The 51302-nt window shown below is 66.7% G+C and carries 33 protein-coding genes; 5 read left to right on the forward strand and 28 right to left on the reverse strand.

Annotation, left to right across the window (positions count from 1 at the left end):
* Nucleotides 1–731 precede the first annotated feature (731 nt).
* The 8 genes from purH to HCH03_RS11295 all read right to left on the reverse strand — a co-directional run bounded on the left by purH (nucleotide 732) and on the right by HCH03_RS11295 (nucleotide 11463).
* Entirely contained in the window at nucleotides 732–2306 is a 1575-nt protein-coding gene (purH, locus tag HCH03_RS11260; protein WP_221689566.1) for a bifunctional phosphoribosylaminoimidazolecarboxamide formyltransferase/IMP cyclohydrolase, read from the reverse strand.
* A gap of 240 nt (nucleotides 2307–2546) precedes the next feature.
* The gene (locus HCH03_RS11265) at nucleotides 2547–3536 is read right to left on the reverse strand and encodes an XdhC family protein (RefSeq protein ID WP_221689567.1); all 990 of its coding nucleotides are present in this window, start codon (nucleotides 3534–3536) and stop codon (nucleotides 2547–2549) included.
* A gap of 166 nt (nucleotides 3537–3702) precedes the next feature.
* Entirely contained in the window at nucleotides 3703–4326 is a 624-nt protein-coding gene (gene purN, locus HCH03_RS11270) for a phosphoribosylglycinamide formyltransferase (protein ID WP_221689568.1), read from the reverse strand.
* A 25-nt stretch (nucleotides 4327–4351) separates the two neighbouring features.
* Nucleotides 4352–5419, reverse strand: a complete 1068-nt coding sequence (locus tag HCH03_RS11275; RefSeq protein WP_246599988.1) for a PDDEXK nuclease domain-containing protein — start codon at nucleotides 5417–5419, stop codon at nucleotides 4352–4354.
* A 6-nt stretch (nucleotides 5420–5425) separates the two neighbouring features.
* On the reverse strand, nucleotides 5426–6571 hold the full coding sequence (purM, locus tag HCH03_RS11280; protein ID WP_281421138.1) for a phosphoribosylformylglycinamidine cyclo-ligase: 1146 nt from the start codon (nucleotides 6569–6571) through the stop codon (nucleotides 5426–5428).
* Nucleotides 6572–6599: 28 nt separating this feature from the next.
* Nucleotides 6600–8078, reverse strand: a complete 1479-nt coding sequence (purF, locus tag HCH03_RS11285) for an amidophosphoribosyltransferase (RefSeq protein WP_221689569.1) — start codon at nucleotides 8076–8078, stop codon at nucleotides 6600–6602.
* Nucleotides 8075–9367 (reverse strand): class B sortase, encoded by a 1293-nt coding sequence (gene srtB / locus HCH03_RS11290; protein ID WP_221689570.1) that lies wholly within the window; start codon nucleotides 9365–9367, stop codon nucleotides 8075–8077. The genes purF and srtB overlap by 4 nt, the downstream gene beginning before the upstream one ends.
* Nucleotides 9368–9708: 341 nt before the next feature.
* Nucleotides 9709–11463 carry a polyphosphate--AMP phosphotransferase gene (locus HCH03_RS11295; protein ID WP_221689571.1) on the reverse strand — a complete coding sequence of 585 codons (1755 nt, stop codon included), beginning with the start codon at nucleotides 11461–11463 and terminating at the stop codon, nucleotides 9709–9711.
* Between the two features lie 253 nt (nucleotides 11464–11716).
* Here HCH03_RS11295 and HCH03_RS11300 point away from each other — a divergent pair, with 253 nt between their 5' ends.
* A complete protein-coding gene (locus HCH03_RS11300) occupies nucleotides 11717–12643 on the forward strand; it encodes a Ppx/GppA phosphatase family protein (RefSeq protein WP_221689572.1) in 927 nt (308 codons plus the stop codon).
* A gap of 58 nt (nucleotides 12644–12701) precedes the next feature.
* Nucleotides 12702–15257, forward strand: coding sequence for a polyphosphate kinase 1 (gene ppk1, locus HCH03_RS11305; RefSeq protein ID WP_221689573.1), 2556 nt, complete (start codon nucleotides 12702–12704; stop codon nucleotides 15255–15257).
* Nucleotides 15258–15425: 168 nt separating this feature from the next.
* Here the strand turns inward: ppk1 and HCH03_RS11310 are convergent, their stop codons facing one another.
* The 3 genes from HCH03_RS11310 to HCH03_RS11320 all read right to left on the reverse strand — a co-directional run bounded on the left by HCH03_RS11310 (nucleotide 15426) and on the right by HCH03_RS11320 (nucleotide 19386).
* Nucleotides 15426–16604, reverse strand: coding sequence for an aminotransferase (locus HCH03_RS11310; protein WP_221689574.1), 1179 nt, complete (start codon nucleotides 16602–16604; stop codon nucleotides 15426–15428).
* Nucleotides 16605–16798: 194 nt separating this feature from the next.
* A complete protein-coding gene (locus HCH03_RS11315; RefSeq protein WP_221689575.1) occupies nucleotides 16799–18229 on the reverse strand; it encodes a basic amino acid/polyamine antiporter in 1431 nt (476 codons plus the stop codon).
* 395 nt (nucleotides 18230–18624) lie between these two features.
* Complete coding sequence (locus tag HCH03_RS11320) at nucleotides 18625–19386, reverse strand: IclR family transcriptional regulator (RefSeq protein ID WP_185905603.1); 762 nt, start codon at nucleotides 19384–19386, stop codon at nucleotides 18625–18627.
* Nucleotides 19387–19635: 249 nt separating this feature from the next.
* On the opposite strand from HCH03_RS11320, the gene HCH03_RS11325 reads away from it, so the two are divergent.
* Both HCH03_RS11325 and HCH03_RS11330 read left to right on the forward strand, forming a co-directional pair.
* The gene (locus HCH03_RS11325) at nucleotides 19636–21240 is read left to right on the forward strand and encodes an FAD-dependent oxidoreductase (protein WP_221689576.1); all 1605 of its coding nucleotides are present in this window, start codon (nucleotides 19636–19638) and stop codon (nucleotides 21238–21240) included.
* A 306-nt stretch (nucleotides 21241–21546) separates the two neighbouring features.
* A complete protein-coding gene (locus tag HCH03_RS11330) occupies nucleotides 21547–22551 on the forward strand; it encodes a radical SAM protein (RefSeq protein ID WP_221689577.1) in 1005 nt (334 codons plus the stop codon).
* An 18-nt stretch (nucleotides 22552–22569) separates the two neighbouring features.
* Here HCH03_RS11330 and HCH03_RS11335 read toward each other — a convergent pair whose 3' ends face one another.
* The 9 genes from HCH03_RS11335 to HCH03_RS11375 form a co-directional block, all read right to left on the reverse strand.
* Nucleotides 22570–23496 (reverse strand): ABC transporter permease, encoded by a 927-nt coding sequence (locus tag HCH03_RS11335; RefSeq protein WP_221689578.1) that lies wholly within the window; start codon nucleotides 23494–23496, stop codon nucleotides 22570–22572.
* Complete coding sequence (locus tag HCH03_RS11340; protein WP_221689579.1) at nucleotides 23493–24380, reverse strand: ABC transporter ATP-binding protein; 888 nt, start codon at nucleotides 24378–24380, stop codon at nucleotides 23493–23495. The genes HCH03_RS11335 and HCH03_RS11340 overlap by 4 nt, the downstream gene beginning before the upstream one ends.
* 85 nt (nucleotides 24381–24465) lie before the next feature.
* Nucleotides 24466–25605 (reverse strand): ABC transporter substrate-binding protein, encoded by a 1140-nt coding sequence (locus HCH03_RS11345; RefSeq protein ID WP_221689580.1) that lies wholly within the window; start codon nucleotides 25603–25605, stop codon nucleotides 24466–24468.
* 78 nt (nucleotides 25606–25683) lie between these two features.
* Nucleotides 25684–26754, reverse strand: a complete 1071-nt coding sequence (locus HCH03_RS11350) for a radical SAM protein (RefSeq protein WP_221689581.1) — start codon at nucleotides 26752–26754, stop codon at nucleotides 25684–25686.
* A 206-nt stretch (nucleotides 26755–26960) separates the two neighbouring features.
* Entirely contained in the window at nucleotides 26961–28295 is a 1335-nt protein-coding gene (gene glmM / locus HCH03_RS11355) for a phosphoglucosamine mutase (RefSeq protein WP_221689582.1), read from the reverse strand.
* 180 nt (nucleotides 28296–28475) lie between these two features.
* Entirely contained in the window at nucleotides 28476–28967 is a 492-nt protein-coding gene (locus tag HCH03_RS11360) for a phosphoribosyl-ATP pyrophosphatase (RefSeq protein WP_221689583.1), read from the reverse strand.
* A 521-nt stretch (nucleotides 28968–29488) separates the two neighbouring features.
* On the reverse strand, nucleotides 29489–33913 hold the full coding sequence (locus tag HCH03_RS11365) for a DNA-directed RNA polymerase subunit beta' (protein ID WP_221689584.1): 4425 nt from the start codon (nucleotides 33911–33913) through the stop codon (nucleotides 29489–29491).
* The gene (rpoB, locus tag HCH03_RS11370; RefSeq protein WP_080143617.1) at nucleotides 33914–37453 is read right to left on the reverse strand and encodes a DNA-directed RNA polymerase subunit beta; all 3540 of its coding nucleotides are present in this window, start codon (nucleotides 37451–37453) and stop codon (nucleotides 33914–33916) included.
* 561 nt (nucleotides 37454–38014) lie between these two features.
* Complete coding sequence (locus HCH03_RS11375; protein ID WP_221689585.1) at nucleotides 38015–38917, reverse strand: DUF2156 domain-containing protein; 903 nt, start codon at nucleotides 38915–38917, stop codon at nucleotides 38015–38017.
* Nucleotides 38918–39295: 378 nt separating this feature from the next.
* On the opposite strand from HCH03_RS11375, the gene HCH03_RS11380 reads away from it, so the two are divergent.
* Nucleotides 39296–40861, forward strand: coding sequence for a diguanylate cyclase domain-containing protein (locus HCH03_RS11380; RefSeq protein ID WP_221689586.1), 1566 nt, complete (start codon nucleotides 39296–39298; stop codon nucleotides 40859–40861).
* Nucleotides 40862–41083: 222 nt separating this feature from the next.
* Here the strand turns inward: HCH03_RS11380 and HCH03_RS11385 are convergent, their stop codons facing one another.
* From HCH03_RS11385 to HCH03_RS11420, 8 genes are all read right to left on the reverse strand, one after another.
* A complete protein-coding gene (locus HCH03_RS11385; protein ID WP_221689587.1) occupies nucleotides 41084–41944 on the reverse strand; it encodes a DUF4097 family beta strand repeat-containing protein in 861 nt (286 codons plus the stop codon).
* Between the two features lie 15 nt (nucleotides 41945–41959).
* Nucleotides 41960–42799, reverse strand: a complete 840-nt coding sequence (locus tag HCH03_RS11390; RefSeq protein ID WP_221689588.1) for a helix-turn-helix domain-containing protein — start codon at nucleotides 42797–42799, stop codon at nucleotides 41960–41962.
* 581 nt (nucleotides 42800–43380) lie between these two features.
* Nucleotides 43381–44475, reverse strand: a complete 1095-nt coding sequence (locus HCH03_RS11395; RefSeq protein WP_221689589.1) for a helix-turn-helix domain-containing protein — start codon at nucleotides 44473–44475, stop codon at nucleotides 43381–43383.
* A gap of 126 nt (nucleotides 44476–44601) precedes the next feature.
* Entirely contained in the window at nucleotides 44602–46008 is a 1407-nt protein-coding gene (locus HCH03_RS11400) for a helix-turn-helix transcriptional regulator (RefSeq protein ID WP_221689590.1), read from the reverse strand.
* Between the two features lie 255 nt (nucleotides 46009–46263).
* On the reverse strand, nucleotides 46264–48039 hold the full coding sequence (locus tag HCH03_RS11405; RefSeq protein ID WP_221689591.1) for an FAD-dependent oxidoreductase: 1776 nt from the start codon (nucleotides 48037–48039) through the stop codon (nucleotides 46264–46266).
* 233 nt (nucleotides 48040–48272) lie between these two features.
* Nucleotides 48273–48812, reverse strand: coding sequence for an NYN domain-containing protein (locus HCH03_RS11410; RefSeq protein WP_080143624.1), 540 nt, complete (start codon nucleotides 48810–48812; stop codon nucleotides 48273–48275).
* 9 nt (nucleotides 48813–48821) lie between these two features.
* Entirely contained in the window at nucleotides 48822–49568 is a 747-nt protein-coding gene (gene rlmB, locus HCH03_RS11415; protein ID WP_221689592.1) for a 23S rRNA (guanosine(2251)-2'-O)-methyltransferase RlmB, read from the reverse strand.
* A gap of 117 nt (nucleotides 49569–49685) precedes the next feature.
* The gene (locus HCH03_RS11420) at nucleotides 49686–51173 is read right to left on the reverse strand and encodes a sensor domain-containing diguanylate cyclase (RefSeq protein WP_221689593.1); all 1488 of its coding nucleotides are present in this window, start codon (nucleotides 51171–51173) and stop codon (nucleotides 49686–49688) included.
* Nucleotides 51174–51302: the final 129 nt, after the last annotated feature.

Genomic DNA, 51302 nt, shown 5'->3' on the forward strand with positions numbered 1-51302 from the left:
ACAGTTGCATCGTAAGACGGAGAGCCTTTTTTGCTGTCCCAAAATAGGGACTATGTCAATATTGGTTTAACAGCGGATCCAAGCGTTTCTGCTTCAAAAGGGCGTTTGTGCATGATCTTATGCGAGAATAATATATTACTTAATGCTCTCATCAGGCATTTAGTAACATTACCGTTTTACCTATATTCAAAATGACGCGAAAATTCGTTCACAAACGCCCTTTTGAAGCAAGACCGTTTCCGTCCGCTGTTAAACCAGCACTGACATGCACCCGGCCGGGTTGTCATCCCGGACACCGGCCAGGCTGTCATTCTGAGCATGCAACAGTCCAGCGGACTGTTGCACTCCCGAGCACGCGAAGCGGGCGCAGGGAGGCATCGCGAAGCGATGAGCGGCGAAAGCCGCCGCAGTCGAAGGATCCCGCGCGGCGGCAACCGTGACGCTTTCGGCTGTCGCCGCGCGGGATCCTTCGACTGCGCTCGCTGCGTTCGCTTCGCTCAGGATGGCAAAGCGCTGGCCTGCGGAATGTCAACGGCGATTTAACAGCGGACGCTTCTGGAAATGCGTTTTTGGTGCGGGGAGGAGCGGCTTCGAAACGTCGAACGGCTCCGGCGGCAAAGGCCGTCGGAGCCGTTCGGAGCGTCCAACCCCGCACGTTGCGAGGTCGAGCATGCGGAAAGATCGCAGCGTCGGAGCGTTCCGCCGACCGGCAGGTCGGCGGAACCCGAAGTCTAGTGGCGGAAGTGGCGATGGCCGGTGAACACGAGCGCGATGCCCTGCTCGTCGGCGGCGGCGATGACCTCTTCGTCGCGGATGGAGCCGCCCGGCTCGATGACGGCCGTCACGCCGGCTTCGGCCAGCGCGTCGAGGCCGTCGCGGAACGGGAAGAACGCGTCGGAGGCCGCCACGGCGCCCTTCGCCTCCTCGCCCGCCTGCTCGACGGCGATGCGCGCGGAGTTCACGCGGTTCGGCTGGCCGCCGCCCACGCCGATGGTGGCGTGGCCCTTCGTGATGGCGATGGCGTTGGACTTGATGGACTTGCACACCTTCCACGCGAACAGGAGCTCCGCCATCTCCTCCTCGGTGGGCTGGCGCTTCGTGGGCACGGTGAACGTCGCGGGGTCCTCTGCCACGGCGTCGGAGTCCTGGCAGAGCAGGCCGCCTTCAACGGCGCGGTACTCCACTTCCCCGCCGGCCGGGTTCACGCCGCCCGTGGACAGCAGGCGCGCGTTCTTCTTGGCGCTGTACATGTCGAGCGCGTCGCCCGCGAACTCGGGCGCGATGATGGCCTCCACGAACTGCTTGTTGTCGAAGATGGCCACCACGACGTCGCTCGTCACGGGGCGGTTGAACGCCATGACGCCGCCGTAGGCGCTCACCGGGTCGCACGCATGCGCGCGCTGGTAGGCCGCCACCAGGTCGTCGTCCTGGCACACGCCGCAGGGCGTGAGGTGCTTCACGATGACGCAGGCCGGCTCGTCGAACTCGCGCACGGCCGTCCAGGCGGCGTCGAGGTCGAGGTAGTTGTTGTACGACAGCTCCTTGCCCTGGTGCTGCTTGGCGTGCGCCAGGCTGTGCGCGGCATGGGCGAAGTCGTCGCGGCGGTAGAACGCGGCGGACTGGTGCGGGTTCTCGCCGTAGCGCAGGTCCTGCACCTTCGACAGGCGCACGGTGCGGCGTGCGGGGAACTTGGCCTCGCCCTCGCCCTCCAGCTGGCCGGCCATCCACGCGGCGATGGCGCCGTCGTAGCTCGCCGTGGTTTCGAACACGTCGAGCGCCAGCTTGGCGCGCGTGTCGCGCAGCGTGGCGCCGTCGTTGGCGCGCATCTCGGCCAGGATGGTGTCGTAGCTGTCGGGGCGCGTGACCACGGCCACGCTCTCGAAGTTCTTCGCGGCGGAGCGCAGCATGGACGGGCCGCCGATGTCGATGTTCTCGATGCAGGTGCCGAAGTCGGCGCCGCTCTCCACCGTCTTCTCGAAGGCGTAGAGGTTCACCACCACCATGTCGATCATCTCGATGCCGTGCTCGGCCGCCTGGGCCAAGTGGTCGGCGTTGTCGCGCTTGGCCAAGAGGCCGCCGTGCACGCGCGGATGCAGCGTCTTCACGCGGCCGTCCATCATCTCGGGGAACTGCGTCACGTCATCGATGGGCGTGACGGGCACGCCGGCGTCCTTGAGGGCGCGGGCGGTGCCGCCCGTGGAGATGATCTCCGCCCCGAACTCGTCCACGAGCGCGCGGGCGAAGTCCGCCACGCCCGTCTTGTCCGTGACGGACACCAGAACGCGTTTCACTTTCGGATTGCTCATATGGTCTTACATCCTCTCTCGTTGCTTTCCTGCTATGGCGAACCCGTCGATCGGCGACGGGCAACAGGCCTTACTTGCGACCAAACTCCGGCGTGCGAAGCGCTTGGAACGCACCGGTGCGCTTGCCGTGCGTCCTCGCCGTCTGGAAGCCGTCACACCGGGCGGGCAGCAGCCCGCCCCTACGCGAACCAGGGGGCAAAAGCCTTGCTGCAAGCCGTGCGCGAATGCGGCCGCGAGCCCCTACCTGCCGAGGCTCTTCTCGTGGCGCTCGATCGCTTCCTCACTGTAGCGCTGCTTGTAGCGCACGTCCACCAGTTCGGCGACGATCGCGATGGCCAGCTCGGCGGGCGTCTTCGCGCCGAACTTCAGGCCGATGGGACGCTTGACGCGCTCCCAGTCTTCCTCGGAGGCTCCGGCGGCCAACACGAGCTCGTGCACGCGGTCGTTCTTGCCGGCGCAGCCCATCATGCCCACGTAGTGCGCGTGCTGCTTCGTCGCCCACACGCAACCCTCGGGGTCGAACATGTGACCGCGGGTGAGCACGCACACGTAGTCCTCAGGCGCGCATGCCACGTCGGCGAGCGCGTCGAAGTTGCCGCCCGGCAGCACGATGCGCTGGGCGCGGGGAAAACGCGCTTCGCTCACGTACGCCTCGTCGTAGTCCACCACGCACACGGCGAAGCCCACGTGGTCGGCGAGCGCCGCCACCTCGCTCGCGGCGTCGGACGCGCCGAGCAGCCACACGCGCACCTGGTCGAACAGGGGCACGCTCGCCCACGTGAGGCCCTCGAACTGCTCGTTGTGCATCGAGGGGCCGCGCGTGACGTCCTTCATTTGGAAGACATCGCGCGGCGAGGGCTCGCGCGACGCCACGATCTCCTTGGCGTCGTTGCAGAAGAACACGAGCGGCTCGCCGTCGGCGGAGCCCTGCTCGCCGTACTTCTTCGTCACCTCGTTGTCGGTGTTGGCCTGCGCCTCGGCCGCATCGTAGACGATCTTGAAGCCGAGCCAGGCCAGATCGCCCTCGTCCATGGCGCGCAGGGCCCGCTCGAACGTGGGCACGTCGGCCTCCGTCAGAGCGGCCGCAACCTTGTCCAGGTACGACGGGTCGAGGTGCTCGTTGCCCTGGGTCGCCTCCGCCGAGAAGCAGGGGAAGTCCTCGACCGACAGCGTGGGCGTGCGGCCCTCCCTCAGGTCGGCGACGATGGCTTGCAGCGTTTCCTTGTTCATGGTGCGGGCTCCTTGCTCGAGACGGTTCGGATAAGGCTTTATCAAACATGCCGCTTCGCTGAACCGACGGAGCAAAAGGTTCTGCCCCTCTGTTCGGCAAAGCGCGTTTCGCAGGTTGAGCGGGCGGGACGAGCCCCGCCCCTACGAGAGCGGTTGCGAAGACGCGCTACGAAACGGGAGCGATGCTCACTTTCCGGTCTTCGCCGATTTTCACGCGGCCTTCGGCGACCAGGCGCAGCACCTGGGGGTACAGCACGTGCTCCGCCTCGTGGATGCGCGCCTCCAAGTCCTCGAGGGCGTCGTCCTCGCGCACCTCCACGGCGCGCTGGGCCACGATGGGCCCCTTGTCGTAATCCTCGTTCGCGAAATGCACGGTCACGCCCGTCACCTTCACGCCAGCCTGGTAGGCGTCGGCGATGGCGTGCGCGCCCTTGAACGACGGCAGCAGCGCCGGGTGCAGGTTGAGCACGCGGTCGGGAAACGCGTTCAGCATCACGGGCGTGAGCTTGCGCATGTAGCCCGCCATGACCACGTACTCCGCACCGGCGTCGCGCAGCTCGTCCACGATGCGCGCGTCGGCCGCCTCGGGGTCGGCGTACACGTCGCGGTTGAGCGCCACGGCCGGGATGCCCGCCGCCCGCGCCCGTTCGATGCCGTAGGCGTCCGGGCGCGACGACACCACGCGCACGATGTCCACCGGCAACCCGTCGTCGCGCACCGCGTCGATGATGGCCTGCAGGTTCGTGCCGCTGCCGCTCAGCAGCACGCCTATTTTCAACGGTTCGGTCATACGCCCCTTCTTTCGAAATCCTTCATCAAAGCCCCTCTTCCAGCAGCCTCTTGAGATCCTCCTTGCTTGGAAGCACCGTTTGGTACCTACTCGCAAATATCTGGCTGTTATCCTCCGAAAGCGTCATCTCCACCACGGACTCTTTCTTGTCCTTGCACAAGACGATGCCGATAGTCGGGTTTTCATCTTCGAGCTTCACTCTGCGATCATAGTAATTGACGTACATCTGCATTTGCCCGATATCTTGATGTCTGAGTCCGCCTATCTTCAAGTCGAACAGCACGAAACAGCGTAAAAGCCGATTGTAGAATACAAGGTCAACATAGAAATGCTCTTCCTCAAAGGAAAGACGCACCTGACGACCCACAAAGGCAAACCCCGTGCCAAGCTCTAGCAAAAAGGTTTGAAGATTGTCGATAAGGCGGGACTCCAACTCGGCCTCGGAATACGAGGCCCGCTCCGGCAAACCGAGAAACTCCAAGACATAGGGATCCTTCACCAGATCCTCGGGAACTCGGGCCGCTTGACCTTCGACAGCCAGATTGCGCGCCCCCTCTTTACCTCGACCCAAAGCGAGCCTCTCGTACAGAGCGCTGTCAAACTGCCTATTCAGCTCCGCCAGGCTCCAATGGTTACGCGCGGATTCTATCTCGTAGAAATGCCGCTCTTCGATGGAGGGAATGCGCATGAGCTTAAGATAATGTGACCAGCTTAGGTAGAACCTTCTCCCCGCTCCAACCGTGGGAAGACCATCAGATTGGGGAAACGGTGTTTCCCCAATCTGATCATGCGAATAAACCACATAGAAGCGGCGCATCAGCTTCAGATTGTCAGTGGAATAACCACGCCCAAAACGCTTCGTCAGATAGGCAGATAGCTTTTTCAGAACGTGCGCTCCATAGGCGGCCCGATCCTCCCCCTGCTGCTCTTCTTCGACGATCATGCGGCCTATCTCGTAATAGGCGTACACCATAGAAACGTTCACGGCATTTTGCGCGCGCATACGCGCTTGAGTCAGGACGTCGGCAACCGATTTGCAAAGCCGATCGCCCCCCTCCTTGCCATCCACCTCTCCCGGTGTCGCGTCTCTCAAGAGAACCTACCCCTCGAACCCGTACAGCTCGCCCTCGTTGGCGTAGGTTACGGCGCCCTCGCCGGCAACGATGCAGCCCACGCGGTAGGTGGCCTCGCCCGCCTCGGCCAGCGCGGCTTCCACTTCGTCCACGCGCTCGGGATCCACGATGAGCACCATGCCGAGGCCCATGTTGAACGTCTTCAGCGCCTCGGTCTCGTCGAGGTGCGCGGCGTCGCACACGAACTTCGCGATGGGGGGAACCGGCCACGTGCCCAGATCGACCTGCGCGTCGCAGGTCTTCGGCAGCGCGCGGTCCAGGTTCTCGGAGATGCCGCCGCCCGTGATGTGGGCGAGCGCGCGCACGGCGCCGGGGCAGGCCTCCAGCACGGCGCGCACCGGCTTCACGTAGATGCGCGTGGGCGTGAGCAGCGCGTCCTGCAGGCTCGCGCCGTCCAGCTCCTCGCGCTCGAGGCGCAGCTCGTAATGCGTCTTGCCCTCCACGCACACCTTGCGCGCCAGCGAGTAGCCGTTGGAGTGCAGGCCGCTCGAGGCCAGGCCCACCAGCACGTCGCCCTCGCGCACGCTCTCGGGGTCGAGCATCTTCGCGCGGTCGACCACGCCCACGCAGAAGCCGGACAAGTCGTAGTCGTCCGGGTCCATGACGCCGGGGTGCTCGGCCATCTCGCCGCCGATGAGCGCGCAGCCGGCCTGCTTGCAGCCCTCGCCGATGCCCGCCACGATCTCGGCCACGTTCTCGGCCTTGAGCTTGCCGATGGCCACGTAGTCCAGGAAGAACAGAGGCTCGGCGCCCGTGGCCAGGATGTCGTTCGCGCACATGGCCACCAGATCGATGCCCACCGTGTCGTGCTTGCCGGCCAGTTGGGCCACCTTGAGCTTCGTGCCCACGCCGTCGGTGCCGCTCACCAGCAGCGGGTCGTCCATGTCCTTGGCCGCCGCGATGGAGAACAAGCCGCCGAAGCCGCCGATGTCGCCCACCACCTCGGGACGGTACGTGTCGTGCACGACGCCCTTGATGGCGTCGACGGCGCGGGCGCCCTCGGCCGTGTCGACGCCGGCCTGGGCGTACGTCGTGGCGTCCTCGTCCATCCAGCTGGGCATCGCGGGGCCGTCGCTCTGGTCGGCGGCGCTCACGGTTATTCTCTCGGTCATCTTGGCTCCTTGCTGTATCGTCGGACCTCTATTGGTTTCCCTCGGCGTATACGTCCTCGAAATCCTTTTTCGTCAGAAAGCTCTTCTTGGCCACGGCGGCGGGAATCTCCACCGGGTAGTCGCCTGTGAAACAGGCGTCGCAGAACCCTGGGCAACGCGCGTCGGGCACGGAGGCGCGCAGGCCCTCGAGCGAGATGAACGCCAGCGAGTCCGACCCGATCCACTCGTTCATCTCATCGAGCGTCATGTTCGCGGCGATGAGCTGGTCGCGCGTGTCGGTGTCGATGCCGTAGAAGCACGGCCACCCCACCTCGGGGCTCACGATGCGCAGGTGCACCTCCGTCGCGCCCGCGTCGCGCAGCATCTGCACGAGCTTCTTGGACGTGTTGCCGCGCACGATGCTGTCGTCGATGACCACGAGGCGCTGGCCCTCGATGACCGAGCGCAGCGGGTTCAGCTTCAGGCGGATGCCCAGCTGGCGCATGGCCTGGGTGGGTTCGATGAACGTGCGGCCCACGTAGCGGTTCTTCACGATGCCGTCGGCATAGGGAATGCCGCTTTCATGCGCGTACCCCAGCGCCGGGGGCACGCCCGAGTCGGGCACGCCCAGCACGAGGTCGGCCTCGGCCGGCGCCTCCTGCGCCAAGATGCGGCCCATATTGCGGCGAGCCTGGTAGACGCTCTGCCCGTCGATCACGCTGTCGGGCCGCGCGAAGTACACGTACTCGAAGATGCAGGCCGCCGGCTCGCCGGCCGGAACCCCCTGCTCGGCGTGCATGCCCTCCTCGTTGAAGCGCACGATCTCGCCCGGGGCCACGTCGCGCACGTACTCGGCGCCCACGATGTCCAAACCGCACGTCTCGCTCGACACCACCCAGCCGCGCCCGTCGGGAAGCTTGCCGATGCACAGGGGCCGGATGCCGTTCGGGTCGCGGAACGCGTAGAGCGAGCTGGGGCTGGCCAGCACCATGGCGTAGGCCCCCGACAGCTCTTCCATGGCGCGGCGGATGCCGTTGCGCAGATGGTGCGTGGTCTGCGTGACCTCGCCGATGGCCTTGGCGGCCACCTCGCTGTCGGTGCTCGAGCGGAACTGCACGCCCCTGCCCTCGAGCAGCGCGCGGATCCGATCCGTGTTCACCAGCGTGCCGTTGTGCGCGAGCGCGATGAGCACGTCGTCGATGGCCGAGATGTGGGGCTGGGCGGCCTCCCACGACGCGGCGCCGCCGCTCGTGGAGTAGCGCGCGTGGCCCACGGCCACGAAGCCGTCGAGCGCCGCCAGGCTGGCCTCGTCGAACACCTGGGTCACCAAGCCCAGATCCTTGGCCGCCATGATGGTCTCGCCATCGCCCACGGCGATGCCGGCGCTTTCCTGGCCGCGGTGCTGCAGCGCCTGCAGGCCGAAGCACGTCATGCGAGCCACGTCCTCGCCGGGGGCGTACACGCCGAACACGGCGCAGGCCTCCTCAAGGCGGTCGGGGCGCTCCCCGGGCAGAACGGACGTGCTCATGCGGCGATCTCCTTCGAGGCGTCGCCCACGGCGGCGGCAGCATCCGGGTCGAGGGCGGCGTCGGTGCCGCCGACGGCCGCGACGTTCGGCACCGTGCTCTCCTCGATGTACGAGAACAGCACGTAGCGCCCGTCGCTCGGCAGGTTGTCGCAGGTTGCGAACGCGAACAGGTGCGCAATGTCGGCGGGCGACGGAACGTCGGACGCCGTCACGACCGAACGGTCTATCTTATCCTGTATGTAAGCCGTGCGCTCCTCGTCGGAAGCGAACGCGGTCTGGGCGAGCGGGTCGTCGGCCGCCACGTGCACGAGCGAGAACGTGCGCAGCTTGAAGTTGCCCTGCGGCGTGAGGACGTAGGCCGTGCGATGGGCGTTGAACTGGTCCGCGTTGTCGAAGCCCGTGATGGCGGCGAACATGGAGCCGTTGTTCAGATGGTGCCCGTACACGATGTTGTTCGCATCGGAGAAATCGGCCGCGTTGGCCGCCGACAGGAAGATGGAGCCGTACGTGGCGCCCCAGGTCTGCTGGCCGTTGAAATCCGTGGTGAGGTACTTCTCGTCGTCGGTCGTGTGCACGATGGGGTAGTTCACCGCCGTACCGGGTATGTAGACCCAGCCCACGGTGTCGGGATTGATGGCCTTGAGCTTGTCCCAGTCGACGGTTATGTCGGCGAGCGCCGCGCCCTCGATGTCCGCAGGGGGCTCGAACACCTCCTGGGCCACGGAGTCGTAGGCGTTCTGGCCCTGCCAATAGCTGAAGGCGATGGCGCCGAGCGCGACAAGCGCCACCACGAGCACCACGAGCGCGGCCCAGAACACGATCCTCCAGGGGCCGCCCTTCTTCTTGCCGCCGCCTTGGCCCTTCCCCTTGCCACCGCGACCGCCGCCGTTGCCCGCCACGCCGTACGTGGCCGGAGCCGCGCCCGCCTGGGCGGGGCGGTATCCTTGCGGGGATTGCTGGCGAGGATAGCCGGGGGGAGGCGCTTGGCGCTGCGGCTGAGGCGCGCGGCGCTGGGGCTGCGGCGAGGGTGCATGCTGCTGGACGGGCGCACCGGCGGACGGAGCCTGCTGGCGGGCGGCGCGTTGCGGCTGCTGTGCGCCGGCGGGGCGTTCGGTGCGCTGAGGCTGGGCGGGGCGCTGCGTTTGCGCGCGCTGCTGCGGCGCGCGTTGGGGTTGCTGCTGGTGCGCGCCATGGCGCGGCGCCTGACCGCCCGCATCGGGCTGCGAGGATGCGCGCTGCGCATGGCGGCCGTGCGGCGCCGGGTCGGGATATTGTCGATACTCGGCCATAGCTCCCTTTCGGATGGACGAATGCTCGGGCGGCGCGCGGGCCTAGGCCCGCTGCCCCCAGACCGTTACCATAATAAGCAAACGCCCCCGGAATGGGGGCGCGATGCCATGAAAACGCTCATATTTCACGAAGCGGAAACGCGGTGTGCTACTTCTTCTTCATCTCGTCGATGAAGCCCTTCGCGATGAAGATGACGATGATGAGCACGATGATGGCCACGATGACCCAAATGGCCCACATGGGAACGATGCCGAAGAATGATTCCATACTTGTTACCCCTTTTTTCAAGCACGCGAACGCGCACGATTGGTTTCGTTTATTCGCCCATGGTAGCGCTATATCACGTTTCGCGCAAGCGCGCTTCGAGCGCGTCGTTGATTATTTTCAAAGCCTTTACGCGCGCGTAACGCTTGTCGTCGCTCTCCAGCACCACCCAGGGCGCGAACGTCGTGGACGTCAGGCGGAACATGTCTTCGATGGCTGCCTTGTACTGCGGATACTTGTCGCGGTTTCGCCAGTCCTCGTCGGTGATCTTCCACTGCTTGGCCGGGTCCTGCTCGCGGTCGCGGAAGCGGCGCAGCTGCTCATCGGGGCTCACGTCGACCCAGAACTTCAGCAGGATGGCCCCCCAGCGCACGAGCTCGCGCTCGAACTCGTTGATCTCGTCGTAGGCGCGGCTCCATTCGGCCGGCGTGGCGAAGCCCTCCACGCGCTCCACGAGCACGCGGCCGTACCAGCTGCGATCGTAGATGCCCACGTGGCCCGCCTTCGGCAAACGCGTCCAGTAGCGCCACAAATGGGGATGCAAGAGCTCGGGCTTGGTGGGCGCGGGCGACGGGAACACCGTGTAGGCGCGCGCGTCGAGGGCCTGGGCCACGCGCTTGATGTTGCCGCCTTTGCCCGCGGCGTCCCACCCCTCGTACATGACCATGAGCGGAACGCGTTTCTGGTACATCTCCATTTCCAGCCGGTTCAGGCGATCCTGCTCGGCCTTGAGCTCGCGCTTGTAGGAATCGGGATCGAGCGCGAGCGCGTGGTCCACCGCGTCGAGGGAGGGCCCGTCGTCCACGATGACGAACCTCGATGAGCGCGGCGCGCGGGCGCTCGCCTCGGCGGCCTCCCGTTCGGCGGCGGCGCGCACGGCGCGCTCTTGGTCGGGGGTGCGTTCGCCCTGCGGGGCCTCGTCGAGCAGACCGGCCGAGTTCGCCTGCGCCTTCGCGGCCGCTTCGGCTGCCGCGGGATCGGGCTGGGCGGCGAGCGCGCCCTTCACGGCCGCCACGAGCGTTTCGGCGATGGCCAGGTTCGCGGCGCGCTTGTCCTCGCCGTTCACCAGATGCCACGGCGCGTACGAGAAGTTGCTGCCTTCCAGCAGGTTGTCGTAGAGGCGGTAAGCCTGCGGGTAGTTGCCCACGCTGGCCAGCTTCTCCTTGCTCACGCGCCAGCGCGTGGCCGGATCGTCGTGCAGGCGCTCGAGGCGCTTGCGCTGCGCGTCCTGGCCCACGTGCACGAAGAACTTCACCACGACGTAGCCGTCGTCGACGAGCTGCTGCTCGAAGTCGGCCGCCGAGGTGAGGTAGCGGTGCAGCAGGTCGATGTGCCGCTCGTCGCGCGCCCGCTCCATGGCGGCGGACGTCTTCTTGCCGCCCTTCTTCCCCTTGCCTCCGTCGTCGCGCGAGCCGTCGAGCGAGAGCGCGCCGAACTCGGTGTACAGCATGTGCTGCGTAGCGGCGGTGTACCAGCCGCGATCATAGAACGTCATGGCGCCGCGCGGACCGAGCGCGTGCCAGAACTCCTGCATGACCGGGAAGAAGCCCGTCACGCCCTCCCGTGCGCCCGGAAAGGCGCGGGCCGCCTCGACGTCCAGGTCCTCGGTGACGTAGACGCTCGTGGCACGGGCGTCCAGATTGTACATGAGGTCGGAAATGCGGCTGCCCTTGCCCGCGCCGTTCCAGCCTTCGAACAGCACCACCAGGCCGACGCCCTTCTTCACCGCCTCCTGCTGCAACACCACGAGCTCTTCCATGAGCGCGTCGCGGCGCGGCTTGTACTCTTCTTTGGACAGATGCGGGCGTGAGAGGTCGATCGATTCGAGCATGGGGCATCCTTTCCCGAAACCGTGCCGCCATCATAGCACAAGCCGCCAAGGGGCTCGGACGCCCGGGCGAGAAGCGGCGAACGCGAGGGATGCCGGCCGGCCCGCAACGTCGGCCGGCAACGTCAACGGCAGGTAAAATATCGCCATCGATTTGGGTGCGCCCTTTGCCGCGCGGCGGGGTTTCCCTAGAATAGAGGTACCGGAAAGCGCGGCGCGCCCTAGCGGGCGCGCCGCCCGACAGACGAGAAGAGCCATGCCGAACTACGCCGTGATAGACCTGGGGTCGAACACCATCCGCCTCGTCGTGTACGAAGTGAAGGACGACCGTCGCAAGACGTACACGAACAAGGACTTCAAAAGCCTGATAAACGACAAGGTCATGGCGGGGCTCTCCGCTTTCGTGGCCGACGACGGCACGTTCACCGAAGACGGCGTGCGCCGTGCGGCGAGCGTGCTCAAGGGCCATGCGAAGCGCGCGCGGTACTTCGACTGCAAGCGCGTCGACGTGTTCGCCACCGCCGTGCTGCGCAACGCCTCGAACAGCGCCGAGGCCGTCGCCGCCATCGGGAGCGACACCGAGCTGCCCATCGCCCTGCTTTCGGCGCGCGACGAGGCGCATCTGGGCTTCGTGGGCGCCACGTGCGACCGGAAGATCGAACGGGGCACGCTCGTGGACATCGGCGGCGGCTCCACGGAGCTCACCCGCATCGAAGACGGGCGCGACTTCGACAACGTGAGCCTGGGCCAGGGCTCGCTGTCGTCGTACACCTCGTTCGTGCGGGCCATCCTGCCCACGCCGAAGGAGATGGACGCCGTGGTGGGCGCGCTCTACGAGCGCCTGGCCGCCCTGCCCGACCAAGACGCCTACCGCGCCGGCACGATCTACGGCATCGGCGGCAGCGTGCGCGCGGCCGCCAAGATGCACGCCCAGGTTTCAGGCGAAATCGTCCGCCCGAAATCGATGACGGCCGCCGAGATTCGTGCCATACTGGACCTATGCCGAACCGCCCCCGACGCATTCGCGCACCGCGCGCTCAAAGCGTCGGCAGAGCGCGTCCACACGCTCGTGCCGGGGTGCCTGATCTTGGACACCCTCATGAGCGATTTCCGCGCCGGGCGGCTGGAGATCTGCAAGTACGGCGTGCGCGAGGGCTATCTCATCGAGCGCGTGCTGGGATAGCGCCGCGGCGGGCGGGCAGCAGCCCGCCCCTACGAAGGGTTACGACGAAGGGAGCATCATGGACGCTGTGAAGGATCTGCCGAGCCCCGAAAACGCCGTGGACACGACGGACGCCGCCCGCGAGACCGCTTCCGCGCCGAACGCGGCCCCCTACCTGCAGAACCGCGAGCTCTCGTGGCTCACGTTCAACGAGCGCGTGCTCGACCAAGGCGCCGACGAGACGGTGCCGTTGCTGGAGCGCTTGAACTTCGTCTCCATCTTCTGGAGCAACCTCCAGGAGTTCTTCATGGTGCGCGTGGGCAGCCTGACCGACCTGTCGCTGGTGAAGAAGCACATCGTGGACTCGAAGTCGGGCATGACGCCCACCGAGCAGCTGGACGCCATCTACGCGCGCTGCCACGAGCTGTACCCCATCCAAGAGCGCACCTACGAAGAGGTGCGCCGCCTCTTGGGCGAGCGCGGCGTGCGCCACCTGCGCCCCGACGAGCTCGACGACGAGCAGCGCGCGTGGCTTTCGACCTACGTGCACGACAACGTCATGCCGTTCCTGTCGCCGCAGATCATCAACACGCGCCACCCCTTCCCCCACCTGGAGAACGGCGCGCTGTACGTGGTGGTGCGCCTGAACGACGAGGCGGAGCAGAAGCGCAAGGAGGCCGCGAAGGCGGCGGCCAAGACGGAGAAAGCCGACAAAGCGGCCGTCAAGGGGGCCAAGAAGGCGAAGAACCTGGGCGCCGAGGGCGTGACGCTGGGCCTGGTGCCCATGCCGCGCCAATGCGAGCGCGTCATCGCCCTGCCGGGCAAGGGGCTGCAGTTCATCTTGCTGGAGCACGCCATCGAGATGGTGGCGGCCGAGATATTCTCCATGTACATCGTGAAGCACACGAACGTCATCTGCGTCACGCGCAACGCCGACCTCGACGCCACGGAGGGCACCGACGAGAACGACGAGGACTACCGCGAGCACATGAAGCGCATCCTGAAGAAGCGCTCGCGCCTGGCGCCCGTGCGGCTGGAAAGCGAGCGACCGCTGTCGGCCACGTTGGAGAAGCTGCTGCTGGCGCGCCTGAACCTCAAACCGCACCAGGTGTACGTCACGTCCGTGCCGCTCGATCTGGGCTACACCTACAGCCTGGCGTCGCGGCTGCCCGAGAAGGAGCGCGCGGCGCTCACGAACCCGCCGTTCTCCCCGCAGTGGCCGGCGTGCCTCGACCACAACCGCTCCATCATCGAGCAGGTGACGGAGAAGGAGACGCTGCTGTCCTACCCCTACGAAACCATGGACGCGTTCGTGCAGCTGCTGCGCGAGGCCGCGCACGACCCGGCCGTCATATCCATCAAGATCACGCTGTACCGGCTGGCCAGCCAGTCGCACCTGGCCGAGGCGCTCATCGCCGCCGCCGAGAACGGCAAGGAGGTCACGGCCCTGTTCGAGCTGCGCGCCCGCTTCGACGAGAGCAACAACATCGAGTGGTCGCAGCGCTTCGAGCAGGCCGGTTGCAACGTCATCTACGGCTTCCGCGACTTCAAGGTGCACTCGAAGATCTGCTGCATCACGCGCCAGACCGACCACGGCTTGCAGCACATCACGCAGCTGGGCACCGGCAACTACAACGAGAAAACGGCCAAGCTCTACACCGACCTGTCGTTCATCACGTGCGACGCCACGTTCGGGCGCGACGCCGTGGAGTTCTTCCGCAACATGGGGCTGGAGAACACGTCGGACAACTACGACATCATGTGGGTGGCGCCGCTGCAGATCAAGCCCATGATCTTGGCGGGCATCGACACGCAGATCGAGCACGCGCGGGCGGGCGAGCCGTGCGGGCTGTTCTTCAAGACGAACTCCATCACCGACAAGGACGTTATCGAGAAGATCGTGGAGGCCTCGCAGGCGGGCGTGCCCGTCGTGCTGTTCGTGCGCGGCATCTCGTGCATCGTGCCGGGGCTCGAGGGCTGCACGGAGAACGTGCGCGTGGTGTCCATCGTGGGGCGTTTGCTGGAGCACAGCCGCATCTACGGGTTCGGGCCGCGCGAGACGATGAAGCTGTACCTGTCGAGCGCCGACCTCATGACGCGCAACATGGACAAACGCATCGAGATAGCCTGGCCCATCTTGAACGACGGGCTGCGCGAGCAGATCCTCGGCTACCTGGACGTGAGCCTGGACGACACGGCGAAGCTGCGCGAGCTCTTGCCCGACAAGAGCTACACGCCTTTGGGCGCGTTCGCCCGGAAGGACGGCGAAGGCGGAACCGTGCTGTTCGACTCGCAAGAGTACTTCATCAAGCAGGCGCAGGAGCGGCGGCTCGCGGCGGCCGAGGAGGAAGCCGCCCGCACCGCGAACCGAGGACGCGCCGAGCGCGAGGAAACGCCCGCGGCCGAAGCCGACGTGGTGCAGGAGGCGGCCGTCGTCGTGGCGGCGGCCGAGGCCACGGCGCAGGCGGCCGCGCACGTGGCGGCCGCGGCCGACCGGGCCGCCCAAGCGGCTCCCGCACCGGCGAAGGCGGCGGCGAGGCCGGCTGCGACGAGGGCCTTGGCGCACCCGTCTCCCGCCAAAGCGGCGCACAAGCCCAGCCTGCTCGTGCGCATCCTGAGCAAGTTCGTGCGATAGGGCGCGCCCTCAAGGCTCGTGACTGCGGCGCTCCCGCAGAGGCGGGGCTTTGTCCCGCCCGCTCAACTTGCGAAACCTATCCTGTCGAGCGGCAAGGGCAGAGCCCTTGCCCTACGCGGCACGGCGCGCTCGCGTCACGCGGCCGGCCCCGCCACGCCTCGCTTCCGCTCAGTCGAACCGGCGCAGGGCGCGGCCGAGGCCGGCCAGGCCGGCGCGCAGCACCGGCTCGGGAGCGCAGTAGCCCAGGCGCGCGTGGCCCGGCATGTCGAAGCGGCTTCCCGGCACGAGCAGCACGCCCTCGTCTTCCAGCAGACGCAGGCAGAACGCCTCGTCGTCCTCCGGGATATCCAGCTTGATGAACGACGTGGACACGCCCTGCGGCGCCACCCACGACACGCGCGGCTCGGCGTCGATCCACGCCTGGGTCGCGGCCAGGTTGCCCAGCACGAGGGGGCGGTTGCGCTCGAGCACGGCGTCGCGGTTCTCCAGCACGTGCACGGCCAGCGCGTCGTTCACCACGCCGCAGCAGATCATGGTGTAGTCGCGGTAGGGGCGCAGCAGGTCGGCGACGGCCGGGCTCGACGCCGTCCAACCGATGCGCGCGCCGGGCACCGAGTAGGTCTTCGACAGGCTGTTCGTGGCCACGCCCTTGTCGTACAAATCGACGACGGAGGCGAAGTCCTCCGTGCCGACGAGCGGCAGGTACACCTCGTCCACCAGCACGTAGGCGCCCACGCCGCGCGCCACGTCGACCACCTGCTCCATGAACGCGCGGTCGAGGAACGTGCCCGTGGGGTTGTTCGCGTTGTTCAGGCAGATGAGCTTCGTGTCGGGGCGCACGAGGCGCTCGAGCTCCGCGATGTCGGGATACCACGCGCGGTCCTCGTGGATGCGCCACAGGTCCACCTCGGCGCCGAGCGCGCGCGGTATGTCGTAGAGCTGCTGGTAGCTGGGGTACTCCGCGATCACGTGGTCGCCGCGCGACACGAGCGCCAGCACGGCCAGCAGATTCGCGCCCGTCGCGCCGTTCGTCTGCAGCACGGCCTCGGGCTCCACCCGCTCGTAGAGCGCGGCCGCGGCCCGCTTGAACGCAGGCGAGCCCTCGATCCAGCCGTAGTTCATCTTCTCCGCGCCCAGCCGCGCGAAGAAGCTCATCTGCGCCGCGCCCGCCTCGGCATCCTGGGCCAAGGCCGCTTCGGCCACGTCCGCCACGAGCCCGTCGGCAGCGCCCAGCGCCACAAGCTCGTCGAGCGTCATCGACGCGATGGTCGATTGCGCGATGTCGTAGGTCGCGCTCTTCTCGTGCACGTTGAGCCAATCCTCGACTCCGAACGGTGCGATATCCATCCAGCATCCTTTCACTCACAGGTTGGCGTAGTAAGTCAGCGAGACCGGCCGTGGTGCCCGAGATCGTGGGGATGGCGGAGGCGAAGCGTACTTCGGTACGCGAGCCTCCGGCATCGCCGCGAGATCGGGTGCCACGGCCGGCCGCAGCGTCGGCTCGTTCCGGCGGCCGTCAGGCCGACGGAACCCAAAGGAACCTAGAAGCTGATGACGCCCATAGCTAACAGCACCAACGATAGCACGCCGAGCGCGGAGATGGCCCCGATGCCCGCCTTCTCGCCGACGGTGAGGGCCTTCGCGCCGGCCTCCTTGCGCGCCCGCCAGTAGAAGAAGAACCCGGGGATGTAGCCCACGCACGTGAGCAGCAGGAACGACCAGCCGTTGAACATCACGCCCACCACCTGGAACGCCACGGCCACGATGCCGATGCACATCTGCCCCCACTCGCGGTGCTGCGCGGAGTACTTCACCTGATAGGCCGCCGCGAACGCCCACGTGATGACGATGGCCACCGTGCACATGGAGAACGCGAAGTTGTAGGCGTCCTCGGTGAACAGCAGCGTGATCATGAACGCCTGCGTGCACGCGCCCACCACGATGAGCGAGATCTGCGGCGATCCCTTCTTGTTCAGCTTGCTGAACACGGGCGGCAGCAGCCGATGCTCGGCCATGAGCGACGTCGTCTCGGACGGCAGGATGGTGAACGACAGCCACGAGCCCAGCACGGCGATGATGAGCGCCACGCTGATGAACGCGCCGCCCCAGCCAGGAGCCATGCTCTCGAACACGTACAGCATGGCCGGCTTGTCCAGCGCGCCGATCTCGGCGTAGGGCAGGTAGCCGAACGGCAGCACCGACGCGCCCACGTACACCAGCAGCAGCACCACGAGGCCGATGACCGTGGCCTTGCCCGCCTCGCTCTTCTTGCGCGCGCGGGCCGACACCACCATGGCGCCCTCGATGCCGATGAACGACCACATCATGATGATGAGGCAGTTCACGATCTGGTCGCCCACGCTGCCCAGGTCCGCGCCCTCGCCCGCCATGGCGGCCGCGTTGGCCGAAAGCTGGCCCCAGAAGTCGGCCGTGAACACGCCGGCGTTGAACAGCACGATGCTGAACAGGATGAACACCACGATGGGCAGCACCTTGGCCACCATGACGATGGCGTTGAGGAACGCCGCGCTCTCCACGCCGCGTATGACGAGGAACGTGATGCCCCACATGATGACGCTGGCCACCACGATGCTGCCGACGTTGTTGCCCGGTAGGAAGTACGGCAGGAAGAACCCGAGCGTGGACATGAGGATGGTGGCGAACGCCACGTTGCCGAGCCACGCCGACAGCCAGTAGCCCCAGCCGCTGATGAAGCCCGAGAACTTGCCGAAGCCCTCCTCGGCGTACGAGAAGATGCCGTGCAGATCGGCTCGCTTCGCGCCCAGGTTCGCGAACGAAAGCGCCAGCGCGAGGAAGCCCACGCCCACGACGCCCCACGCCACGAGCGCGCTGCCGGGAGCGGCCACCTGGCCGATCTGCCCGGTGAGGGCGAACACGCCCGAACCGATGCACGAGCTGACCACGAGGCCGATAAGGCCGAACAGCCCGATGCCCTTCTTCTCTTCGTCCATAGGGGGATGCCTTTCCGCTCAGAGGGGATGCTGATGCGGCGGGAACGCGGTCCGACCGCGCCGCGGTCGACCGGCCAGCGCGTCGCGGCCGCGTTCCGCACCGCAGCGAGAACGATCCCATGACCAGGTGGCGCGCGCAATCGAATGCGCCGATCCGTTGCCGGCCCACTTCCGGGCGGTTACGTTCGAGCGATGTGAAATGCCCTAAAAGGAATCGGGCACCTTTTAGGGCATTTCGCGCACCGCGCTTTGCGACGGAAGCGTCCGTCGGGCGCGACGCGCCATGAGCAGGCAATGGACCCGTTGAGCGCCCTGAAAATGTCTAAATGAAGACTGTCCCCTTGAAGACATCAAGCATTGAGGAAGATGGTGCCCCGGATCAGATTCGTCGCCCGCTACTCCACGTAGCCCATGCGTTCGGATAGACGGCTGGCGGCCAGCTTGACCTGCTGGGAAATGTCGTCGATGCGGTCGTCGGGGATGCTGTCGGGCGTGCCGCTCACGCCCACTGCGGCTATGGCGTCGCCGCGGTAGTTGAACACCGGGGCCGCCACGCAGCGATGCCCGATCTCGTACTCCTCGTCATCCATGGCCCAGCCTTGGGCGCGCACCTGGTGCAGGTACTTCACGAACTCGTCTTTGCGCGTGAACGTGTTGGGAGTGTGCGCCTTGAACTCGAAACCGTACAGGGCCTCCTCGAGCTCGGCGCGGGAAAGGCAGGCCAGCAGGCACTTGCCCATGGACGAGCAGTAGGCGGGCGAGCGGTACCCCACCTGCGTGTAGGCCTCCTCGCCCCAGTCGGACGCCTCCTTCTCGATGTAGGAAACGTAGGCGCCGTCCAGAATGCCCAGGTGGGCCGTCAGGCCGAGCGACCGCTTCAGCGCCGTCAGATAGGGCTTGGCCTCGGTCTGCAGTTCGAGCGAGTTTATGTGGTATCCCAGCGTGTGGAACATCTTCGGCCCGATGGTGTAGCGACCTTCGAGCGTCTTCTCCACGTAGCCCCGTTTGAGCATGGTGCCCACGATGCGGAACACCGTGGTCTTGCTCATGCCCGTCGCCTGCGCGAGCTCGCTCAGACCCGCGGGGCCCTGAGCCCGGGCCAGCTCCTCCAAGATGTCGAACGCCCGATCGAGGACCTGCACGCTTCCCTCTCCCACGGATTCCCCTTCCGCCGCAGAAAGTGCTGTCCCCGCCAGTATAGGTCAAACGGGGCCACGGCGGACGACCCGAATCGCCGCCGTAACCGTTCCGTATCGTGGAACACCGGTTCCGCAGGGCGGACTCGGGGCGTTGTGGGCCCCCGTGCGCGTTCCTATAATCCGGAGCATCAAGGGCGGTGCTCAAGCACCGGCGTCCAAGGGAAGGGGTGTCTTATGAAGGAAAGCACAACACGGGGATCGTCAAGCATGCAGGAACCGTCCGGAACGCAGGGGCTGTCGCGCAGGAACTTCCTCGAGGCGACGGCGCTCGGTTTGGGCGTGCTGGCGGTGGGCGGCCTGGCCGGCTGCGCGCCGAAGGCTGCGGGCGGGGACGCCGGCTCGCAGGGCGCGAGCGCGTCGGGCGGCAGCGCGGCCGACGTGAAGTGGGACGGCGAGTACGACGTCGTGGTGTGCGGTGGCGGTGGCGGCGGTCTGACCGCCGCGTACTCGGCGCTCGAGAACGGCGCGTCCAAGGTGGTCGTGCTGGAGAAGGGAACGCAGTGCGGCGGCACCACGGCGCTCGCCGAAGGCGCCGTGCAAGCGGCCGGCACGAAGTGGCAAAAGGAGAAGGGCATCGCCGACGACACGCCCGACTTGCTGTACAACTACTGGAAGACCGATGCCGAAGGGCTCGTGGACGACGACCTCATCAGGAACATGGCCGACAACGCCGCCGACAACGTGCAGTGGATGGCCGACAGCTTCAACATCACGTTCGCCAACGTGTTCGGCGCCTACGGAACGCCGTACCTCGACCCGGCGAACCTCAAGGACCGCATCCACCTCATCGCCGACGCCTCCGACCCCGCGAAAACCGGCGGCGCCGTTTGGACGACGAACGCCCAGAAGGCCGTCGAGGGCAAGGGCGGCGAGATCATGACGGGCGTGGAGGCAACCTCCCTGGTCATGGACAACGGCGCCGTCGTGGGCGTGGCGACGAAGGACGGCAAGCACTACAAGGCGAACAAGGGCGTGGTGCTGGCCATGGCCGGCATCGAGCACAACGAGGAGCTGGCCTTCCGCTTCAATCCGCAGCACTACTGGGACCTGACGACGCAGAGCGTGATCACGGCCGCCACCGACACGGGCGACGGCATCGTCATGGGCATGGAGGTGGGAGCGCAGACCGTCTTCCACGGCTGCGTCGACCTGCTGCTGCCCACGTGGTCGTACACGAACAACCAGAACCCCGAGATACCCTACATCCTGGTGAACATGCGCGGCACGCGCTTCGTGCGCGAGGACACCACCTACGCGTTCCACTGCCGCGCGCTGTTCAACGAGGCCATGCAGTGGGGCGGCGCCGAGGGTTCCACCTACATGGTGATGGATGCGAAAATGACCACGTCCGACAAGATGTGCGCCTGGTCGGACAACGCGGAAGGCGGCGCGGCGGCGCGCGAGAAGGCGCTTGCGGACGGCACGCTCGTGCAAGCCGACAGCCTGGAGGCGCTGGCCGCCGCCATCGGCGTGCCGGCCGCGAACCTGACGTACACGGTTGACAAGTGGAACGCCGACTGCGCGGCCGGAGCCGACTCGCTCTACGGGCGCGAGAAGCAGCTGACCGCGCTGGACACGGCGCCGTTCTACGCCTGGAAGACCCAGAACTCCAACATCGGCGCCATCGGCGGTTTGAAGATCAACACCGACGCGGCCATCCTGGGGGCCGACGGAAAGCCCATCCCGCACCTGTTCGGCGCCGGCGTGAACACGGCCGGCTGGATCGGCCCGTACTACCCCGGGTCGGGCACCTGCCTGCAGGGCACGCTCAACTGGGGGCGCATCGCCGGCAAGTCCGCCGCAAGCGCGTAGGGAAGCCATTCCCCTCCACCGGGCGGGCGCGCTCCGCACGTTCGCCCGGATCTCTCTTCCAGCCCGCCGCGCCGCCCTTCCCTCCGCTGCGGCGGGCGCGAAATGCCCGAAAGGGGCTTATCCCCTTTCGGGCATTTCGCATACTGCGAGCATTCTCGCTGCGCTCGCCGTTGATCGAGGCGCGGCGTCGCGGTGGAAGGGTATAATGGACGCGATCCAACAGTGGCAGACAGCGGATCCGCCGGGCCTTCCGTCCGAGACGGGGCGCCGCCGAGCGGAAACGAGCGCGAAGGGGAAACGGTTTTCATGGACAACGAGATCATCCGCATCATCAACAAGGCCCTCGACGGCGGCTTGCTCGACAAAAGGGAGATCATGGCCCTGCTGTCGGTCGAGAACCTCTCTCCCGAAGCGTTCGCCATCCAGCAGGCGGGCCGCGCGTTCACCTCGCGGCTGTGCGACGGCGAGGCGGAGATCCACGCGCATATCGGCCTGGACGCCGCGCCCTGCCCCAACGATTGCAAGTTCTGCTCGTTCGCGGCGTCGAACAAGATATTCCGCACGCACGAGATCATTCCCCTGGAGCAGGTCGTCGCCGAGGCGCAGGCCATGGAGGCCGCCGGCGCGAACGCGCTCTACCTCGTGACCACGGTGCACTACGGCGAGGAGAAGTTCCTGGAGACAGCGCAGGCGGTGCGTGCGGGGCTTTCCACCGACATCCCGCTCATCGCGAACGTGCCGGACTTCGACGAGGAATACGCGCGCGAGCTCGTGCGTATCGGCATCGCCGGCGTGTACCATGTGGTGCGCCTCGGCGAGGGCGTGTTCACGCGCTGCAAGGTGGAAACGCGCCTGAAGACCATGGAGGCCGCGAAGAGCGCGGGGCTCGTGCTGGGCAACTGCATCGACCCCATCGGCCCCGAGCACACGCCGGAAGAGATAGCCGACCTCATCTTGCTCGCGCGCGACTTCGAGGTGGGTTTCAGCGGCGCCATGCGGCGCAACACCGTGCCCGGCACCGAGTTCGAAAAATACGGCAACATCAGCTACGGCCGCCTGGCCACCTACGCCGGCGCCACGGCGCTGGCCACCGGCCCGAGCATCCGCGGCAACTGCACGCACGAGCCCAGCCAGCTGTGCGGGCAGGCCGGCGCCAACATCATGTGGGCCGAGCGCGGCACGTCGCCCCGCGACACCGCTACCGAGACCACGCGCGGTCTGTCGGTCGACCAGGTACGCGAGATCTACTTCGACACCGATTGGCGCGTGCACGAGGGCCCGTCGCGGTTCTACCCGCCCCACTCGGCCTAGCGTACAACCTGGATCGGCCTACCGCCACGTGGTGAAGCGCCGCTGCACCCAGGCCGTCGCGAAGCTGAGCACCGTCACCACCACGCCGCACACGATGATGCCGGCCACGACGTTGGTGTAGTTGGCGTAGTTGTTCGCGTTGCTGATGAAGTAGCCGATGCCCGACGACGCGCCCAGCATCTCGGCGAACGTGAGCATGAGGAACGCCGTGGTCAGCGACACGCGCAGCCCCTTCAGCACCTCGGGGAACACGTAGGGCAGGATGATGCGCGTTATCATGGTGAAGGTGCGCACCCCCAGCGTGCGCGCGTTGTCCAACAGCTGCGCGTCGAGCGACGACGTGCGCACCACCATGTTCAGGAACTGCGGCCAGAACACGCCCAACAGGATGATGAAGCACGAAGCCGTGCGAAACGTGGGCAGCAGCACGATAAGGTACGGGGCGAACACGGTGGGCGGGATGGGCGCCAGCACGTTCGCGATGGGGAAGAACATGGCCCGCAGCCGCGGTATCCAGCCGCACACGATGCCGAGCGCCACGCCGAGCGCCAGCCCGCCCAGATATCCCATGACGAGCAGCGTCACCGACGAGACGATATCGGCGCCGATCACGTCGGCCTGCGCGGGGAACACGTTGAACACGGCCTCGGGAGCGGGCACGATGACCGTTGGGGCGATATCGAGCTTCGTGGCGCACACGTCCCAGACGATGAACAGCACCCATACGAGCACCACGATGTCGGTGGGCCCCGAAGAGAACGCTCCGCGGCGGCGCAGCGTGGCGAGACGCAGCAGGTAGAGCGCCTCGATGATCGCGAACCCGACGAGCAGCGGATAGTACGACACGTTCAGCAGCCGCTGGTTCGGCATGCACGTGACGATGATAACGAGCGCCGCCAGCAGGACGTGGGCGAACACGAACTCTTTTCCGAACAGGCGCCTCATACGAGCCCCGCCTCCCCCGCCAACGCGCCGAGGGCCCCTTCCGCATCCGGCGCACCGAAGCCGTCCTCGTCCTCGTCGCCGTCGAGGTAGAAGAGCTCGGTCAGCTCGTCTTTCAGGGCCATGGCGCACGGATCGCTTGCGAAGATGGTCGACGAGCGCGTACGGGGCACGTCCACCGCGCGGTCGGCGACGATCTCGCCTCGACGCATGAACACGACGCGGTCGGCCAGCAGGATGGCCTCGTTGATGTCGTGCGTCACGAACACGACGGTCTTGCGTCGCTCGCCCGATCGCCACAGGCTGTCGACGAGCTTCTGCAGCGAGCAGCGCGTCTTGACGTCGAGCGCCCCGAACGGCTCGTCGAACAGCAGTATCTCGGCGTCCATGGCCAACGCCCGCGCGATGGCGACGCGCTGGCGCATGCCGCCGGACAGCTGGTAGGGGTACTTGTCGGCCGCCACTCCCATGCCCACGCGGTCCAGGTACTCGCGGGCCACGCCAGCCACCTGGGCCTTCGACAATCCGCGGCGCAGCTCCTTGTTCGCCTGCTCCACGCCGAACTCCACGTTGCGCAGCGCGCTCATCCAGGGGAACAGCGCGTAGTTCTGGAACACGACCGCCCTATCGAGGCCGGGCCCCTCTACGGGAGCGCCGTCGATGCGCAAGACTCCCGCCGTGGGCCTGCTCAGCCCGGCAATCAAGCGCAGCAGCGTGGTCTTGCCGCTTCCCGAGTGGCCGATGACGCACAGGAACTGACCGTCGGGAACCTCGAGCGTCACGTCGCGCAGCGCGCGGTCGGACGGGACGGCGCAGACCCGTGTCTTGCCCGCCGCCGCAACGTCCTCGTAGACGAACGAGACGTTCTCGATGTCGATCTTCCCCACGCGTCCTCCCCTTTTCCGTCCCCGTTAACCTCAGTGCGGGCACCGAAGCGCCCGCACCCATAGTACCCGATAGCGAACCGAGCGGCTATTCGTTGTTCTTCGCGTAAGCCGCGTCCAGATCCTTCCACAACCGCTCGTCGGGTTCGCGCTCGAGCATGGTGTCGAGCGCCGACCGGTAGATGGACGTCACCACGTAGTCGTCCATCGTATACGGCGTGTCCTTGTCGATCTCGCCGATGCTCTTCAGCGTATCGTAGAACTTGAGCACGGCGTTTCGGTTGGGATCGGGGGACGGATCCATGACGTTGTCGTAGTCGTCCGTGCCGTACATAGCGGCGCGCACGTAGCTTTCCTCCTGGCCCGAATAGTCCACCAGCATCGGAATGACCGTTTCGGGCTCCTGCTTGTACGTCTTGTAGCCGCGCAGCACGCCGATCTCGAAATCGACGAGCGACAGGTACTTCTCGTGCAACGCCTGGTCGGAGCAGTTCTGACGGCAGCACGGGTAGTCGCCCGTGTACTGCTTGACCGTGGCCACCACCTTGATGCCGCCTCCTCGCTGCACGAAGCCCTGGGCGTTGTTCGTGATGTACAGGTCGAACTCGCCCTTCTTGACCGCCTCGAAACCGCCTTGATCGTTGTCGAAGTAGGTGAACGTCACGTCGCCGCCGTTGATGTCCAAACCGGCGTCCTGCAACCACTCCTTGAACACCATCTGACCGGTCTCGGGGCGGTTCACGCCTATCTTCAAGCCTCGGTAGTCGGCCGCCGTCTTGAGCTCGCGATCGAACGAATCGAGGGCGCAGATCTCCGAGCCGTTGAGAATGGTGCCGCCGAAAACGTAGGCCTTCGCCCCCTGGGACACGTAGGTGCAGGCGGGCACGACGCCGAACAGGTCCATGTCGAGCTGGTTGTTCGTGAGCGCGGTCATGGCGTCGTTGAGGGCGATCTGCTGGAACTCCACGTCGCAGCCCTCTTCGCCGAAGTAGCCCAGCTTGTCCGCCACGATGGCGGGGGCGATCTTGATGAGCTTGCCCGTCACGCCGCAGACGAGGTGCTCGTTCTTGCCCTTGGTCGTGTAGTCCTCGGTCTTCGCGTCGGCGACGTCGCCCTTCGACGCGGCCTGCGGAGCCTGGCCGCCGCCGCATCCGGTCAGGCCAAGGCCCAGGGCGGATGCCGCGGCAACGCCCGAGAGGGCGACAAACGAACGGCGGGTGATATTCATAGCGCATGTCCTCCTTGTCGTGTTCGCACCCAACCATGTTCTTTAACCGGATCGGGTGCGATGGGTACCTTTTGCTCGCTAGCAGCAGCGTCCAACCGGCTTGCTCGGATGGTCGCCCGTTTTCTGACGCGGCGTCGAGCAGACGCGCGGGGCGTCGGTCGGCAGGGCAACCTCGAACCCGGCTTTCTCGAGCAGGGCCTTCGCGTCGGCCACGCTCAAGCCCTTCCAGGGTTTCTTGTCGGGCTCGATGTCGCGCGGGTTGGCGCCCGATTCGACGGTGATCGAGTTCGCACCTGCGTACAGGGCCTCCTCGATGGCCGGATGGCACCCCATGCTCTCGTATCGGGAGCCCGCCGCCAGGCGCACGGCCGCCAAGATCTGCAACAAGCGATCTTGGCCGATCACCTCCGTGCCCTCGAACGGCGTTCCCGGCACCGGGACGCGCGCCATGACGCCGCCGCAGTATGCCCCCTGCTCCAAACCGAACAGCACCTGGTCGGCCAGCTCCTCGTCGGTATGCTCGGGGCCGATGGGCTCGAGGCACGTGCCCCACAGAAGCGGCGAGCCCGTGATGCTGCGTACCGTTTCCTTGCGCTGTTCCACGTCGAAGGGCGTGTCGATGCCCTCGCGCAGGCGGATGACATGGTAAGCGCTCGTGGCGCCGCACTCCCAAATGGCCTGGGCTCTCTCGGGCGTCAGCTCCCCCACGTTCATGTTGATCTCGTAGCGGCCGGGAACCTGCTCGCGAATGTCCGCGATCCAATCCTGCAAGACATCCAGATCGTAGAACTCGGTCGAGCGCAGCGTGACCGTGGTCGCACCCTGTTCGACGTAGGAGCGCACGAGCTCGATGACCTCGTCCTCCGTATAGGCGACCTCGCGCTCGATCACGCCCCACTTCTCTCCGAACGAGCAGAACGAGCAGTTCATCGAGCAGGGAACGTAGTCGATGCCGACCGCTCCCGCGATGCGGGCCTTGTCGCCGGACACCGCATGGGCCATGTCGCTCGCCCGCCGCTTCAGATAGGCGGTTTCCTCCGAGCAAGGATCGAGCGCCAGCAAATCGAGAAGCGTCTCTTTGCTGGGCATCGCGCCTTTCAAGCCGTCATCGTACACCCGATCGATGAAACGCTGCGTTTTCGCGTCCATGTTCCCTCTCCTCGCGTCCTACGCCGTCCCGTTCGCCTTCCCGAAGCGCAGACGTAGTATAATACTAGATGATATCTTATAGTGTGCATGTGTCAAGTATTTTCGCTTTCGGGGGCGCATGAAAAACGCCGGCACCCGTGAGGGCGCCGGCGTTTGCGCGACATGCTTCAAGGGGTGCCTGGGCCCCTTTTAAGGCAGAGGCGTCGCTACACCTCGCGCTCCACGACGGCGGCGATGGCCTGTGCGTGGCGGTCCGCGTCGGCGGCGGAGGCGGCCTCCACCATGACGCGCACCACGGGTTCGGTGCCGCTCGGGCGAATGAGCACGCGGCCGTCCTCGCCCAGCTCGGCCTCCGCAGCCGCCACGGCGGCTTCGACGGCGGCGTTGCCTTCGAGGGCGTGCTTGTCGTTCACCTGCACGTTGATGAGCGTCTGCGGGAAGCGCGTCATGACGGCGGCGGCGTCGGCGATTGACTTCCCGGCGCGCTTGCAGGCCGCGAGGAACTGCAGCGCCGTGACCAGGCCGTCGCCCGTGGAGTTGTGCTCCAGGAAGATCATGTGGCCGCTCTGCTCGCCGCCCACGACGAAGCCGCCTTCGCGCATGGCCTCCAGCACGTAGCGGTCGCCCACCTTCGTCTGGATGAGCTCGATGCCGGCGTCGCGCATGGCGTGGGTCAGGCCGAGGTTGCACATGACCGTGGACACGGCCGTGTTGCCGGCGAGCAGCCCGCGCTCCTTGAGGTCGATGGCGCACACAGCCTCCACCACGTCGCCGTCGATCTCGTTGCCGGCGGCGTCCATCAGCATCACGCGGTCGGCGTCGCCGTCGTGCGCGATGCCCACGTCCGCGCCGATCTCGGCCACGAGGTCGCGCACCGGCTCCAGATGGGTGGAGCCGCACTGCACGTTGATGTCGGTGCCGTCGAAGTCCTCGTTGATGACGACGACCTCGGCGCCCAGACGGCGCAGCGCCTCGGCGCTCGTCATGCACGACGCGCCGTGGCCCACGTCGAGCGCCACCTTGAGGCCGGAGAAGTCGATGCCCTCGTCGGCCACCGTGGACACGGCGTGCGCGATGTAGAGCTCGCAGGCGTCGTCCACCGGCAGGGCCACGCCCACTTCGGCGCCGCCCGGCAGCTCGTCGACCGCCGCGCCGCCGCGCGCCACGAAGGCCTCGATCTCGTCCTCCACCGCGTCGGGCAGCTTGAAGCCCTGCGCGTCGAACAGCTTGATGCCGTTGTACTCGGGCGGGTTGTGCGAGGCGGAGATGACGATGCCGCCGTCGCAGTGCAGCTCGCGCACCAAGAGGGCGATGGCCGGCGTGGGGATGATGCCGGCGAGCAGCGCCGTGCCGCCCATGGACATGATGCCGGCGGCCACGGCCGATTCCAGCATGTCGCCCGAGAGGCGCGTGTCCTTGCCGATGAGGATGGTCTTGCCCTGGAACGCCACGGCCGCCTGGCCGAGCTTGAACGCGAGGTCGCAGGTGAGCTGCGTGTTCGCCACGCCGCGCACCCCGTCGGTGCCGAATAGTCGTGCCATGTTGTTTCCTTTCCAGCAGGTCCTACAAAGTCAGCGAGGGCTTTCGTGGTGCCCGAGATCGTGGGGATGACGAGGGCGAAGCGTACTTTGGTACGCGAGTCCTTGCCATCGCCGCGAGATCGGGTGCCACGAAAGGCCGCAGCGTCGAGCAGTTCCGATGGCCGTAGGCCGTCGGAACGCCTATTTCCCCCTCTTGATATGCTCTTCGTGCAGGCGAACGCCGCCTTGCGGGCGCTCGTCGTCTTTCATGCGGTTGTTGAGCTCGGCCGCGAACTCGTCGAGGTCGATGCCGTAGCGCTCCAGCACCACCAGCAGATGGTACACCACGTCGGCCGCCTCGTAACGCAGGTGATCGACGGCCGCGGAGTACTCGGTCGGCAACTCCACGTCGAGCGCGCCTTCGTCCGCATCGGCGCCCGCAACCGCCAGCGTGGCCGCCAGCGACGAGCAGGCCCAAGACTCGACGTCCTTCGCGGCCAGCGCCACCTCGCCCGCCTCCTCCATGACCTTTTTCAGCACGTCGTCGGGCGAGCCGGCCAGCAACCGGTGCGTGTAGCTTTCCTCTCCCGCCTCGCGCCGCGCGGCGATGGTGGCCGCGAGCGCCTCGAGCGTGGCGCCGACCTGCGAGACCGGCGGCGTCTCGCAGGATGGTAGATAGGTTTTCTGGGACATATCCCACCTTCCCGTCGGTTCTTGTCATTCAAAACCACGACGAATGCTTTTTCGGGCGAAATCATCCGTCCGAGGCCTTTTCTGCTAAAAAATGACGTTTGTGAACGGTTTTTCGGCTTGATTCGCCATCGAAATGCTCGAAACCGCAGGTCACGTTTTTCGAGTCAGGGCAGCAATCGTTCACAAACGCCATTTTTTAGCAGAAACTCCCCTTTCGGAGGATTTTCGGTCGCCCGGCAAAGCCGAACGCTCGTCTCCCAGCTTTCGCATCCCGCGCCGGCGTGCAGCTGGACCGCCCCTCGGCACGCCGAAGCGGGAACCGACCGGATATGGAACGCCGCGCGGATCCTCCCGAGGTCCTTCGGCTCGCTACGCTCGCTCAGAATGACGAGGGGCGCTGCGCCTGTTCGAGGTGGCGAGGGAGCGCTGCGCTCGTTCGAGACGGCAAGGGAGCGTCGTGCTCGCGCGGGATAGCCGAACGCAAGAAGAGGGGCGCACGCAAGCACGCCCCTCCGCTTCAGCTATTCTTCGACGTCGTCGTCCTCGGCATCGTCGTCAGAGGATTCTTCGCCGTCCTCCTGGGTCGTCAGGCCGAAGCCCAGCGATCCGACCGAGCCGAGCAGCGCGTCCAACTCCTCCAGGTTGCGCTGGTAGGAGCGGGGCGGCAGGGCCTCGCCCAGCATGTCCTCGCCCTCCGTGTTGAAGGTCGGGGGCTCGTCGCCGCCGATGAGGATGGTGTCGTCAGGCGAGAACACCATGTCGAGCAGCTGGCTCATGTCGTCGCTCGTGGCGGCGAGGTCGTCCTCGATCACGTGCGACAGCCCGCGTTCGGCCAGCCCCTCCTTGAGCTCCTCGATGGCCTTCACGCCGATGCCCTCGATGCGCAGCAGGTCTTCCTCGGTGTGGCCCACGAGGTCGGCCACCGTCTCGATGCCCGCCTCGCTGAACTTGTTGGCCCAGCGCTGCGACACGCCCAGGTCGTCGTAGATGTACAGGCGCGCGTCTTCGTCGGACAGCTGCGGACCGCGGTGGCCCAGCGACAGCCCGCTGTAGTAGCTGCCGTAGTTCGTGCCCATGTTGAGGTAGCCGTCGCCGTCGAGCGACCAATCCTGCGGCTGGGGCAGCAGCTCCTCGATCTCGCGGAGCGCTTCCGGCGCGAAATCGGGCAGCGTCTCGCCCTGCACGCCCGCCACCGGACGGCCCTTGTAGGTGAGCCCCACCTCGCGATAGCGCTTGAGGCCGGTGCCCGCCGGAATGGGCTTGCCGATGATGACGTTCTCCTTGAGGCCGGCCAAATGGTCGGTCTTGCCCTCGATGGCCGCGTCGGTGAGCACCTTCGTGGTCTCCTGGAAGGAGGCCGCCGACAGGAACGAATCCGTGGCCAGCGACGCCTTCGTGATGCCCAGCAGCAGCGGCTGGCCCACGGGCGGCTCCTTGCCCTCGGCGATGAGGCGGTTGGCCTCGTCCTCGAACTCGAAGCGGTTGACCTGACGACCCGGCAGGTAGTCGGACTCGCCGGCGTCGGTCACGGCCACCTTGCGCAGCATCTGGCGCGAGATGACCTCGATGTGCTTGTCGTTGATGTCCACGCCCTGGCTCACGTACACGCCCTGCACCTGGCTCACGATGTAGCGCAGCGTGGTGTTCGGGTCGGTGAGGCGCAGCAGGTCGTGCGGGTTCACGGAGCCCTTGGTGAGCTGCTGGCCCACGTGCACCTCGCACCCGTCCGTCACGCCCGGCAGCATCTGGGCACGGGCGCTCACCACGTACTCGCGGAAGTTGCCCTGCTGGTCGTGGATGGTGATGGTCTTCTGCGACTTGTCGCCCGCGATCTGCAGCGTGCCGGAGATCTCCGCGAGCACGGCGAGGCCCTTGGGCTTGCGCGCCTCGAACAGCTCCTGGACACGGGGAAGACCGTGGGTGATGTCCTCGCCGGCGACGCCGCCGGTGTGGAACGTACGCATGGTGAGCTGGGTGCCCGGCTCGCCGATGGACTGGGCCGCGATGATGCCCACGGCCGTGCCGATGTTGACGGGGCGGCTCGTGGCGAGGTCCCAACCGTAGCACTTCTGGCACACGCCGTGCTCGGCATGGCAGGTCATGACCGTGCGGATGACCACCGTCTCGACGCCGGCGCGATCCATGTCGTGCAGCTGCTCCATGCGCTCGATGTACGCGCCTGCGGGCAGCACCACGTTGCCGTCGACTCCCTTGACATCCTCCAGCAGGCAGCGCCCGATGAGGTTGTCGTCCACGTCGCCCTTCTCGTTGTGCAGCGGGTAGGGCACGCCGTCGGTCGTCTCGCAGTCGATCTCGCGGATGATGACGTCCTGGGCCACGTCCACCAGACGGCGGGTCAAATAGCCCGAGTCGGCGGTACGCAGCGCGGTGTCGGCCAGGCCCTTACGGGCGCCGTGCGTGGAGATGAAGTACTCCAACACCGACAGGCCCTCGCGGAAGTTCGCCTTGATGGGGCGGTCGATGATCTCGCCCTTCGGGTCGGACATGAGGCCGCGCATGCCGGCCAGCTGGCGGATCTGCTTGATGTTGCCTCGAGCGCCGGAGAACGCCATCATGTAGATGGGGTTGAACTTGTCGAAGTTCTCGGCCATGGCCTCGCCGACCTCTTCGTTGGCCTCGTTCCAGATGTCGACGACCTGCTTGTGGCGCTCGTCCTGGCTCATGAGGCCCATCTCGTAGTCCTCGTCGATGGCGGCGACCTTCGCGTCGGCCGCAGCCAGGATCTCCGGCTTGTTCGGCGGCACGGTGGCGTCGTACACCGACACGGTGACGCCGGCGCGCGTGGCGTAGTGGAAGCCCGCGTCCTTCAGGCCGTCCAGGATGGGCGGCACGTTGGACAGCTCGTAGCGGTTGCACACGTCCTCCACCAGGCGGCTGATTTCCTTCTTGTTCATCTCGTAGTTGAGATACGGGTAGTCGTGCGGCAGCACCCTGTTGAACGTGATGCGGCCGATGGTGGTCTCGATGCGCTCGCCGGCCTTGCGGTCCTCGAACGTGTTGTACGCCGTGGCCACCTGCGTGTCGCGGCTCAGGCGCACCCAGATCTTGGCCTGCAGGTCGACTTCGGCGCGCGCGTCGTAGGCGTTCAGGGCGTCGGCGAAGTCGATGAAGGCGCGGCCCTCTCCGGGGAACCCGTCGCGGGCGGCCGTGAGGTAGTACAGGCCGATGATCATGTCCTGGGTAGGCACGGTGAGCGGGCGGCCGTGGGCCGGCGACTTGATGTTGTTGGCGGACAGCATGAGCACGCGGGCCTCGGCCTGCGCCTCGGCGCCCAGCGGCACGTGCACGGCCATCTGGTCGCCGTCGAAGTCGGCGTTGAAGGCGGTGCAGACCAGCGGGTGCAGCTTGATGGCCTTGCCCTCGACCAGCACCGGCTCGAAGGCCTGGATGCCCAGACGGTGCAGCGTGGGGGCGCGGTTCAGCAGCACGGGGTGCTCCGTGATGACCTCTTCGAGCACGTCCCACACGTAGCTGGCGCCGCGGTCCACGGAGCGCTTGGCCGCCTTGATGTTGGCGGCGTACTCAAGCTCCACCAGGCGCTTCATAACGAAGGGCTTGAACAGCTCGAGCGCCATCTGGCTCGGCAGGCCGCACTGGTGCAGCTTGAGCTGCGGGCCCACGACGATAACCGAACGGCCGGAGTAGTCCACGCGCTTGCCCAGCAGGTTCTGGCGGAAGCGGCCCTGCTTGCCCTTGAGCATGTCGGAAAGCGACTTCAGCGGGCGGTTGCCCGGGCCCGTGACGGGACGGCCGCGGCGGCCGTTGTCGAACAGGCTGTCGACGGCCTCCTGCAGCATGCGCTTCTCGTTGTTCACGATGATCTCGGGGGCGCCCAGGTCGAGCAGGCGCTTCAAGCGGTTGTTGCGGTTGATGACGCGGCGGTACAGGTCGTTCAGGTCGGACGTGGCGAAGCGGCCGCCGTCGAGCTGCACCATGGGGCGCAGATCGGGCGGGATGACCGGGATGACGTCCAGGATCATGTCCGTGGGCTTGTTCGTGGACTTCAGGAACGCGTCGACCACCTTCAGGCGCTTGATGGCCTTGGCGCGCTTCTGGCCCTTGCCGTTGGCGATGGTGTCGCGCAGCTCATCGGCCGTGGCGGCCAGGTCCATGGCGTCCAGCAGGTCGCGCACGGACTCGGCGCCCATGCCGCCCGTGAAGTAGTCGCGGTAGTTCAGGCGCATCTCGCGGTACAGGGCCTCGTCGGGCACGAGTTGCTTGGGCTCGATCTTCATGAACGCCTCGAAGGCGTCCTGGCGCAGGGCCTTGCGCTCGTTGAACTCCTCGTAGATGTCGGCGATCTCCTCGTCGACCTCCTCGGGCGTCAAGCGCTCGTCCTCGTCGACCTCGTCCACGAAGTCGTCGTCCTCGGGCACGTAGCTCGTGGACAGCTTGCGCGTGGCCTCGATGAGGCGGTCGCGCTCGGCGTCCAGCTCCTCGAGGTCGGCGGCCAGCTCGTCGCGCAGCTCGTCGACGTCCTCCTCGCGGGCCTCTTTGTCAACCGAGGTGATGATGGAGGACGCGAAGTACAGCACCTTCTCCAGCTCTTTCGGCGGGATGTCCAAGAGGTAGCCCAAACGCGAGGGCGAGCCCTTGAAGTACCAGATGTGGCTCACGGGCGCGGCCAGCTCGATGTGACCCATGCGCTCGCGGCGAACCTTGCTGCGCGTGACCTCCACGCCGCAGCGCTCGCACACGATGCCCTTGAAGCGCACGCGCTTGTACTTGCCGCAGGCGCACTCCCAGTCCTTCGTGGGGCCGAAGATCTTCTCGCAGAACAGGCCGTCCTTCTCGGGCTTGAGCGTGCGGTAGTTGATGGTTTCGGGCTTCTTGACCTCGCCGCGCGACCAGCCGCGCACGTCCTCGGCGTTGGCAAGCGAAATACGCAGGGCGTCGAAATTGGTAACGTCGAATTCCGTCGTCATCTATCGCTCCTCTCCTTCACCGATCAGGTCGTTGGTATCGTTGTCGTCAGAGACGTCGCTCATCAGCTCTCCCAGTTCGGCGGCGATGTCGTCAAGCGCGTTCGCCGCGTCTTCCTCCGTCTTGCGCGCGTCGGCCGCGATGGCCTCGAACAGCGCGCGGTCGTCGTCTTCCTGGCCCTCGGACTCCACCGTGACGTCGATGGTCTGGTGGTCGTGGCCCTCGAGCTCAACGTTCAGGCAGAGCGACTTCATTTCCTTCACCAGCACCTTGAAGGACTCGGGCACCTCGGCGGCCGGGATGTTCTCGCCCTTGACGATGGACTCGTAGGACTTCACGCGGCCGGCGGTGTCGTCGGACTTCACGGTGAGGATCTCCTGCAGCACGTTGGACGCGCCGTAGGCGTAGAGCGCCCACACTTCCATCTCGCCGAAGCGCTGGCCGCCGAACTGCGCCTTGCCGCCCAGCGGCTGCTGGGTGATGAGGCTGTAGGGGCCGGTGGAGCGGGCGTGGATCTTGTCGTCGACCATGTGGCCGAGTTTCAGGATGTAGCTCTGGCCGACCGTGATGGGCTCGCGGAACTTCTCGCCCGTGCGGCCGTCGTAGAGCCACGTCTTGCCGGTGCGGGACAGCTGCGGCACGAACTCGTCGCGCGCCAGGTCGCCGTACTTCTCGTGGTTGATGTTGATGAGGTTGCGGTTCGCCTTCTCGATGGCGTCGGAGATCTCCTTCTCCGTGGCGCCGTCGAACACGGGCGTGGCCACGTGCATGGGGCCCTCTACGACCTCGTCGGTCTCCTCGGCGTCGGACCAGCCCCATTTGGCGGCCCAGCCCAGGTGGTTCTCGAGCAGCTGGCCCACGTTCATACGGCTGGGAACGCCCAGCGGGTTCAGGATGACGTCGATGGGGGTGCCGTCGGCGAGGTAGGGCATGTCCTCGATGGGCAGCACGCGGCTGATGACGCCCTTGTTGCCGTGGCGGCCGGACAGCTTGTCGCCCTGCTGCACCTTGCGCTTCTGCGCCACGTAGATGCGCACGAGCTCGTTCACGCCGGGGGCCAGCTCGTCGCCGGCGGCACGGCTGAAGCGCGCCATGCCGATGACGCGGCCGCCGGAGCCGTGGGGCACCTTGAGGGACGTGTCGCGCACCTCGCGGGCCTTCTCGCCGAAGATGGCGCGCAGCAGGCGCTCCTCGGCCGTGAGCTCCGTCTCGCCCTTCGGCGTGACCTTGCCCACCAGCACGTCGCCCGGGAACACCTCGGCGCCCACGCGGATGATGCCGTCGGCGTCCAGGTCGCTGATCATGTCGTCGGAGATGTTCGGGATCTCGCGGGTGATCTCCTCGGGGCCCAGCTTCGTGTCGCGCGCGTCGATCTCGTACTCGGAGATGTGCACGGACGTGAGCAGGTCCTCGGACACCACGCGCTCCGACACGATGATGGCGTCCTCGTAGTTGTAGCCTTCCCAGGGCATGTAGGCCACCATGAGGTTCTGGCCCAGCGCCAGCTCGCCGCCGTCGCAGGACGGGCCGTCGGCCAGCACGTCACCCTTCTGCACCTCGTCGCCCTTGCGCACGATGGGGCGGTGGTTGATGCAGCCCGACTGGTTCGAGCGCTGGAACTTCGGCACGAGGTACTCGTCGTACTCGCCGTCGTCGTTCAGTACGATGATGGTCTGACCGTCCACGTAGTCCACGACGCCCGGGTTCTGGGCGACGAGGATCTCGCCGGAGTCCACCGCGATGCGGTGCTCGATGCCGGTGCCCACCAGCGGCGCGTTCGGGCGCAGCAGGGGCACGGCCTGGCGCTGCATGTTCGAGCCCATGAGGGCGCGGTTCGCGTCGTCGTGCTCGAGGAACGGGATGAGCGAGGTTGCCACCGACACCATCTGGCGCGGGGACACGTCCATGTAGTCGATCTGCGCGGGCGGGACCTCGTCGGGCTCGCCGAACACGCCGTCGGGGCTCGTCGTGCGGCAGAGCACCTTCTTGTCCACCGTGAACGAGCCGTCCTCGGCGTACGTGACGAACTGGCGCGTTTCGAGGTCGAACGTCTCGTTGGCCTGCGCGATGGTGTACTTCTCCTCCTCGTCGGCCGTGAGGTAGTCGATATCGTCGGTGACCTTGCCGTCGACGACGCGGCGGTACGGCGTCTCGATGAAGCCGTAGGGGTTGATGCGAGCGTAGGTGGCCAGCGAGCCGATGAGGCCGATGTTCGGGCCTTCAGGCGTCTCGATGGGGCACATGCGGCCGTAGTGGGACGTGTGCACGTCGCGCACCTCGAAGCCGGCGCGCTCGCGGGACAGGCCGCCCGGGCCGAGGGCCGACAGGCGGCGCTTGTGCGTGATGCCGGCGGCGGGGTTCGTCTGGTCCATGAACTGCGACAGCTGCGAGGAGCCGAAGAACTCCTTGATGGCCGCCACGATGGGACGGATGTTGATGAGGGACTGCGGCGTGATCTCGTCGGGCTCCTGCATGCTCATGCGCTCGCGCACGACGCGCTCCATGCGCGATAGGCCGATGCGGAACTGGTTCTGGATCAGCTCGCCCACCGTGCGGATGCGGCGGTTGCCGAAGTGGTCGATGTCGTCGGTCTGCACGCCCTCTTCGCCGGCATGCAGCGCGACGATGTACTGCATCGTCTTCACGATGTCGTCGTCGGTGAGGGTGGACGCCTCGTAGTCGGGGTCGAAGCCCAGCTTCTTGTTGATCTTGTAGCGGCCGACCTTCGCCAGGTCGTAGCGCTGCGGGTTGAAGAACAGGCCCTCGAGCAGCGTGCGGGCGGAGTCGATGGTGGGCGGCTCGCCGGGACGGAAGCGCTTGTACAGCTCGATGAGCGACTCTTCCTTCGTGGTGGCCGGGTCGCGGTCGAGCGTGCGCAGCACCATCTCGTCGCTGCCGAGGAGCTCGATGATCTCCTCGCGCGTCTCGGCCAGGCCGAGGGCGCGCACGAGCAGCGTCGCCGGCTGCTTGCGCTTGCGGTCGATGCGCACGGACAGGATGTCGCGCTTGTCGGTCTCGAACTCGAGCCACGCGCCGCGGCTCGGGATGACCTTCGCGTTGTAGATGGTCTTGTCGGACGTCTTGTCGCGCTCGGCGGCGAAGTAGACGCCGGGGGAACGCACGAGCTGGGACACCACGACGCGCTCGGTGCCGTTGATGATGAAGGTGCCGCGCGGGGTCATGAGCGGGAAGTCGCCCATGAACACGTCCTGCTCCTTGATCTCGCCCGTCTCGCGGTTGATGAAGCGGATCTCCACGAAAAGCGGCGCCTGGTAGGAGACGTCCTTCTCCTTGCACTCGTCCACCGTGTACTTCGGCTCGCCGAACTCGTGCTTGCCGAACTCCACGCACATGTCCTTCGTCGAGTTTTCAATGGGACTGATGTCCTGGAAAGCGGCAGCGAGGCCCTCTCCCTTGAAAAATTCGAAACTGTCGGTTTGGATGGCGATGAGGTTGGGGACGTCCATGACGTCGGGGATCTTGGCGAAGCTGCGGCGATTCCTATAAAGGCTGGTGGGAGCACTGGTTTTTGCTTGAGCCACGAGGCTTTTCCTCCTTCAAGAGAATCTTAAAATCTGCGAAAAGTCGCAATTTCTAAAAATACGACGCGGAGTGGGCGGTGTCAAGAAAAATTTTTACGAACTGTGGGGATTTGCTGTTGATTCAGGGTTTTAGCTGGGATAATAGACGGAAAACTTTTTGGTTGCGGAGGTGGTTTTGGCGACTTGAAGGACGGCCGGCCGGTCGGGGGCGGGCGAGAACACTCCGCGCAAACGGCCCCCTGGCCGACGCCGCCGAAGGGGCCAAGCGAAACGAGCCGGCGCATGGGTCAGGGTGTCCCCGCATCACCGGCCGGCAATCCGGGGCTTGGCCTTGGGAGGGCGGCGTCGGCCAGGGGGCGCCCTCCGCGAAATCTCGCCCGCCCCCGACCGGCCGGCCTCGTGCTTGTTGAGGGACCCCCGGATCACGAAGCGGTGGGGATGCGCCGCCTGCGGCGGCGGGCTTCGCCTTCCACCGGCGAGGGGCGCATGGCGGCTTCGCCGCTCGCGCCCGACAGGCGCGGCTGCCTCGTAGGGGCAAACGCCCCGCAGGCCGGGCAGAAATCACACGAGCGTTGCCTGGTAGCGCTCCAGCAGGGCGCAGGGTTGGTAGCTCAGCTTGTTCTCGCGCAGGCCGGGCAGGCCCAGGTCCTCCTCCAGGTTGAGATACTCGGCCCGGTCCACCACGGTGCCGGCCAGCTCGCGCAGCAGGGCGCGCCAGATGTAACGGAAGCCCAGGTTGCCTTTGAGCACCATGACGTCGAACGCGCCGCCGGGCAGCAGGGCGCCGTAGGCGTAGCCCTGCACGTCGCCGGCGATGCGCAGCAGGATGCCCTCCAGATCTAGCTCCTCGAAATGGTCGAGGTCGAGCAGGATCTTGCGATGCTCCAGCTCCAGGGGGTGCTCCTCGGAACCGCGGCGCCGGCTGCCCTCGAACCACGCTTGCTGGAACGCGCGCAACTCGTCGAGGTGCCGGGGAGAAAGGGATTCGAAGGTCACGTCGTCGCCGTACAGCTGGTAGAACTTATTGGTCTCGCGGCGCTTCTTCGCAAGCGCGGGACCCGCGTAGGCGGCGATGGTCTCGGTGCGGTAGAGGTAGTCGGCGAAGGCCCGGTCGGTCGAGAAGGCGAAGGCGCCGGGCAGCGCGGTTTCCAGCTCGAGCCGTTCTTCGGGCGTCACGCCCACCAGCGCGACGCGCTCCCCCGCCTGCGCGGACTCGTCCAGCAGCCGCTCGACCTCGCCGACCAGGTTCGCGCTTCCCAGAGGCGGATAGCACGCCGCGACGCCCGGCAGACGATCGTCTTGGCGCACGCGCAGCACGCCTCCCTCGAGGCAGATCTTCGTGGCGTACTTCTCTTGCAGCGAGAACAGGTTGGCGAACCCGAGCGCCGAGTCGTTGCGGCGCAGGGGCGCGAGCACCTCCTCGACGAGGCTTTTGTCTGAAAGCTGCAGTGCCCTGAACTCCATCGATCCCCTCTTCGGCCGTCGCGCGCTGCAGGGAGCGCGTTTTTCCATCGACAGCTCAGTTTAGAGGAACACGGCGGCTGCGAACACCCTCCTTTCGGCAACATCCGAGGTGTCCGGCCCGACACCTGCGGGCAGGAGTCGCATGCGCAGGGGCGAGCCCGCTGCCGCTCGCGCTGAAGGCGCTTCGCCCCGCGCCCGCTTCGCATGCCCGGGGTTACGACAGCTCGCCGAACCGTCGAGCCTCGGCACGGATTGACGGAAAGGCCGCGAACGGCAACGCATCGTCGCCGATATTAGAGCAAATCACTTGTATTTGGGCCGACTTGGCGGCGGAGAGGCGTACAATTTAGGCAGCATCACTATGTATAGGAGGCGCGTATGTACCGGAGGACGTTGAAGGTGGGGGTCTTCGGACTCGATGCCGCCGTGGCAGAGGGCATGCGCTCCGTCGAGGCGCCCGCGCGCTTCGAGGTGAGCGTCGTCGAAGGGCCCTGGCCGGCCGGCGCGGACCTCGACGAGTGCGACATCGCCCTCGTGCCCTCCCCCGATGCCGCCCAGACGCCGCACCGGGCCCGGCTCGTGCTGTGCGCGAGCGCCGAAGCGGTCGCCGAACTCGACGCTGCGGCCGTCTCTGCCTTCCTCGACGTGTGGGCGGGGCCGTTCCCGCCGGCGCTCGCGGCCTTCCATTTCCGCAAGCTGCTGGAGCGCGAGAAGGAGGATGCCGACCTGGCCCTCACCCGCCAGTACCTGGACACCGCCATCGACTCCATGCCGGAGCTCGTGTGGTTCAAGGACGCGCGCGGCGCGCACCTCAAGGTGAACGACGCCTTCTGCGAGACGGTGGGAAAGACGAAGGAGCAGGTGGAAGGGCGCGGCCACTACTATATATGGGACATCACGCCCGACGAGTACGCGCAGGGCGAGTACGTGTGCCTGGAGTCCGAAGAGGAGACCATGCGGTCGAGCACGACGCTGCTGTTCGACGAGCAGGTGAAGACGAAGCGCGGCATGCGCCAGTTCAAAACGTACAAATCGCCCCTGTTCGACGCGGACGGCACCGTCATGGGCACGGTAGGCGTTGCCCACGACGTCACCGACCTGGGCAACGTGGCCACCGAGCTGGACATCCTCATAAACGCCATGCCCTTCGCCATCGTGGTGGAGGACACGGACGGCGTGATCTTGAACGTCAACCACGTCACCGAGCAGTACTTCCGAGTAAAGCGCGACAACGTAATCGGCGGCAAGATCAAGCATTGGCGCCGCGTCGTGTTCGGCGACGAGTTGGCCGATGCGCGCGAGGAGAAGGAGACGTGCGAGTTCACCGCCAACATCGCCGGAACCGACACGACGTTCGAGCTGAACAAGGCGCCCATCGTGGACGTGTTCGGCAACGTGACCGGCCAGCTGCGCATCTACCGCGACGTCACGATCGAGCGCGTGCTGGAGCGACGCGCTGCGGAGGCCGCGCGGACCGATTACCTGACCGGCCTGTACAACCGCCGCTACTTCTACGAGCGCCTGGAAGAGAGCCCGCGCGACGAGCCCATCACCATCGTCACGCTCGACCTCGACGACTTCAAGGACATCAACGACCGATATGGCCACGCCGCAGGCGACGTGGCGCTCGTGCAGACGGCGCGGATCCTGCGCGAGACGTTCCCCGACGGCCTCGTGGTGCGCTGGGGCGGCGACGAGTTCGTGGTGGCCCTTCCGAGCGACCGGGACCCGCGCGAGGTCTGCGCGGCCGTGCAGGACATGATCGAGCAGCTTCATCGCAAGTCGCTCGCCGCGAGCGAGTCGTACCCGTTCACGGCGAGCGCGGGCATCGCCACGGGCCTGCCCTGCTCCATCGACGAGCTTATCAAGCGCAGCGACGAGGCGCTGTACCGCGCCAAGCGCCAAGGATCGTCGCTCTGCCGCATCGACGGCGAAGAAGACTGACGCCGAGGAAGGGGCGGCATCAAAAGCGTCGTTTTCGCTTGTCGCATAGGGCAAGGGCTCTGCCCTTGCCGCTCGACAGGCAACGTTTCCCCGGGTAGACGGCAAGGGCAGAGCCCTTGCCCTACGAAACGGTCAACGCCAACGAGCGTTTTGGGGGCTTTCGATACGGCCCCTTCTGTTTTGCGGACGCGCCCGCCCTGCACGCCCTGCTCGGCGGCGGGTCTAACCGCGCGACTTCTCCAAGCTGAACTGGCCGCTGGCGATATGCACGCCGATGGACGTGGTGCCGTCGCCGTGCAGGTAGGAATTGCCCTGCTGCGTGGTTTCGAACGCGCTGGCGAAGCTGCCCGACGCCTTGTCGACCTTCACCGAGAAGCCGGTGTCCTCGGGCAGGGCCACGCTCGTCTGGCCGCTGGCGAGGTCGGCGTCCACCTGTCTCGGCGCCGTGCCGAGGCAGACCACGTCGAGCTGGCCCGAGGCCGTCTTGGTGCTCACGCGGTTCGCGAACGAGCCCTCCACGCGCGCCTGGCCGCTGGCCACGTCCACGCCGAGGGTGTCGGCGGCGAGGTCATCCGCGTCGATCTCGCCCGATGCGAGCTTGAAGTTCAATGCGTCGCAACCGATGCCCGAGACGCGGTAGTAACCCGACGCGCCGTCGACGGCCACGTTGCCCAGATTCCTGGCGTACCGCTCCGGGATGCGCACCTCCAGGCGCTTCTGCCCCAGCGCGAAGCACGACCACCAGCTGCCGTAGTCCACTTTGAGCGTGTCGCCCGATACGCTCCAGCGCATCTGCTGCGCCTTCGTCATGCCGTTGGGTGCCGTCTCCACGAGCTCGATGGTGTCACCGGCCGCGTCGTCGACCACCGACACGTCCACCGATCCGGCAGCCCAGCTGATGGACAGGTTCTTCACGCTTTTCGCGTCCACGCTCGCGTTGCCCATTTCCGCTCCTCCTCCGAGATAGAATCCCTGCGACGAGCACCCGCGCATCGAGCCGAGCCCCGCCACAGCGAACAGCAGCAGGCCGAGCGCGATGATGAGCGCGATTTTCACGTACGACGATCTGGTGAGCTTTGCCATGTCTGCCGCCCTCCGCTATCGACGCCCGGCCCGATAGTTCGGGTCGTTCTCGATGATGTGCGCGATCCAGTAGTACAGCGGGATGGTGAGGAACAGCACCCAGGCGGGGTGCCAGGCTCCGAACGCGAAACCGGCGAGCATGAACAGGATGACGCACAGGATGGGATACGGGAACGTCGACCAGGGGCCGCGGCGATGCCTTCCGTCGCGATCGTCATAGCCGGGCGCAGACTGTTGCGGCTGCGGCGGGACGGGCACGCCGTAAACGGGCTGCTGCGCGGGGGGCGGATAGCCGTGCGGGGGAACGGGCGGAACGGGGGCCTGCGCGGGCGAGGTGCCGGGAGCCGTTGCGGCGGCGGACGCCGAGGCGGGAGCGGGGGCCGACCCTGCGGCGGGCGCTGCCGTTTGGGACGCTGCGCTCGGATCGCCGACGGGCTGCGCCGGGGCGGGCTGCGCCGGGGCGGGCTGCGACGGGGACGGTTGCGACGCCGCGGCAGCGGGCGGCTCCTGCCGGGCGGCGACCTGGGCCGCGGCGGCTGCGGCGGCGGCCGTCGCGGCGGCGGCGCTCGCGGCCACGGCGGCCTCGCGCGCCTCCACTTCGGCCGAGGCTCCGCGATCCCGCGCCTCGAACGTCACGTCGTCGGCGATGTCGGCGTCCACGCGCACGAGCTCGTCCAGCGTGACGCCGTACAGATCGGCGAGGGCGATGAGGTTGCCCGTGTCGGGCGACGACTCGGCGCGCTCCCACTTCGACACGGCTTGGCGCGACAGCCCCAGCTGCGCGGCCAGCTCCTCCTGGCTGAAACCCTGCTCGCGCCTCATCTCGGCGAGGCGCTGGGCGATTTCGACGTTCATGAACGATCCCTTCTTCGGCGTTGGCGTCATACGAACCTCTTTCTCGCCCCCAGTGTGCAGTTGCGCGGCCAGTTGCACCAGCATCTCTGGTAATCATTTTACGCAACCGCCGGTTGCCTAGCCGTGTGAAAAGGGATTTCGTTACCCGCCGCAGCGGAATCCATGACATTTGTCATGGCGGGAATCGACGGGACGCCATGCCGAAACGTGCCGTTGGCATAAACGCCCGGTTCCCCGACGTCCCGCGCCCGAAGGCTTGCCGCGCGCACGGACGCACCTGCTCGCTCGGCGCGCTCGCGGCCAGGCATCCCCAAGATCATGCTTTCGGGAGGCGGCCGCTTGGTGCAAAAATCACCGATGCCCCCGTCTAGGCAGCTCCCTCGGCAAGGGTTCGCCGTCATGGAAAAATTGCGACCTGCGCAAACGAGCCCAACGAATCAGGCTCGCATGCCAAGACGCCTCTACAACGCCTCCGAACACGGGGGCATCGGTGATTTTTGCACCGAAACGGGAGCACAGCGGATCCTCGGACCCTGCGGTGGGCGCATCGTGCCGAGCTTCCTTATGCCCTTCGGAGCCCTCTACGAGAACCGGTATTCACCGAACGAGCACCGGGCCAGCTCGAGGCTGCCGTCGCGCATGGCGGCGTCGAGCGCTTCGGCCTCGATGTTCTCCACGCTGAAGCTGCCGTAGCCGGTGTTCAGCACGAGCTCCGCCAAGCGCGGCGCGTCTTCCGCCGACGCAGCGGACGGCGGGCTCGACAACGGAACGGAGATGGTCAGGTCGTGGGCGATCGCTTCCCGATCGTCCCATGCGCGCGTATCGCCCGCCCACACCTCGAGCGTCGACCCCTTCTTTTGGAAGCAGCCCTGCTTGATGACGTCGAGGCCGTGCTCTTCGATGCGCAGAGGACGGAGGTTCGGCATCGATTCGATCTTGACCTCGCCGGCCGGCCAGTTCACCACGATGCGGTCGATGCCGGAGAAGTTGATCTCGTCCACATGGGTGCTCGTGACGCCGAGCGCGTCGGTGACGCGCGGATGGGGACCCGTGAGGACGAACCAGCCGAGCGCGCTCAGAGCAAGCAAGGCGACGCACAGCACGCAGACGACGGCTCGGTAGAAGCCCCTTCGCCAAACGCGCGGAGCAGCCGCACCGGACGGCCCCTCGGCAGCTTGGCCGGCTGGCGATTCCCCGGTGCCGGACGGGTCGGGGGCGGCCGGCGTCGGCGGCCCGCCCGTCGGCGCCTCGAGGGCGGGAGCGCCGGTCGCGTCCGAGTCGAGCCCGGGCGCCGCACCGGAAAGAGAATCCGCGGGTGCGTCGCGGCTCGCCCCGCTAGCAACAGGGGCGGCTCCGAACTTGACGGTGTCGATCCTGGACGACCCGTTGTCGGAGCGTCCTGGGCGCGCGTCACCCGTAGCTGCGCTCGGTTCGAGCGTTCGGGCGGAACGCTCTTCCGCCGCCTCGTTTACTGCGTCGAGGCCCGCAAGCTCGTCGAGCGTCACTCCGTACAGGTGCGCGAGCGCGATGAGGTTCTCCGTGTCGGGAGCCGCCTCGGCCCTCTCCCACTTCGACACGGCCTGGCGCGACAGGCCCAGCTTTCGGGCGAGCTCTCCTTGAGAATACCCCTGGGCACGGCGCAGCCGCGCCAACCGATCGGCGACCGAGAATTCCATGCGGCGCTCCTTCCGCGCTTCCGGCGGGAACGTTTGTGCTGCAGTTCGGAAGCGATGGCCCGATCATACCGGCTGCGCAGGCGGCGCGCCAGTAATTCGAGTGCGCACTTTGACAACTTCGGGTTGTCAACGAACGTCGTGAACGACGTCCAGGAGCTCCTCCTTGGAATGGACGCCCAGCTTCCCGTAGATATGGCGCACGTGGGTCTTGACGGTGTTCGTGGACACGAACAGTTCCTCGGCAATGAACGGCGCGCTGCGACCTTGGGCAAGGTAGGATAGGATCTCGGCCTCGCGCTTGGAGAGCTGGGCGCGCTCGGCCAAGTCGCGGCAGCGCTCCTCCTGCAAGCGCGCGAGGTCGGTGGGCTCCTCCGCACCGCGCCGGCGTTGGCGCAGCACCGGCACCAGGCCCACGGCCATCAGGTACAGCACCATGCCCGTTTGAGCCGTGGTACTCATAGCGGCGTCGCCCACCCACGGCCACACCTCCACCACGGCGAAGAACCATGTCGCGAAGGCCGCCGTGGCAACGCCCCACGTCGCGACGAGCGAGGCATCGTCGCCCGTGGACAGGCGCACCCAGAACAGCTCGGCCATGATCGCGATGGCGCAACCGAGCGGGATGCTGAACGCGAAGCGCCCGACGGTTCCCGTGAGCGCGCCGAAGAACCAGATGAGCTGCAGGCTGGCGACGCACAAGAGCGGGGCCAACTGGTAGACCACCTTGAAATCGCGCCACGCCGTCCGGCGCACGGCGACGCACAACAGCATCGAGCCGACGAGGAAGCCCGTGGCCGTGCCCCATGCGCTCTCGGGCCCCGGATTGTTCGCAATGGATGTTCCCGTCAGGTGAGCTCCCCACTGGGACGCCGAGATGAAAGCGCACAGCAGCAAGCCCACGACGATCTCCCAGTTCTGGGAGAAGGCTCCCAAGACCCGAAACGGCGCCCGATCGACCGGCACGGATGCGACGGGCGAGGCGGCGGGAGATGCCGAGCGCGGAACGACGGCGGCCGCGACAAGGCCGACCGCCACGACGAGAGAAGGCGTGAGCGGGAACGCATCATGCAAAGCCAGCGCGAGAAGCTTGAGCAGCGCCGCCGCGACCCCGGCGAGCGAGATGCCGAACAGCGCGACGCGCTCGTCAAGGGCCGAGAAGGCCGATCCCCAGCGAATCACGGCGGCAGCGAAGCCGGCCCCGAACACGATCCCGCACAAAGCAAGGGCCGCTTCGGACAGTCCGGCCATCCGAACGCCCCAAGCGCCAACGAACGCGAGGGCCGCGAGCAGCGAGCCGAAACTCGCACGGCCAGCCGGCTTCACGGTAGACCGCCGCGCCCGCAAAGCCAGCAGCAGACCGGCAACCACGGCCGCGACGAGCGCCGCGCGAAAGAACACGTGCACGGAAGCGGACGAACCGAACAACGGGTCGATCACATGGGGGTTGTCCATGAGCATGACGACGACGCCCACCAAGCCGCCGACGGCGACGTACGGTCGCGCCTGCGACAGCGCCGCTTCGGTTTCCGCCATGGATCCTCTTTCCTCGCATGCCTAATCCTGCCGCTGCATTCTACCATGCGCCGCGAGAACAGAGCGGAGCCGGTCGCAGAGACCGGCCCCGGACGCCGCACCGCCAAGGAGGGAGGGAGCTTGGACGGCGGGCAGAAGATCGATGATAGCGGCGTCGCGCCGTTCATCGCGGCGTTGGTTGCGGCGATGGTCGGCGGCATCGCCGGCGCGACGCCTCCTGCGAACAGGCGCGACCCCTCGTCGTTGCCTGCGGCTTTACACCTGCTGGACGGCGTTCTTGCCGGCCACGTAGCCGTAGTACAGCGCCATGGAATGGCTCACGCCCTTCAGGCTGATGGGATACTGCACGGCGAAGCGGTCGCCCTGGATGTTGCCGGCGGCGTACAGACCGGGGATAACGTCTCCCGCGTTGCTGTACACGTGCGCGTCCTCGTCGCTGGCCAGGCCGCCCAGGCACACCAGCATGAGCGCAGGCTCCATGGCCACGGCGTAGTACGGCGGCGTCTCCAACGCGAACAGGCGCGAGGACACCTTGCCGAAGTCCTCGTCTTTGCCGGCGTGAGCCAGCTCGTTGTAACGCGCCACCGATGCGAGGGCCGCCTCCTTGTCGATGTCGCCTATCTGGTCGAACAGTTCTTCCAGCGTGTCCGCCTTGAAGCAACGGCCCTCGGCCACGGCCGCGTCGAGCTTCGCCTGGGACTTGTAGTTGCGGTAGGTCTCGTTGTTCTTCGGCAGCGACTCGTCGTAGTAGCATGCCACGCCATGACCGGCCGGCATGTACTGCAGCTCGTCCTTCCACGCGCCGTCCCAAATCTGATAGGACGTCTTGTCCTTCAGAAGCTCTATCTGGTTCTCAACCTGCTGGCCGGGCACGTCCTCGTTCATGAAGCGCTTGCCGTGCTTGTCCAGCTGCAGGAAACCGGCGATGCCCATGACGCCCTCGCCGCTGATGTCGGCCCCGCCGCCCATGTGGTGGATCATGGGGGCATGATGCTGCTGGATGGCCGCATCGACCCAGGCGCCCAGCTTCAGGCCGTCGCCCGTGTTCGTGGGGTTGCCCTCCACGTCGACGTTCGGGAACATCTCCTGAATGCCGTTCTCCACGACTTCGGGGCAGTAGTAGCCCAGGATGTCGGTGTTGCTGGCATAGTCGCCGGTTGCCAGGATAACGCCCTTCTTCGCCGTCGCCTTCACGTAGGAGCCGTCCTTCGCGTTGCGCGCATAGCAGCCGGTGCAGCGGCCGTCTTCCATAATCAGCTTCTCCACGAAGTAGCCGTAGAACGGCGTGACGTCGCTTTCGCTTACGGCCTTCTCCATATTGGCCTCGAGGACCGGCGCTTGGCTGGGCAGCAGCTCCACGGACGTCGGATACACCGGATGCTCCTCCTTCGTCCAGTCGTAAGCCTCGGGCAACGGCTGGAAGATGGGAATGAGGTACGACGCGGCGCCCTCGTCGGGAACTTCGCTGCGCGTGGTGTCGCAGATGTAGAGGTCCTCCTTCGCGCCGATGTACCAGTCGAACACCTCGGCGCCGTGCCGGGCCCACTTGCTCATGATGGAGCGCTTCGTCTTGTACGAGCACTCGTCCATATGGTGGTCGACGATCTGATCGGCATCGAACGTGTCGCGCCCCCAACGCGCCTCCAGATCGCCGTTGATGACGGCGAACTCGCCGCTGCGGCACTGCGGGCCCTCGGCCTTCTCGAACACGACGACCTGAGCGCCCTCTTCGCCTGCGGCGCGTGCCGCCGCCACGCCGGCCAATCCGCAGCCGACGACCACGACGTCGGCCTCCACCGTCTCCTTCACGTCGGCGTCGGCGATAGCGGGCTCGGCACCGAGCCAGGTGAGCTCGCCCGAAGCCGCCGGATTGCCGGCAGAGGACGTCGAGCCCTTGGACGACGAGTCGGCGGCCTTCGCATCGCTCGTTTTCGGACTGCAGCCCGCCAAGCCGAACGCCGCCGCACCAGCGGCCACCGCGCCGAAACCGAGGAACTGCCGCCTATCGAGCGAGAACTTGTTTTCAGACATCGTGCTTCCTCCTTATGCACCGAGGCGGGCCGATCCCTTCGTCGACCCCCACCCTCCTGATGGCAAGCATACGGCGAAAAGCATGGGGCGTTTATCGCCTGAATGGATGAAACACCTGATGGAGCTATCACCTTATCGGGTGATACCGAGGGAAACCGCCTTCCGAGCACCGGGGCGGAAGACACGGCCGCCTTGGGGGACGGCGGCTGGGACGAGCGCGAGCGACAAGAACGTCACCGCGCGTTGTCGCGCAGAGCTTTCAGCTTCGCCAGGGTTGCCGGGTCGATGCGGGCGGCCACGGTGTTCTTCTCGGCCACCTTCGGGGTGTCGTCGAGGCGGGCTTCCTCGTAGTGCATGGCGACCTCGCGGGAGAAGCCGTTCGCGCTCATGCGGTCGATGCCGAAGCCGAACACGGTGTCTTGGATGGTGGCATCGCTGGTGACGACGAGTGTTTCCACCTGGCGCTCGCGCGCGTCATGGGCGAGCTTCTCGATGACCTTGTCGGCCGACTGCCCCGCCGGCGAGAACATGATGCGCACGCCGCCCACGCTCTCGGCCTCGCCCGTGGAGAACTCGTTGCGGCCGCCGTCGAACACAATGATGGCGCGCCAATCGCGCCCGGCGTAGTTCACCACGTCGTTGATGAGCGCCTCGCGGGCGGTGTTGAACGCGTCGTCCGTGTAGTCGGGCCCGGCTATCTGCTGGTAGCGACTGCCGGAGCGCAGCACGTTGTACCCGTCGACGAGCAGCAGTTTTTTGCGTTGCTTGGGCACCGGCTCAACCTAGTAGTTTTGGCGGAGCCACTCGTACATGCAGGCGGTGGAGGCTTGCGCGACGTTGAGGGAGGCCACTTCGCCCATCTGGGGCAGCTTCACCAGAAAGTCGCAGCTCTCCTTCACCACGCGGGACAGGCCCTCGGCCTCGTTGCCCATGACGAGCGCGATCTTGCCCTTCAGGTTCGAGCGCCAGATGACGTCGTCGGCCTGCTCGCTAGCACCCGCCACCCAGAAGCCGCGCTCCTTGAGGCGCGCCATGATCTGCACGAGGTTCGGCACCTGCGCCACGGGCATGTGCGCGATGGCGCCGGCCGAGCTCTTGTAGGTGGAGGCGTCCACCTTCGCGCTGCGCTTGTTGGGGATGACCAGGCCGCAGGCGCCCACGGCCTCGGCGCTGCGCGCGATGGCGCCCAGGTTGCCGGCGTCGGTGAGGTGGTCGAGGATGACGACGAGCGCCCGGCCGTCGTGCTCTTCGGAGTAGGTTTCCGCTGCGCGCTCGATCTCGGTGATGTCCACGTAGGCGTGCGGCTTCGTCTCCGCCATGACGCCCTGGTGGCTGCCGCGCTCGGACTTCTCGTCGAGCTGCTTGCGCGGCACCGTGACCACGGGCACGTCGAAACGCTTCGCCTTGCGCAGGATGTCCTCCACGAGGCCGTCGCGCTTCGCGTTGTCGGCCAGCAGGATGCGCTTGATGGGCACCTGCGTGCGCAGCGCCTCGATGATGGGGCGTTTGCCCTCGATGTAGTCAGCCATGAACAGTGTCGCTTTCCGCAGCCGGACCGGCCGGCTTGTCGCGCTTCGGGTTCGATATCGAACGAAAAGTGTACCACGCCCGTGCGCGCGCGAGCGGGCCTTCGATAAAAAACCGCGTCAATCGCCCAGCGAAGGCGGCGGGAACGCCGGGGGCGCCGGCTTCGCCGGGCAGCCGCCCTCCGGATAGGCCATGCCCTCCAAGTAGGCCACGGCGCAGTTCTTTCCCTCGGCCTTCGCGCGGTAGAGGGCGATGTCGGCACGGCGGTACAGCTCGGAGAACGGATGCGGGTCTTGCGAGACCACCACGCCCACGCTGAGGCTGACGTCGTGCGGAAGGCCGCGATCGGCCGCCGCGCTGCGGAACGCGGCGATAAGGGCCTCGGAGCGCTCCATGGCGACGCGCGGGTCGTACACGTCGCGCATGAACACCATGAACTCGTCGCCGCCCAAGCGCGCGACGACGTCGCTCGTGCGGAACAGCGCGCGGGCGGTGTCCGCGAAAGACGTGAGCAGCTCGTCGCCCACCAGGTGGCCGAACTGGTCGTTGACCGACTTGAAGCAGTCCACGTCGGCCAGCAGGCACGCATAGGACACGTCGGGTTGCTTGGAAGCGCAGTACTCCCGCAGCCGGCTTTGGAGGTACGAGCGGTTGTAGGCCCGCGTCAACGAATCGGTGGAAGACTGCTCCAAAAGCTCGTATTCCCCCGAAACGTCCACGATCTTGCCCACGTACTTCACGAGCCTGCCCTCGCTGTCGTAGATGCGGCGGCCCAGGACGCGCTGGTGCACGTACGTGTCGCGATCGCCTTTGCAATCGTCGAAGAAGAACACGGGGCGCAGGCGGTATACGTACGCGTACGCGTCGTGCTCCGTGCCGGGCTCGGGCTTGGCCTGGGACAGCAGGCGCGTGTCGGCGACGTAGCGTTCGCGGTCGTCGGGATGCACGAAGCCGCTGGGGTCGAGCGTGCTCTTGCAGTGCTCCACCACGACCTTGTTGCGCCTGATGTTAGGGTTTTCGCCGAAGCGGGTGGAGAAAAGGTGCAGCGTGTCGCGCACCACGTCGTACTCGTAAATGATGTCGTCGGACAGCTCCGAGACGATCTCGTAGCGCTCGCGCTCGATCTTGGCCTGGGACAGCACGGCGTCGACGTCGACCGCGCCCACGTCCCGCGCGGTCATGCCGCGCGACGCCGCCTCGCCCTCCGGCGTATCGGGAGCCGAGCTGTGCACGTGAACGACAAGCCACTCGTCGCCGACCGGCGCGTACACGAACGTGAGGCGGCGCACATACTCGTCGGCGGCGTCCCCTTTCGTGGCGCGCGTGCGCAGGCTGGACAGCACGACCGCACATGCCTCGTTGCGGTAGGTCAGGTGGCATTCGTGGGACACGATGCGCGATCCGATGCGGCGCGCGTACGCGCACGAGGCCTCGAGCAGGCGCGCGACGTCGTCGCTGTTGAAGGCGTGCAGGTCCGCAACGTAGCCGAAGCAGGTCGCTCGCGATGGGTCGAGGTAGGCAAGCGTGGCGTCGAGGTCGCCCCGTTCGTAGCAGGCTTCCACGAACCCGCGCGTTTTATCGACCAGCAAGAATGCCAGGCTCCCCATCGTGTTCGCTTCCCTCGCCCGCTTCGTCGGATCGGCGTTTTCCGTCTCAATTGAGGGCACCATGCTAGCATAATGTCAAGGCACAATGCGGGCCGCCCCCCCCCCCGCGGGGGGGGGGCGCCCCCGGGG

It is taken from the genome of Gordonibacter massiliensis (ex Traore et al. 2017) (assembly GCF_019731765.1).
Classification (GTDB): domain Bacteria; phylum Actinomycetota; class Coriobacteriia; order Coriobacteriales; family Eggerthellaceae; genus Gordonibacter; species Gordonibacter massiliensis.

What these genes read in the sequence shown, in the direction of transcription:
- purH (WP_221689566.1), bottom strand. Translation starts at nt 2,306, where the DNA reads ATGAGCAATCCGAAAGTGAAACGCGTTCTGGTGTCCGTCACGGACAAG.
- HCH03_RS11265 (WP_221689567.1), bottom strand. Translation starts at nt 3,536, where the DNA reads ATGAACAAGGAAACGCTGCAAGCCATCGTCGCCGACCTGAGGGAGGGC.
- purN (WP_221689568.1), bottom strand. Translation starts at nt 4,326, where the DNA reads ATGACCGAACCGTTGAAAATAGGCGTGCTGCTGAGCGGCAGCGGCACG.
- purM (WP_281421138.1), bottom strand. Translation starts at nt 6,571, where the DNA reads ATGACCGAGAGAATAACCGTGAGCGCCGCCGACCAGAGCGACGGCCCC.
- purF (WP_221689569.1), bottom strand. Translation starts at nt 8,078, where the DNA reads ATGAGCACGTCCGTTCTGCCCGGGGAGCGCCCCGACCGCCTTGAGGAG.
- srtB (WP_221689570.1), bottom strand. Translation starts at nt 9,367, where the DNA reads ATGGCCGAGTATCGACAATATCCCGACCCGGCGCCGCACGGCCGCCAT.
- HCH03_RS11295 (WP_221689571.1), bottom strand. Translation starts at nt 11,463, where the DNA reads ATGCTCGAATCGATCGACCTCTCACGCCCGCATCTGTCCAAAGAAGAG.
- HCH03_RS11300 (WP_221689572.1), top strand. Translation starts at nt 11,717, where the DNA reads ATGCCGAACTACGCCGTGATAGACCTGGGGTCGAACACCATCCGCCTC.
- ppk1 (WP_221689573.1), top strand. Translation starts at nt 12,702, where the DNA reads ATGGACGCTGTGAAGGATCTGCCGAGCCCCGAAAACGCCGTGGACACG.
- HCH03_RS11310 (WP_221689574.1), bottom strand. Translation starts at nt 16,604, where the DNA reads ATGGATATCGCACCGTTCGGAGTCGAGGATTGGCTCAACGTGCACGAG.
- HCH03_RS11315 (WP_221689575.1), bottom strand. Translation starts at nt 18,229, where the DNA reads ATGGACGAAGAGAAGAAGGGCATCGGGCTGTTCGGCCTTATCGGCCTC.
- HCH03_RS11325 (WP_221689576.1), top strand. Translation starts at nt 19,636, where the DNA reads ATGCAGGAACCGTCCGGAACGCAGGGGCTGTCGCGCAGGAACTTCCTC.
- HCH03_RS11330 (WP_221689577.1), top strand. Translation starts at nt 21,547, where the DNA reads ATGGACAACGAGATCATCCGCATCATCAACAAGGCCCTCGACGGCGGC.
- HCH03_RS11335 (WP_221689578.1), bottom strand. Translation starts at nt 23,496, where the DNA reads ATGAGGCGCCTGTTCGGAAAAGAGTTCGTGTTCGCCCACGTCCTGCTG.
- HCH03_RS11345 (WP_221689580.1), bottom strand. Translation starts at nt 25,605, where the DNA reads ATGAATATCACCCGCCGTTCGTTTGTCGCCCTCTCGGGCGTTGCCGCG.
- HCH03_RS11350 (WP_221689581.1), bottom strand. Translation starts at nt 26,754, where the DNA reads ATGGACGCGAAAACGCAGCGTTTCATCGATCGGGTGTACGATGACGGC.
- glmM (WP_221689582.1), bottom strand. Translation starts at nt 28,295, where the DNA reads ATGGCACGACTATTCGGCACCGACGGGGTGCGCGGCGTGGCGAACACG.
- HCH03_RS11360 (WP_221689583.1), bottom strand. Translation starts at nt 28,967, where the DNA reads ATGTCCCAGAAAACCTATCTACCATCCTGCGAGACGCCGCCGGTCTCG.
- HCH03_RS11365 (WP_221689584.1), bottom strand. Translation starts at nt 33,913, where the DNA reads ATGACGACGGAATTCGACGTTACCAATTTCGACGCCCTGCGTATTTCG.
- HCH03_RS11375 (WP_221689585.1), bottom strand. Translation starts at nt 38,917, where the DNA reads ATGGAGTTCAGGGCACTGCAGCTTTCAGACAAAAGCCTCGTCGAGGAG.
- HCH03_RS11380 (WP_221689586.1), top strand. Translation starts at nt 39,296, where the DNA reads ATGTACCGGAGGACGTTGAAGGTGGGGGTCTTCGGACTCGATGCCGCC.
- HCH03_RS11385 (WP_221689587.1), bottom strand. Translation starts at nt 41,944, where the DNA reads ATGGCAAAGCTCACCAGATCGTCGTACGTGAAAATCGCGCTCATCATC.
- HCH03_RS11390 (WP_221689588.1), bottom strand. Translation starts at nt 42,799, where the DNA reads ATGAACGTCGAAATCGCCCAGCGCCTCGCCGAGATGAGGCGCGAGCAG.
- HCH03_RS11395 (WP_221689589.1), bottom strand. Translation starts at nt 44,475, where the DNA reads ATGGAATTCTCGGTCGCCGATCGGTTGGCGCGGCTGCGCCGTGCCCAG.
- HCH03_RS11400 (WP_221689590.1), bottom strand. Translation starts at nt 46,008, where the DNA reads ATGGCGGAAACCGAAGCGGCGCTGTCGCAGGCGCGACCGTACGTCGCC.
- HCH03_RS11405 (WP_221689591.1), bottom strand. Translation starts at nt 48,039, where the DNA reads ATGTCTGAAAACAAGTTCTCGCTCGATAGGCGGCAGTTCCTCGGTTTC.
- rlmB (WP_221689592.1), bottom strand. Translation starts at nt 49,568, where the DNA reads ATGGCTGACTACATCGAGGGCAAACGCCCCATCATCGAGGCGCTGCGC.
- HCH03_RS11420 (WP_221689593.1), bottom strand. Translation starts at nt 51,173, where the DNA reads ATGGGGAGCCTGGCATTCTTGCTGGTCGATAAAACGCGCGGGTTCGTG.